The sequence below is a fragment of the Micromonospora sp. NPDC049203 genome, from assembly GCF_043197215.1.
In the GTDB taxonomy this organism is placed as follows: Bacteria; Actinomycetota; Actinomycetes; order Mycobacteriales; family Micromonosporaceae; genus Micromonospora.
In genome coordinates this window covers 1-55,986 of the sequence record NZ_JBICSV010000001.1, presented here as the reverse complement: position 1 = coordinate 55,986, position 55,986 = coordinate 1, and the positions used below count along the sequence as shown (strand labels likewise).

The following is a 55,986-nucleotide window of genomic DNA, read 5'->3' as shown; positions in this document are numbered from 1 at the left end:
TCGCCGAAGGCGATGGTGTAGCCGACGAGCACCCACGTCAGGCTGACCACGCCCAACGCGATCATGTTCTGTTGCAGCATCGCCAGCACGTTGCGGGTGCGGACCATACCGCCGTAGAAGGCGGCCAGGCCCGGTGTCATGAACAGGACGAGGCCGGCGCACACAAGCACCCAGGCGGTGTCACCCGCGTTCGGAGCGGACATGGTTTCCCCCCTTGTCTCGCAGGTGGACGGAGTCACGAGCGGTGGCCAGGAAGGTGTCCTTCACCCGCTCGTGGTTGGGCAACGGCGCGAAGTGCCGGTCCGGCAGCAGCAACAGCCAGGTGGCGATGTTGAACGGACCGGTCAGCACCGGAATGCCCAGCGGGGTGAGCATGGTGGTCAGCGCCATCTGTACGAACAGCGTCAGCGCGATGCCGAACAGCGTGTAGACGGTCACCAGCGTGCCGGGGCGGTGCGCGACAGCGCCCACCACGATCGCGGTCAGCACGGCGTTGAAGGCGAACAGGCCCTTGTCCAGCGACGCGCCGTCGGCGCCGAACCAGAGCGCCAGCAGTGTCGCGCCGACGGTGCCGATCACCGCGAACAGCGCCGACCAGCGGGAGTTGATCAGCAGGGCGATGAGGATGAGCAGTCCGGTGACCCAGCTCTCGATCAGGTAGACCTGGGACACGCCCTTGAGGAAGGTCGGGATGAGGCCCCAGCCGAAGGTGCCGCCGGTCAGCGGTCCCTCGCCGGGGAACGTCGGTGTCAGCTTGGTCAGCACCGTGAACTTGTCGAACTGGTACGCGCCCATCAGCAGGAACCAGGTCGTGAGCACGAACGGGAAGGTGTAGGCGGTCAGGTTCCAGCGTTTGAAGACGGCGTTGAGGGCGAGCGTGACCACCACCGTGCCGATCGCGCCGAGCACCAGGTAGAGCCACATCATCGGGCGCTTGTCGAGGAACGTGGGCACCGCCAGGCCGGTCAGCAGCGGGCTGAAGCCGAACAGGCCCTTGCGCCAGCTGGCCGGGTCGACCCGCAGCGCCAGCGCGGTGGCGGTGCCCACGACCAGGGCGAGCACGCCGCCACCGATCACCCGGGGTGTGCCGGCCTCGAACGCGCCCCAGGCGAGCGCGATCAGGATGAGCAGGCCGCTCAGCGGATTGTTCTGCAGCACCACCTGGGCGGCGCCGCGCAGGCACGCGTCGACGAACCGGACCAGTGGGTTCCGGTCGGCCAGGTGGCGCCAGCCTCGTCCGATGTCGGCCATGTCGGTCTTCTCCTCGCCTCAACGCCAGCTGAAGACCGGCGGGAAGGTGCAGCCGGTCACCTCTTCACGGGCGGCCGTGCAGAACGCGCGTACCGCGGCGCGGACCGGTTCGGTCTCCTGGCCCAGCACCTTGAACACCAGGCCGGCGTCGTTCGGCAGCCGGCTGACAGCGGTGGCCAGCGGCGTCTGCTCGTCCCACACCGGCGTCGCGGTCCGCTCGAAGACCCGGGCCGCCCGGTCCGGGTCGGTGAGCAGCACGGCGTTGCCGAAGACGTGGAAGCGGTCCATCACGCCGATCCGCGTCACCGGGACCCGGCCGGGAGTGATGACGAACTTCTCCACGAACAGCGGGCGTCCGTCGGGCCGCTGCGCCCGCAGCGTGGTGGAGAACAGGTCGTACGCGAAGATCTCGCCGTCGCGGTAGTACTTGCGGCCGGGCTGGAGCACCTCGGCGTACAGCATCGTCGCGGTCTGCGGCAGGCGGACCACGGTGTCGGAGACGAACCGGCTGCGCCGGAACGGGATCACCGGCTCGGGCAGGAACTCCAGGTAGGCGTCGTCGGCCAGGGTGAAGCTCTGGGTCTGGGTGCCGTAGTTGGCGTCCATCTCCTGGATCTTGGTGGCAGCCTGGGTGACCAGGTGCGCCTGCGCGCCGGGCCCGAGGCCGACGTCCATGCGCAGCCGGTCGCCCTGGAGCACGCCGCCGGAGGTGGTGAGGATCATGACGCAGGGCAGGCCCGGCATCTCCTCGTCCCAGTACAGCGCGCGCTGCACCAGCAGCGGGGACTGCCGGAAGACGTCGCGCATGATGGTCCGGTCGCCGCGCCGCTCGAACCCCAGCCGGAGGATGCCCACCTTGCCGTTCGCGGCAGCCGGCAACTGCGCCGGCTGGTCCTGGTACGGCGCGAGTTCCCGGACGGAGTCCAGAGTGGTCATGCCAGGACTTCGGCGTCGAAGAGCGCGTTGCGGCGGACCAGGTCCACCAGGTCGTCGATGCCCTCACCGGTCTTGCAGTTGGTGAACACGAACGGCTTGCCGCCGCGCATCAGCTCGGCGTCGCGGGCCATCACGTCCAGGTCGGCGTCGACGTACGGGGCCAGGTCGGTCTTGTTGATCACGAGGATGTCGGACTTGGAGATACCAGGGCCGTTCTTGCGCGGGATCTTGTCGCCGGCCGCCACGTCGATCACGTAGATGAAGTAGTCGACGAGCGCGGGGCTGAAGGTGAGCGTGAGGTTGTCCCCGCCGCTCTCGATGAGCACGACGTCGCTGTCCGGGAACCGCGCCTCCATGTCCTCCACCGCGGCGAGGTTCATGCTGGGGTCCTCGCGAACAGCGGTGTGCGGGCAGGCGCCGGTCTCCACCCCGACGATGCGTTCCTCCACCAGCACGCCGGTCAGGGCGCGGCGGACGTGCTTGGCGTCCTCGGTGGTGACCACGTCGTTGGTGATGACCAGGATGCGCAGGCCCTGCTCGACCAGGCGGGGCACGACGGCCTCGATGATGGCCGTCTTGCCGCTGCCCACCGGGCCGCCCACGCCGATCCGACTCGCTGATTTCATTGTTGAGAAAGCCCTTCAGGTGATGAGCGTTCAGCTCATGAACATCCGTACGTGTGCGTGCTGGTGCGCGCCGGCCAGCACGTCGAGGTGCGGCGCGAAGCTCTGCATGTCGTCGAGCCCGGCGGTGCGCACCTCCTCGTAGTCCTCGCCGACCCGCTCGTTCACCGCGAAGAGGATCGACTGGGTGTCGAGGTGGTCCACCCGCATCAGCCGGACCGCCGCGCCGAGCACCATGGAGGCCGCGCCGTACTGGTGGGCGGCGAACGCGTCCGCCTCGTCCACGCCGAGTTCGGCGAAGAGCACGCCGAGCGCGACCGGGTAGGTGACCGGGACGCCGGTGCCGCTCTCCGCGACGCGCTTGCGCAGCAGGGACTCCCCCACCACCCGTTCGGCGGCCTCGGCCAGCTTGCGCCCCATGCGGACGGTCATCGTCCGCGTCTCCTCGTTGATCTTGCGCAGGTGTACGGCCTCGTCGGCCGCCCGGATCCGGTCGGGGTCCCCGGCGAGGGCGGCGCGGTGCGCCACGAGCAGCGCCACCCCGTCACCGGTGGCGGCGGCGCGGGTGACAGTACGCACGAACTCCTGCAACGTGGCCCGGTCGTGCACCGCGCCCTGCTCGACCGCCGTCTCCAACCCGTTGGAGAAGGAGAAGGCACCGACCGGGAAGACCGAGTCACCGAACTGGAGCAGCTTCAGGGCCTCGGTCACCGTGGACACCCCGGCCCCTCAGTTCAGATCGGCGGGCAGGTGCGTGTGCGGGGTCGAGTCGGCCCCGCCGAACAGGCGCCGCGACTCGTGCGGGGCCAGGTACGCGATGATCTCGGTGCCGGGGATGAACTCGTGGGTGAGGCCGGTGAACGCGTGCGTGCGCATCACCGAGTCCATGACCTTGCGGTCCACAGTGAGCGGGACGTACATCTTGGTGCCCTTCACCACCGCCGGCCAGTGCTGGTTGCCGATCGCGTGGCCGAGCTCGACGGCCGAGCGGATCACCATGTCCAGGGACTCACCGTGCAGCGTGTCGAGGTGCACGACCATGACCTCGCCGAGCGCGATCCGGGCCACCACCGCCGTCGCCGTGGCGTCGTCCCAGGCCAGCACGTCACCGTCGCGCAGCCGTACACCGCGGGCCAGGGACAGCGCCAGTTCGGTGCCGAGGCTGGTGGTCCGGCGCAGCCGGCTCTTCTGGGCGTCCCACTGGTCGAGGACCAGGTCGTCGACCTTGGCCTCCCGGAGCCGCTCGGTCCAGGCCGGCTCGTTCACGTTGCCGAGTACCGTTTCGACGAGCATGTGTTCTCCTTTCACGCGACCCCGCCACCGGCCGGGCCGGCTGCGGGCACCGCGCCGGGTCAGCTGAAGAAGTAGAGCTGGCTGAGGGGGAGGTTCTTGGCCGCCGGCACTGTCGCGTGCACGCCGTCCATCTTCACGGCGAAGGTCTCCGGGTCGACTTCGAGCTTCGGCGTACGGTCGTTGCGCACCATGTCGCGCTTGGTCAGGTTGCGGCAGCCGTATACCGGCATCACCTGCCGTTGCAGGCCGAGCTGCTCGGCCACACCCGACTCGTGCGCGGCGCGGGACACGAAGGTCACGCAGTTCCTGGCGAGCTGGGAGCCGGTGGCGCCGAACATGGGCCGGTAGTAGACCGGCTGCGGGGTGGGCAGCGAGGCGTTCGGGTCGCCCATGATCGACCAGGCGATCATGCCGCCCTTGAGCACCATCTTCGGCTTCGTGCCGAAGAACGCGGGCTCCCAGAGCACCAGGTCGGCGAGCTTGCCCGGGCTGACCGAGCCGATGACGTGCGAGACGCCCTGGGTGATCGCCGGGTTGATGGTCATCTTGGCGACGTAGCGCAGGACCCGGAAGTTGTCGTTGGCGTCGGAGTCCTCGGCCAGCTTGCCGCGGACGTTCTTCATCTGGCCGGCGAGCTGGACGGTCCGCAGCCAGGTCTCCCCAACCCGGCCCATGGCCTGCGAGTCGCTCTGCATCATCGAGATGACGCCCTCGTCGAGGAGCACGTCCTCGGCGGCGATGGTCTCGGTGCGGATCCGGCTCTCCACGAAGGCGACGTCCGAGGGCACCTTCGGGTTGAAGTTGTGACAGACCATGATCATGTCGTACAGCTCGGACTGGCTGTTGATGCCGTACGGCACGGTGGGCGTGGTCGACGCGGGCAGCACGTTCATCTGGCCGGCGACCTTGATGATGTCCGGCGCGTGCCCGCCACCGGCGCCCTCGGTGTGGAAGGTGTGGATGGTCCGGCCCTCGAAGGCGGCGATGCTGTCCTCGATGTAGCCGCTCTCGTTGAGCGTGTCGGTGTGGATGCTGATCTGGACGTCGTACTCGTCGGCCACGGCGAGGCAGGACCGGATCACCGCGGGCGGGGCGCCCCAGTCCTCGTGGATCTTGAAGCTGGGCACCCCGGCCATGATCTGCTCGACGAGCGGCGCCCGGCCACTGCTGTTGCCCTTGCCCAGCAGGCCGATGTTGATCGGCAGGTCCTCGAAGGACCGCATCATGTTCTGGATGTTCCACGGGCCGGGCGTGATGGTGACGCCGTTCGTGCTGTCGGTGGGCCCGGTACCGCCGCCCCAGAGGGTGGTAACGCCGTTGCTGAGCGCGGCCCACACCTGCTGCGGGGTGACCAGGTGGACGTGCGCGTCGATGCCGCCGGCGGTCAGGATCAGGTGCTCACCGGAGATCGCGTCGGTGCCCGGACCGGTCACCAGGCCCGGTGTCACCCCGTCCATGATGTTGGGGTTGCCGGCCTTGCCGATCCCGGCGATCTTGCCGTCCTTGATCCCCACGTCCGCCTTGACCACACCGAGCAGCGCGTCGACGATCGTCACATTGGTGATCACCAGGTCCACCACGCCCTCGGCGCTGGTGGCCTGGCTGGCACTGCCCATGCCGTCGCGCAGGGTCTTGCCACCGCCGTACATGACCTCGTCACCGAGGACCCGCAGGTCCTTCTCGATCTCGATGTAGAGGTCGGTGTCACCCAGCCGGATCTGGTCGCCCGTGGTCGGGCCGTACATTCCGGCATATTCCTGCCGTGAGATCTGACTCATGCGTTCTCGCTCCAGCTCTGGCGCGTCGAAGGAAGGCCGGGCTACTTCTTGCCCTTGCCGCTCTTGTCCTGGTCCTTGCCCTTGGCCTGGTCCTTGCCCTGGTCCTTGGCCTGGCCCTGCTGCTGCGTCGTCGTCTTGAAGCCGCGCGTCTGGGCCTGGTGGAGCGCCTCGGCCCGGTCCGGCCGGTACCCGGGGATCGGCCCGTCGCCGGTCCAGCCCTGGACCAGGCCGTTGAAGCCGTAGACCCGCTGGGAACCGCCGTACGGGATCAACTGGACGGTCTTGCGGTCGCCGGGCTCGAACCGGATCGAGGTGGTGGCCGGGATGTTCAGCCGCTTGCCGAACGCCGCCGGGCGGTCGAACTCCAGGAAGCGGTTGGCCTCGAAGAAGTGGAAGTGGGAGCCGACCTGGATGGGCCGGTCACCGGTGTTCCGCACGACCACCTCGGTCACCGGCCGCCCGGCGTTGAGTTCCAGAGGTTGGTCGCTGAGCTTGTAGCCGCCGATGGGCCGAAGGTGCTTGGAGTTCGGTCCCGGGTGTTGCTTCGCCATGTCGCCCCCGCTCTGCCGGAGACCGCGGCCTCCGGTCGCTGCTCTACTGGATGGGTGAGTGGACGGTGATCAGCCGCGACCCGTCGGTGAAGACCGCTTCGACCTGGAGCATCGGGATCATGTCCGCCACGCCGGGGATCACGTCGTCGGCGGTGAGCACATGGCTCGCGTCGTTCATGACCTCCTCGACGGTCTTGCCCTCGCGCGCGCCCTCCAGCGCCGCGGCGCAGATCACCGCCACGGCCTCGGGGTGGTTGAGCTTGACCCCGCGCGCCTTGCGGGCGTTTGCGACCATCGCCAACGAGTGGATCGTCAGCTTGTCGAATTCCTTCGGCGTGAGATGCACTTCGTGACCCCTTCGTCCGCACCTTCTGTACGGTTTCAGCTATCCCGTCACGGTAAGAGAGCTTTGGCCGGTTCGAAGCCCGTTCAGGGAGATTTCAGGGGTTGGTGTGCGCCCGCTCGCGCCGGTCGTAGTCGGCGACCCACATCTGCTGGATCTGCTCCAGCGTCCGGCCCCTGGTCTCCGGCAGGTAGCGCCGCACGAACAGGAAACCGAGCACGCACAGCCCGGCGAAGAGCGCGAACACGCCCGACCGGCCGAGCGCGTCCAGCAGGCTCAGGAAGAACTGCGTGATCAGGTACTCGGTGCCCCAGTGGGTGGCGGTGGCGATCGCCACGCACCGGCCGCGGATCGGACCGGGATAGATCTCGTTGATCACGGTCCAGGCGGCCGGGCCGATCGACACGGCGTAGAACGCGACGAAGAAGATCACGCCGACCAGCAGGAACAGGCCCGCGGTGGTGACCCGGCCCTCGCCGCGCCCGGCACCGGCACCGGCACCGGCACCGGCACCCAGGAAGCTGACGCTGACCACGGCGAGCGAGACCGCCATCCCGGCCAGGCCGACCAGCAGCAGCGGCCGGCGGCCGACGCGGTCGAGCAGGCCGACCGCGACCAGCGCGAACGCGGCGTCCACCGCGCCGACCGCCCAGGTGGTCGCGGAGAGCTGCGCCTGCGGGGTACGGAACCCCGCCGCCGCGAAGATCGAGTCGGCGTAGTAGATGATGCCGTTGATCCCGGTCGCCTGCTGGAACAGCGCCAGCCCCACACCCAGCGCCAGCGGACGCCGCCACTGCGGGGACAGCAGTTCCCGCCAGCTCGCCGTGCGGCCGTGCAGGCTCTTCTCGATCTCGCCGAGGCGCTGCTCCACCCGCTGCTCGGGGACGGTGCGGCACAACGACTCGCGGGCGCGACGGCGGTCGCCCCGCTTGAGGTACCAGACCGCCGAGTCCGGCACCACCACAGTCACCAGGATCAGCGCCACGCCCAGCACGACCGCCGCGCCGAGCAGGTACCGCCACGAGTCGCCGCCGGTGAAGAGCTCGTCCGCCAGGTAGCCGATGAAGATCGCGAAGGTGATGGAGAACTGGTAGACCCCGAGCAGGCCACCGCGGACCCGTTCCGGCGCCGCCTCGGCCGCGAACATCGGCCCGGCGACCGAGGCCACGCCGATGCCCACCCCGAGGAGCACCCGCGCGCCGAGCAGCGCGCCGATGGTCGGCGCCGCCGCCTGCACGATCGCGGCGACGACGTACGCGCCGCCGGCGACCCACAGCGCGCCCCGCCGGCCGGCCCGGTCGGCGAGGTGACCACCGGCGAGCGCGCCGGCCAGCGCGCCCACAGTCACCCAGCTCGCCGCCTCCTCCACCTCGAAGGTGCCCACGTCGAACGTGCGGCGGATGTCGTGCAGCGCGCCGCTGATGACGCCTTGGTCGTAGCCGAAGAAGGCGCCGGAGAGGACGACGATCGACAGGATCGCCACGAGGTTGCGACGGGACGGCCGGCCGGCCGCGCGTCCGCTCGCCGCCATCTCACCCCGTCCGCCGGCGACCGCCAACGAAACGGCCGAAGACCCACATATGCGACATATAGTAGGTTCGCCGCTGCGGTCCGACAGTGAAACGGCCGGACGCCGCCGGGGTGGCTCCTGCACACGGACGGGGGAAGGGTGAACCGGTCGGCGCCGTACGGCTCCGCGGACTCCTACCGCGAGTTCCGCCACCCGATCGCCGCGCTGGTGCTCGCCGTCGTCACCGCCGGCGCGCTGGACGCCTTCGCGTTCCTGCGGTACGGCGCGTTCGTCGCCAACCAGTCCGGCAACGCCATCTTCTTCGGCATGGGACCGGCCGGCGCGCATCCCACCTGGCCGGTCTCGGCCGCGTCCATCGTCGCGTTCGCCACCACCGCCGGGCTGGTCAACCTGCTGCGCCGCCGTACGCGGCCGACCGCGGCCCCACTCGTCGACATCGCGGTCACCGAAGCCGCAATGGCCGTCTGGACGGTGCTCAACCTGGCCCTCGCGTACGGCCGGCACGGGACGGCCGCACGGGTGCTGCTCGCCGCCGCCGGAGCGGTCGCCATGGGCAGCCTGACCACGGTGGCGACGCGTACCGCGGGCATCGCGACGCCGATCACCTACCAGTCGGACACCACGACGAAGACCGGTGAGCGGGCCGCCCGCTGGCTGTTCGGCCCCACCGCCGGCCGGGGACGGGCCCGGCGCGGCACCCTGCTCGGGCTGCTCGCCCTGGTCAGCTACAGCGCCGGCGGCGCGATCGGCACGCTGGCCCAGCACCGGCCCCGCTGGGTGCCGCTGTGGGGGCTGATCGCCCTGGCCGTGCTGATCCCGCTGCTCCGCCGGCACCCGCGGCCGGCGTCGCCGCCCGGCTGAGCGTCAGTCGGCCTGGGCGGCGATCTCCCGGGCCCGGTCCCGGGCCGCCTCCAGCGCCGCCAGCATCGCCGCGCGTACGCCGTGGTTCTCCAGCTCACGGATCGCGGAGATGGTGGTGCCGGCGGGCGAGGTGACCGCCTCACGCAGCTTCACCGGGTGCTCGCCGGAGTCGCGCAGCATCACCGCCGAGCCGATGGCGGTCTGCACGATCAACTCGTGCGCCACCTGGCGCGGCAGGCCGAGCAGGATGCCGGCGTCGATCATGGCCTCGACCAGCAGGTAGAAGTAGGCCGGGCCGGAGCCGGAGAGCGCGGTCACCGCGTCCTGCTGCGACTCGGGCACCCGTACCGTCGCCCCGAGCGGGGAGAACATCCCCTCCGCCAGCGCCAGGTGCTCGCCGCTGGCGTACGCGCCCGCCGAGATCGCGCTGATCGCCTGGTCGACGAGCGCCGGGGTGTTGGTCATGACCCGGACCACCGGGGTGCCCTCGGGCAGCCGGCGGTTGAAGAAGGCGGTCGGCAGGCCGGCGCAGAGCGAGATGACCAGCTTGTCGGCCGGCACCTTCGGGCCGATCTCGTCCAGCAGCGCGGCGGCGTCCTGCGGCTTGACCGACACCGCCAGCACCTCGGCCTCGGCCACCGCGGTCAGGTTGTCCACCACCCGTACGCCGTAGCGCTCGGTCAGTTCCCGCGCCCGGGCCGGCCGCCGCGCGGTGGCGAGCAGCCGCTCCACCGGCCAGCCGGAACGCAGCAGCCCGGAGAGCATCAGCTCGCCGATCTTGCCCGCGCCGATCACCGCGACCGTATGCACCTGACCTGCCATCAGCCGTACCCCTTCCCGGGTCACGTGGGCACGGCGTGGCGGGCCGGTCGACGGCCCGCCACGCCGTGTGCCGTCGATCAGCTACCGAAGAAGACCTCGGCCTCGGCGTACCGCTCCAGCGGCACGGTCTTCAGTTCGCGGGTGGCGTCGGCGAGCGGGACGCGGACGATGTCCGTGCTCTGCATCGCGACCATCTTGCCCCAGTCGCCCTCGTGCACGGCGTCGATCGCCTGGAGGCCGAGCCGGGTCGCGAGCACCCGGTCGAACGCGGTCGGGGTGCCACCGCGCTGGATGTGGCCGAGCACCACGGTGCGGGCCTCCTTGCCGGTCTTGGCCTCCAGCTGCTCGGCCAGCCACTGGCCGATGCCGCCGAGACGGACGTGACCGAACGCGTCCAGCTCCTGGTTGTGCAGCACCATCTGGCCGTCCAGCGGCTGGGCGCCCTCGGCGACCACGACGATCGGGGCGTACTGGTGCTGGAAGCGCTTCTCGACGTAGCCGGCCACCTGCTCGACGTCGAACTGCCGCTCCGGCAGCAGGATCACGTTGGCGCCACCGGCGAGGCCGGCGTGCAGGGCGATCCAGCCGGCGTGCCGGCCCATGACCTCGACCACGAGCGTGCGGTGGTGGCTCTCCGCTGTGGTGTGCAGCCGGTCGATCGCCTCCATGGCGATGTTGACGGCGGTGTCGAAGCCGAACGTGTAGTCGGTGGCGCCCAGGTCGTTGTCGATCGTCTTGGGCACGCCGATGACGTGGACGCCCAGCTCGTGCAGCTTGGTGGCGACGCCGAGGGTGTCCTCGCCGCCGATCGCGATCAGCGCGTCCACGCCCTGCGCGGCCAGGTTCTCCTTGATCCGCTCCACGCCGTTCTCGATCTTGAACGGGTTGGTGCGGGACGAGCCGAGGATGGTGCCGCCGCGGGGCAGGATGCCGCGCACCTCGGGGATGCCGAGCGGCTTGGTCAGGCCTTCGAGCGGGCCCTTCCAGCCGTCCCGGAAGCCCACGAACTCGTGACCATAGGTGGCGACGCCCTTGCGGACCACCGCCCGAATCACCGCGTTGAGACCTGGGCAGTCGCCGCCGCCGGTGAGCACGCCGATACGCATGATCTGCTCATCCTCCTGGAGCATCAGGTGAAGCCCGGATAAGCCCCAGGATATGTGTCAGATCAGACCATCGGCGCCGTTGCCGGCCCGGGGCGGGCCGTCACTGCGCACTGTAGTCGGCACAGGTGTACGCCGACACCGCACCCCGGGCCGTTCCGGACGGCGGACGGGCTACCCGTCAGTAGCTGACCTCGTGGTTCTCCCCCGACTTCGGCGGCTTGCCGGTCACCGCCGCCTTGGCGAAGCCGAGCAGATTCACCACGGCGCTGCCGGGCGAGTCCCAGTACTCCGCCGACCCGGCGTGCACCTTGATCAACGTGATCCCGGGCGTGTCCAGCCCGTCCGGGAACCACGCCTTCAGCAGCGGGTTCCACAGCTTCTTCGCCCGCTCGGCGTCCCACTCCTCCGTGGCGGTGCCGGCCACGGAGACCCAGGCATGGTGCCGCTGGTCGGAGAAACCGACGTTCACCTGCGGGTTCACCCGGATCTGCCGCACCTTCGCCGAGTCGGCGTACGCGAAGAACCACAGGTCGCCGTCGAACTCCGCCTCCTGCAACCCCATCGGGCGGCTGACCAGACGCCCGTCCACGCCGGTGGTGGTGAGCAGGCAGATCCGGGCGTCCCGGATCAGCTCGGTGACCCGGCGACGGGCGTCCGCGGCGTTTGTCGGCTCTTTGCTCATGGGGCACTCCTGTCCTCGGATCGGCGTAGCTGCCGCTCCGGTGCCCTGGGCGGAACCGGTCAAACCTCCCGCGCGGTCATCGCCCGCCACCGCGCCAGGTTGTGCCGCGCGTCGACGAGCGCGTCGTGCCGGTCGGCCTCGGCGTCCGGCAGCCGGGGACGTCCCCGGTCGTCCCAGAGCTGACGCAGCTCCTTGGTGAAGCGGGGGATCTCCCGGGGCAGAGCCGGCATCGCGCCCCAGAGCTGGGCCAGCACGACGTGGTCGTACGCGGCGTACCAGGCCCACAGCTCCAGCTGCTCACCCGGCCGGTCCCGCACCGGCTCCAGCAGGAACTCGTGCAGGTCGTCACGGATGCGCTCGCGGGAGCGCCAGGCCCGGTCGGCCGGCGAGGGGAGCTTGTCCAGCACGTTGCGCCGCACCCAGGGCACCGCCCGGGAGTCGTCGAACTCGGTGGAGACCGCGTAGAACTCGCGGCCGTACTCGTCGACGACGCCGATCGACACCAGGTCGACGATGCGGCCGTCCTCGATGAATTCGCAGTCGTAGAAATAGCGGTAGACCATCGCACCCATCCTCGCCCATCGGCCGCGCGGACCGCTCGCCGGGGCGTCCGCCGAGGTCGGCGGCGTGCCGGCGGCGACCGGGCATGGTCACGGAAGTGTTTCCGGGGGTGTACAGCACGCGACGGGAGCGTCATGATCTGATGTGTACCGCCGTCGGGCGCCGAACCGGTTGAGCTGCTTCGTACCGGGACTGAGAGCTTCACCCGGTGTGCGAGTCGTGACTTCTGACCGGGGAGGGGTTGAGCCGTGGAGTCTCGCCTGCCGGAGCCGGGTGACGCGCTCACGGGTGTGGAGATGTTCGCCGGGCTTGAGCCGGAGGTGCGGCAGCGTGTCATCGCCGCGGCCGTACCGCGCACCTACCGCAAGGGCCAACTGCTCTTCGTCGAGAACGACCCCGGCGAGTCGTTGATCGTGCTGCGCCGCGGCGCGGTGGCGGTGTTCCGCACCGCCCCCACCGGTGAGCGCGCGGTGCTGTCGGTGATCCGACCGCCGGACGTGCTCGGCGAGGTGTCCCTGTTGGACGCCTCCACCCGCTCGGCGTCGGCCGAGGCGATCGAGGACTGCGCCGCGCTGGCGCTGTCCCGGCCCGCGTTCATGGAGCTCGTGCACTCCAACCCGCGCATCCTGGACGCGGTGATGCGCTCGCTGGGCCAGTTGATCCGCCGGCTCACCGAGCAGAACGCCGACCACGTCTTCCTCGACCTGCCCGGCCGGGTCGCGAAGACGCTGGTCCGGCTGGCCGGTGAGAGCCAGGCCCCGATGATCACGATCGAGCTGAACCAGAGCCAGCTCGCCGAGATGGCCGGCGGTTCCCGGCAGAGCGTCAACCAGGCCATCGGCTCGTTCGCCAGCCGGGGCTGGCTGCGTACCGAGGGACGCCGCATCGTGGTCACCGACGTGGCCGCGCTGCGCCGCCGGGCCGGCATGAACGACCGCTGACACGACGACGGCGGGGGCCGGCGGTCGTCCCGCCGGCCCCCGCCGCGTTCGTCGTACGCCCCGGTCAGTCGTTGTCGGTGTCGGCCGGGGGCGCGGTGGGCCCGGGGCCGATCTTCGACGGGTCGGTCTTCTTCGGCGGCGTGGTCGTGGTGGTCGTGGTCTCGGTCGATCCGCTACCGGCGGGCTGCTCCACCATGCCTTTTTCCTCCAGTTCGGCGAGCGTGACGGCGTCCACGTCGACAGTGTCGCCCACGGCCCACACCGTCCCCCGTGGATCGGTCCATGAGGTGGACAGCCGGACGTGCACGGCAAACTCCCTGTCGAAAGGACTTCCTGCTAGGGGAGACTAGACCCGGCCGAACAGCCGTGACGTCCCGCCGACCCGTCGGGTACCCGACTGCGCGGCCGCGCGGGACACTGGGGACCTCACGCGTACGGAGCCGGACATCGACCTCACCTGTGGACACTGCGCCCGGACCGCCGGGCCGGACGACCGCTTCTGCGGCGGGTGCGGGCGCCCGCTCGCGGCGGCCTGCCCGGGCTGTGGGCACGCCAACGACACCGGCGCCAACTTCTGCACCAACTGCGGGCAGCCGCTGCGCGACCACACCGTCGCGGTGCAGGAGGACCGCCGTCAGGTCAGCGTGCTCTTCATCGACATCGTCGACTTCACCACGTACGCCGAGCGGGCCGACCCGGAGCAGGCCCGCGGCCTGCAACAGGCCTACTTCTCCACCGTGCGCCGGCTGGTGCACCAGTACGGCGGCGTGGTGGAGAAGTACATCGGCGACGCCGTCATGGCGTTGTTCGGCGCGCCGGTGGCCACCGACAACGACGCGCTGCGTTGCGTCCGCGCCGGGCTGGAGCTGCAACGCAGCCTGGCCAAGCAGCCGGCCGGACCGCATCCGCCACTCGGGTTCCGCGTCGGCATCGCCACCGGCGAGGCCCTGGTCGACCTGGCCGCGGCCCGCGACGGCGGCCAGGCGTTCGTCACCGGCGACGTGGTGAACACCGCCAGCCGGTTGCAGGGGCTGGCCCCGGTCGGCGGCGTGGTGGTCGACGAGAGCACCTGGGCGGCCACCCGGCGCGAGATGGAGTACGACGACCAGCCGCCGGTGACGTTGCGCGGCCGGTCCACGGTGAGCCGGATCTGGCTGGCCGTGCGGGCCCGGCCCCGGCGCGACGGGCAGACCGCCGAGCTGACCCCGATGGTCGACCGCGACCACGAGCGCGGTCTGCTGGTCAGCGCGTTGCACCGCACGCTGACCGAGCGCACCTCGCAGCTGCTCACCGTCTTCGGCCCGGCCGGGGTGGGCAAGAGCCGGCTGCTGCGCGAGCTGGCCCGGCACGCCGCCAGCCTGCCCGGCACGCACGTCACCTGGCTGACCGGCCAGTGCCCGCCGTTCGGCGAGAACGTCACCTACGCGGCGCTGGCCGACATCGTCCGGGGCTGGGCCGGGCTGACCGGCGTCGACGACCCGGCCACCGTCCGGGAACGGCTGCGCGAGCGGCTGGGCCGCCTCGCCGACCCGCACGCGGTACGGCTGGCCGAGGCGCTGGGCCCGCTCGTCGGCGTCTCCGGCGAACGGCTCACCTCGGCCGAGACCGAGGCGGCGTGGCGGCGCTTCCTGCTCACGCTGGCCACGACCGGCCCCACAGTGCTCGTCTTCGAGGACATGCACTGGGCCGACGAGGCGATGCTGTCCTTCGTCGAGCAGCTCGGCGCGGCGGCCCGCAACGTGCCGCTGCTCGTCGTCGCGACCGCCCGCCCGGAGCTGCGCGAGCGGCACCCCGCCTGGACCGGCACGATCAGCGGGGCGATGTCCATCTCGGTGCCGCCGATGCACGACGGGGACATCGACACGCTCTACTCGCTGCTGCTCGGCCAGGCCACGCTGCCGCAGGACGCACGGGCACCGCTGATCGAGTTCGCCGACGGCAACCCGCTCTACGCCCAGGAGTACGCGCGGATGCTGCTCGACGGCGGGCTGGCGGAGCGGACGGCCCCGCTCACGCTCGTCGACCCGTCCGGGGGCGCCGGGATGCCGCGTACCGTGCAGGCGGTCATCGCCAACCGGCTGGACCTGCTCGACCCGGCCGACCGCGCGGTGCTCCAGGCCGCCTCGGTGGTCGGCGTGCAGTTCTGGGCGGCGCCGGTGGCGCTGGCGCTCGGCCGCCCGGTGGAGTGGGTCGAGCGCGCGTTGCATCGCCTCCAGCGCCGTGACCTCGTCTACGAGCTGCCCGTCTCGACGATGCCCGACCAGGCGGAGTACCGGTTCCGGCACGTGCTGGTCCGGGACGTCTGCTATCAGCGGCTGCCCCGGGCCGAGCGGGTCGGCCGGCACCAGCGCACCGCCGACTGGCTGGAGCAGCTCGCCGACGGCCGGCAGCACGACCGGGCCGAGGTGCTGGCCAACCACAGATGGACGGCGCACGAGATCGCCCGCACCGTCGGGCTGGACCAGACCGCGCACGCCGGCGCGACCCGGTCCGCGCTGCACCGGGCCGCGCGCCGGGCGTACGAGCTGCACGCGCTGGAGACCGCGGCGACGCTGGTGGACCGCGCGCTGAGCGTGGAGTGCGGTCCGGACCCGGCACTGGAGCTGTTCCGGGCCGAGCTGGCGTTCTACCGGGACCGGGACGGCTTCCTCGACGGCGGCGGGACGGCGCTGCTCACCGACCTGGCCGGCCGGCTGGCCGACACCGGTGACCGGCAGGGCGCGGCGAAGGCGTGGCGGCTGCTGGCCACGGCGGCCTTCGCCCGGGCCGACCGCTCGGAGCTGATGCGCTGCCTGGACCGGGCCATCAGGCTGCACGCCACGCTGCCGGACAGCGAGGACAAGGTGGGCGTGCTGCTGGAGCTGGCCCGGGCGCACATGCTCGACGCGGAGACCGAGCCGGCGTGCATCGCCGCCCGCACCGCGGCCGAGCTGGCCGAGCGGCTGGGGATGCGGGAGGCCCGGGCGAACGCGCGCATCACGCTCGCCGTGGTCCGTTACCAGGCCGGCGCCGAGGAGGCGTACGCCGAGCTGGCCGAGGTGACCGAGGAGTGCCGGGTGGAGCGGCTGACCGGCCGTAGCCGCGCGGTGCAGAACCTGGCCTGGGTGCTGCAGGAGGAGGGTGACCTGGCCGGCTCGGCCCGGCTTGTCGACGAGCAGCGGTCACTGGACCTCGCCGGCGAGCACGCCCTGACGGTGAACTTCAGCGACCAGTGGGCCCGGTCGTACTACAGCGGGGACTGGACGGCGGCGCTGCGGATGGCCGAGGGGTCGACGCGGCGCCCGACCGACGAGTGGGACATGCACATCGTGGCCGTGTCCGGCTGGATCCGGGCGCTCAGCGACGACCCGGCCGGTCCGGGCACCGGCGAGGACCTGGTGGACCAGGCACTCGTCGCGGCACGGCGCAGCGGCTTCCAGCGGGTGCTGCGCTCCACGCTGGCGCACGCCGCGCTCTGCCGCGCGGTGCAGGGCCGCCGGGAGGAGGCGATGGCGCTGCTGACCGAGCTGGACGAGGACTGGCGGCAGACCCGGATGATCCCGTTCGCCGAGTGGGTGCCGGCGATCGGCCACGTCGCCGCGCTGCTCGGCGGCGACGCCGCGGTGCTGGTGCGCGACCTGCTGGCGAGGTCGCCGCGCACCACCCGCTGGGCGCGCTCGGCCGGGCGGTCGGCCGAGGCGGCCCTGGCCCGGGACGACGGCGACGCCGCGCGGGCGGGCCGGCTGCTCACCACAGCGGCCGAGGGGTACGCGGAGATGACCGACGTGACCGACCAGATGATCGCGTCCGCGCTGGCTGTCGTGCCGCTGACCGAGGCGGATCCGCCAGCCGGCGCGGCGACGCTGGACCGGGTACGCGCGTTCGCCGGCCGGCACGCCGCAGCGGGCCTGCTGCGGATCGCCGGGGCGACCTGAGCCGGGGCGACCTGAGGGACCGGTGAGCGGACCCTTGAGTCCCCTTACCGGGGAAGTATTCGGCTTTGGCGATGAATGTGACTTTTCGCTTGACGATCAGCGGAGTGAGGAGGGCATCCGAGGAAAAGAGGTGGCTGCTGGCCAGTACAGCACCGGCCTCCGTCCCGTGTCGGTGGCGGCGGACGGGTCGCCGCACGGCCCCGGAGCGCCGTCGGTGCCGGCGGGACACCGGGAAGAGAGCACGAACGACGAGCGGCACGCCACAACGCACTCCCGGAACCGGGTGCCGACGTGTCACGATTCAGGGCACGGGCAGGGATCGGCGAAGGGGGTGTCCGTTGTCAGGGGGCGGGCCCCGTCGGGGACGACGGGACAACGGGCTCGACGCGGCCGAGTACGCGGTCGCGGGCGACGTCGATCCACGCGTCGGCGAGCACCTGCTCGACGTGCTCGCCGCCGGTGGCATCGCGGCCTACCTCCAGCCCTCGGCCGACCTGAATCCGGTGACCCGCACCACCACCGTCCCGGCCCGCCCGGTCGACCGGCTCTACGTCGACAGGTCGCACCTGACCACCGCCCGCGACTACCTCACCCAGCTCGCCGACGAGGGCGGGGGTGACGCGCCGCGCGCCGACGAGCCGGACATCGAGGCCGAGTGGGCGAAGATCGTCGCCGGTTTCCACACCGCGCCGAGCGCCGGCAGCCACCCCTGGCCCGCAGCGGAGGACGTGGACGACCCGCCCGCGCCGGGCACCGTCGCCGGTGGCCGGGCCGAGGAGCCCGCCGGCCCGACCGCCACCGACGTACGCCGGCTGCCGTACGCGGCCGACGTCTCCGGCGTCTCGCTCAGCCGGGACCGGCACGACGAGCCCTCGCTGCTCGACGGCCTGGACACGTTCGGCGCGAACCTGCCCGACGAGGCGTCGGACGAGGAGCACTACACCCCGCCCCCGCCGCCCCCGCTGCCCCGCTTCTCCAAGTACGCGGTGCTCGGCGTGGCCTGCATCGTGCTCGGCTTCCTGCTGTTCCTCTCCCCCACCGTGGTGTCGCTGGTCGACCCGCAGGTGGTGACGCTGCTCGGCTTCACCGGCATCCTGGCCGGTTTCGTGATGCTGATCTGGCGGCTGCGTCCGGGCGACCGGGACGACCACGACCCGGACGACGGCGCGGTCGTCTGACCGCCGCGTCGCCGGGCGCTGCCCGGATGCCGGGACGCCGCGGGCCCTGGGCCGGGGCGTAACAAGCGTGTAACTTACAGTCAGTAGGAATAGGCTGAACGTCACGTCCCGCACCGGCTGTCCGGCTTGCGTCTCCTTCCGGGTCGCCGGTCCCCTGCTGAGCGGATTGCCCGAGATGCGACAGAGCCCCCTCGTGGTGGTGGCCAACCGCCTCCCCATCGACGACAGCGTGGCGCCCGACGGCGCCTTCGAGTGGCGCCGCAGCCCCGGCGGCCTGGTGAGTGCCCTGCACCCGCTGCTGCGGCACACGCCCGCGACCTGGGTGGGCTGGGCCGGCGGCACCGGCCCCGCACCCGAACTGCCGGACGTGGACGGCGTCCGGATGCACACGGTGCCGCTGAGCGCCGAGGACTTCCGCGACCACTACGAGGGCTTCGCCAACGCCACCCTCTGGCCGCTCTACCACGACGCCGTCGAACAGCCGGAGTACCACCGCCGCTGGTGGGAGGCGTACCAGCGGGTCAACCAGCGCTTCGCCGAGGCGGCGGCCCGGGTGGCCGAGCCGGGCGGTCTGGTCTGGGTGCAGGACTACCACCTCCAACTGGTGCCCGGCCTGCTCCGCGAGCTGCGCCCCGACCTGCGGATCGGGTTCTTCCTGCACGTGCCGTTCCCGCCGCCGGAACTGTTCATGCAGTTGCCCCGCCGGGCCGAGTTGCTCCGCGGCATGCTCGGCGCCGACCTGGTCGGCTTCCAGCGGGCCCAGGCCGCGCACAACTTCGCCCAGCTCGCCACCAAGGTGCTCGGCCTGCCCGCCACCGACCGGCGGATCGGCGTGGACGGCCGGGTGGTGCGCGTGGGCGCCTTCCCGGTCGCCATCGACACCGCCGAGATGTCCGCGCTCGCGTCACGTCCCGAGGTCGCCGAGCGGGCCCGCCGGCTCCGGCAGGACCTCGGCCAGCCGGAGCAGGTGATCCTCAGCGTCGACCGGATGGACTACACGAAGGGCATCGAGCAGCGCCTCAAGGCGTACCGCGAGCTGCTCGCCAACGGCGACATCAAGGTCCGCGACACGGTGCTGGTCCAGGTGGCGGTGCCCAGCCGCGACCGGGTGGCGCAGTACCAGATCCTGCGCGACCGGGTGGAGCACCAGGTCGGCCGGATCAACGGCGAGTTCGGCCGGGTCGGCGAGCCGGCGATCCACTACCTCACCCAGCCGTTCGACCGTGCCGAGCTGGTGGCGCTCTACCGGGTCGCGGACGTGATGGCGGTGACGCCGCTGCGCGACGGCATGAACCTGGTCGCGAAGGAGTACGTGGCGGCCCGGGTCGACGGCACCGGCGCGCTGCTGCTGAGCGAGTTCGCCGGCGCCGCCGCCGAGCTGGAGCAGGCGTACCTGGTCAACCCGCACGACCTCGACGGCCTCAAGCAGGGGTTGCTGGCCGCGTTGCGCGCCGGTCCGGAGGACGTGACGGCCCGGATGCGCGCGATGCGCGAACACCTGGCCCACAACGACATCCACGCCTGGGCGGCGTCCTACCTCAGCGCGCTGGAGGAGAGCGGAACGCTCGTCGGCCGCCGCCCCGCCACCAGGTGACCGGCGCCCGGCGCTCACCCGCTGGTGGGCGCCGGGTCCTTCTCCAGCCAGTCCAGGATGGCGTCGATCGGCTCCCGCCAGCGGGCGTCGAGCATCAGGTCGTGGCCCATGCCGGGGAACAGCAGCGGCGCCGAGGCGTACCGCCGGGCCGCCTTGGTCAGCGCCGTCGCCGGCAGCACCCGGTCGTCCGGGCTGCCGAGCACCAGCACCGGTGGCCGGCCCACCGCGGGCTCCGGTGACCGGCCGGTCAGCAGCTGCCACTGCGCCCGCCGCCCGGCGCGGCCCAGCCGGGCCAGGTGCCGCCGCGCGTCGGCGTCCGGCAGCTCCGGGCTGAACAACTGCCGCCGGTTGAGCCGCAGCCCGGCGCCGAACACCGCCGGCACCGTGCCGACCGGGTTGCGCCGCAACGCCGTACCGAACGTCGCCCAGCCGCCGAGCACCGGCGCCACCAGCACCGCGGCCCGCGCCGGGTAGCGGGCCAGCGCGTGCGCCACGACCCGGGCGCCTGCGCCGTGCCCCACCAGCACCGTCTGCCGCGGCAGGCTCGCCGCCACCTGCGTCACATCATGGGTGTACGAGCGCAGCGTCGCCTCCGGCGCCGGCTCGCTGCCGCCGTGCCCGCGCAGGCTCAGCGCGTACGCCGGGAAGCCGCGACCGGCGGCATGCCCCAGCCAGTGCTCGGCGAACGCCCACGCGCCGTGCCCGAACCCGGGCACGAACAGCAGCGGCGGCTTCGCCTCCTCCCGGTCCGGTACGGCGGCGAGCACCTCGCGGCGGGCGGGCCGCTCCGGGCGGGCCCACTCCCACGACCGGACCACCCGCACCCGCTCGGTCGTCATTTGGAGCCCTCCAGCTCGTGCAGCGCCCGCTGGAGCGCGCGCAGGTAGTCGGCGTGCCCGACCTCGAACCAGTGCCGGGTGCTGTCCTTGACCTTCGCCGAGTACCGCTCACCGAGACCGGCCCGGACCCTGCCGTCGAACGCGGCGGCCCGCTCCGGCCGGGTGGCGCGCAGCGTGAGCAGCCGGGCGAACAGCACGCTCTGCCAGTGCGAGATCGCGAAGATGCCGGAGTCCGGCTGCACCAGGCCGACCACGGCGAGCGTGGGATGACCGGCGGTGAACGCGTTGAGCCACAGCCGAGGCCGCCCGGAGCCGTCCTCGTCGCCGAGCACCCGGCCCTTGAGGAACTCGAAGCGCGGCAGGTAGCCGGTGGCGAAGACGACAAGCTCCGGGTCGATGCGCCGGCCGTCGGTCAGCTCCACCGCGCGGTCGTCGAACCGGGCCACGTCCGGCACCGGGGTGACCTCGCCGTGGCCGACGTAGTAGACGAGCTGGCTGTTGGCGATCGGGTGCGTCTCGTAGACCCGGTGGTCCGGCTTGGGCATGCCGAACCGGGTCAGGTCGCCGACGGTCAGCCGCAGCGTCCAGTGGTAGAGCCACTGCCGCACCCGCAGCGGCACCCGCAACGCCAGCAGCGTGTCGTTGACCTGGTCGGCGGGGCGGCCGAGGACGTACTTCGGGGCGTACCAGTAGCCACGTCTGGTGGAGTGCCAGCACTGCGACGCCTGCTGTGCGGCCTCCACCGCGATATCGCAGCCGGTGTTGCCGGCGCCGACCACGAGCACCCGCTTGCCGCGCAACTGAGCCGGGTCCTTGTAGGACGAGGCGTGCATGACCTCGCCGCGGAACTCCTCAAGCCCTTCGTAGCGAGGCAGCTTCGGCGACCAGTTGTGGCCGTTGGCGAGCACCACGGCGGCGTACCGGGAGGTGCGCTCGGGGCCGTAGCCGCCGGTGCTGCGCGTGGTCACGTCCCAGCGGTCCCCCTCGACCGGCTCGACGCGGACCACCTCGGTGCCGAACCAGATGTGCTGGCGCAGGTCGAAGTGGTCGGCGTACCGCTCGAAGTAGGACAGCAGCTGACTGTGGTGCGGGTAGTCCGGCCAGTCGTCGGGCATCGGGAAGTCGGGGAACTGGGTGAACGGCCGGGACGAGATCAGGTGCGTGCTGGCGTACACCGGACTGCGGTCGTGCCGCCAGTTCCAGGCGCCGCCGACACCCGTCTCCCGCTCGTAGCAGTCCACGCCGAAGCCGGCCTCACGCAGGTTCTTGACGGCGGTCAGACCGCTGGCGCCGGCGCCGATGACGCAGACCGTGTCGCCCCGGTCGGAGACCGGGCGCTCGTCACGGCTCGGTGCGACCGTCCGGTCCGGATCGGGGCGGCCGGGGTCGGTGGAGGAGGACACCGCGAAATCCTGCCGAGAATGCCCGCCGTTGTCCAGCCACCGATTCCGGCACCGCCCGCCCGCCCGGTGCCGTTGACAGAGCGTCACCGCAGAGCCGGTGACCGAGCGTGAGTGGACCGGCCGCGCCGAAGGCGTACACTCGTCGGCCCTTTGCTCTGCCGCCACTGACGCAGCACCGTCTTTAGCTGCGCTGATGTCTCGCGGCCGTTAGGCCGGACGCGACCCGCCGGTCACGGCGGGTAGCTGGTGCGTATGTGGCGGCAGAGCAAAGGCGGCGAAGCGGTACGCCTTCCGGCAGCCGATCACCTGACTGTGCGTAACGGCAGTCGCCCCGGCTGGGGCGTGCTCGGCGGTCCGCGCCGGTCAGGCGGTGGGCAGCAGCAGGTCGACCAGGACCGGGAAGTGGTCGCTGGCGCGGCGGGTCAGCGGTGTGTCCACCACGTCGTAATCCACGACGGTGATCCGGGGGTCGACGAACAGCGCGTCGATGCGGCGGCGCGGGTCGGCGCAGGAGAACGTGTGCCGGTCGGCCCGGTCGGCGGCGAGCGCCGTGTCGGTCAGCCCTTCGGCGAGGGTCTGCCAGGCCGGGCCGTCCGGGCCCTCGTTGAGGTCCGCGCCGGCCACCACGGGCAGCGTGGACGCGGCCAGCTCCCGCTTGAACGCCGCCGCCTGGGCGGGCCGTTCGGCCGGGTCGGTGGACAGGTGCGAGCCGGCCAGCAGCACCTCGACGCCGCCGACGCGGCACTGCGCGTACGCGGCGCCGCGCATGTGCCGCCCGGGCGTCAGCGGGTACTGCTGGCACCTGGTGTCGGTGACCCGCACCCGCAGGCTGGTCAGCAGCACGTTGCCCAGCGACGGCAGGCCACCGGCGGCCACCACCATGCCGAACGACTCGGCCAGCGCGGCGCACTTCTGCCGCCACCGGAACCGGCGCGGTCCCTCCTGGACGATCACCACGTCCGGCGCCGCCGTCCGGACCACCTCGGCCAGGGCGGCGGTGTCGTCGCGCTGGCTGTGGATGTTGTACGACACCACCCGCAGCGGCACACCCGCGTCAGTCATGTCAGATCCGCCGGGCCAGGTCGGCGGCGCCGATGACGCCTGCGGTGTTGCCCAGCTCGGCCGGGCGCACCTCGGCGACGGGCAGGCGGCTGCGCTGGGCCAGTGCGTCGGCGAACGACCGCCGGGTCGGGCCGAGCAGCAGGTCACCGGCGTCGATCACGCCGCCGCCCACCACCAGCACCTGCGGGTCGAGGATCTGCGCCATGTCGGCGAGGCTGGTGCCGAGCCAGCGGCCGACCTGGGCGAACGCCTCGGTGGAGACCGGGTCGCCGCCCTTGGCCGCGGCGGTCACCATCGGACCGGTGATCGTCTCGGCCTCGCCTCCGGCCAGCTCCAGCAACGCGGTGGCCCGGTGCGGCTCCTGCCGGGCGGCGGCGCGTGCGAAGCGGACCAGGGCGCTGCCGCTGGCGTACTGCTCGATGCAGCCCAGCCGGCCGCAGCCGCACTGGTGGCCGTCCGGCACGGTGAGCATGTGGCCCAGTTCGGCGGCGATGCCGTTGGCGCCGCGGACCAGGTCACCGCCGAGCACGATGCCGCCGCCCACGCCGGTGCCGATGGTGAACATGACCATCGAGTCGTCGGCGTCGCGGGCCGCGCCGTAGCGGAACTCCGCCCAGGCGGCCACGTTCCCGTCGTTCTCCACGATCACCGGCAGGCCGGTGGCGTCGCCGACGTACGTGCGCAGCGGCTCGTCCCGCCAGGCCAGGTTCGGCGCGAACAGCACTGTGGAGCGGGAGGCGTCGATCCAGCCGGCGGCGCCGATGCCGACCGCCTCCACGGCGTGACCGGCGGCCAGCTCGGTGACCACCTCGATGATGACGTCGCGGGTCTTCGCCACGTCGTCGGCGGGGGTGTCCCGTCGCGTCTGCACGAGTACCGTGCCGGCGTCGTCCACGACACCGCCGGCCACCTTCGTGCCACCGACGTCGACTCCGATGGTCAGCGTCACCGCTGCCACTCCCCTCTGCTGTGCTGCCCGCGAACCGGCCGAACCGGCCGTACGGTCCCGGGATGTCCGGTGGTCAGGCCCCGTCGCCTGGTGCGTCCGCGCCCACCTCGCCGGACGCCCGCGAGGCGGGCACCACGGGACGGCCGGCCGGTGACCGGCTCGTGTCCGGCTCCGGCGGCCCGGCGGCGTCGGCGTCGGCACCCGAATCGGCCGCGCCCTCCCCCCGGGTGGCGGCGGACCACACGTCCTGCTCGGGTGCCGGCTGAGAATCATGCCCGGTGCGGGTCGCCTCGCGCCACACGTGGTCCCCGGATCCGGCCGGAGCGGCAGGGCCGTCGTCGGCCGTTCGCTCCGGCTCGGCCGGGTTGAACGCGCGCAGCAGGCTGGCCACCCCGGCCGCCAGGTCCCCGGCGCCGGTGGCGAGCCGCTCGGTGAATTCCGGACTCGGGTCGCGCAAGGCGGCGATACCGCGACAGACAGGACAGACACAGCATTCCGGGGAGCCGGTGGCGAAACCGGCACTGCCGGACGGTTCCGGGGCGGGACCGGCGCCCGGCGGGGTGTGACCGAGGACACCGGAGAGGATCCCACCGAGCGGACCCCAGGCGCCGGAGCCGGGCGCGGCGGCGGCCAGCTTCGCACCGGCGAGCAGGGTGGCGACGAGGCGCTCGGCCTCTTCCCGGGCCGAACCCGGATCAGTGGTGCCCATGGTTCGGCTCCTTCAGCGTGACTACCGGGACGACGATCGGTCAGTGCGCCGCACCGGGTGCTTCTACCCGGCGCTTCAGCTGCTTCAACGCCGCGTCCATGATCATTTTCTCGGCCTTGCGGCGGAACATGCCGAGCATCGCCACGGACAGCTCCACCTCGAGCGTGTACGTCACCGTGGTCGTCCCGTCCGGGTTGCCCACCAGGTCGTACGAGCCGCGCTGGGAGCGCTGCATCTTCGACGGGGCGACCAGGTGCCACTCGATCCGGGAGATGTCCTCGGCGTACTCGTAGGCCAGCACGTACTCGTCGGCCATCACGCCCGCGTCGAGGGTGAACCGGACCTGGCTGGCGTAGCCGTCCTCGTACTCCTCGATCACCTCGGCCCGGCGTACCGCCTCGGCCCACTCGGGATAGCTCGGGAAGTCGCAGATAACGGCCGCCACCCGGTCCGGTGACGCGCCGATGATGATCGACTGGGTGGAGGAGTCCGCCATGGGGGGAGGCTACCCGGCCGCGTCCCGGCCGGTCCCGCTCCACCCGCCGGACGGCGTCTCACCAGCCGGGCGGGCAACCTCCCTGGCAGACCCCCCGGGGTGTGCGGGTAGGTTTCGACAGAGCCGACCAGGCCGGCCCCGCCGGTAGAGCACGAGGGAGTGCAGGTGCGCGAGTTCTCCGTCCCGCCGATCGTCACCGTCGGCGACGCGGCCAACCTGACCGACCCGGTCTGGGAAAACGCCGAGGTCGCCCCGGACACCGTGCAGTTCGTCCGCCCCGGCGCGGGGACGGCGGCGCGCGAGGAGGTGACCTGCCGCCAGTTCCGCGACGAGGTGGTGGCGCTGGCGCAGGGCCTGATCGCCGCGGGTGTCTCCCCCGGCGACCGGGTCGGCCTGATGAGCCGCACCCGCTACGAGTGGACGCTGTTCGACTACGCGATCTGGGCGGCCGGCGCGGTGACCGTGCCGATCTACGAGACGTCCAGCGCCGAGCAGGCCGCCTGGATCCTCGGCGACTCCGGCGCCGTCGCCGTGGTGGTGGAGAGCACCGCGCACGCCACCCTGGTCGCCGGTGTCCGGGACCGGCTGCCGGACCTGCGCGAGGTCTGGCAGATCGAGCTGGGCGCGGTCGGCGAGCTGGTCGCCTCCGGCGCGTCGGTGGACCCGGCCGAGGTGGCGACCCGCCGCTCGCTGCTCAAGGCCGACGACGTCGCCACGATCATCTACACCAGCGGCACCACCGGCCGGCCCAAGGGCTGCGTGCTGACCCACCGCAACATCTACACCGACATCGCCAACGCGGTGCCGGTGCTGCCGAACCTGTTCCGCCAGGGCGCCTCGACGCTGCTGTTCCTGCCGCTCGCGCACGCCTTCGCCCGGCTCATCCAGGTCGGCGTGGTGCACGCCCGCGCCACCATGGCGCACTGCGCGGACACCAAGAACCTGGTCGCCGAGCTCCAGGACTTCAAGCCGACGTTCGTGCTCTCCGTACCCCGGGTCTTCGAGAAGGTCTACAACGGCGCGCGGCAGAAGGCCGAGGCCGAGGGGAAGGGCAAGATCTTCGACCGGGCGGAGAAGGTCGCCATCGCGTGGAGCGAGGCGCAGGAGCTGCCCGGCGGCCCCGGCCTGGGCCTGCGCGCGCAGCACGCCCTCTTCGACAAGCTGGTCTACCGCAAGCTGCGGGCGGCGATGGGCGGCCGGTGCCGCGACGCCATCTCCGGCGGCGCGCCGCTGGGCGCGCGGCTCGGGCACTTCTTCCGCGGCGTCGGGGTGACCATCTGCGAGGGGTACGGCCTGACCGAGACCTCCCCGGCCGCCGCCGCCAACCTCCCCACCGGCACCCGGATCGGCACCGTCGGCCGCCCCCTGCCCGGCGTCACCATCCGCATCGACGACGACGGCGAGGTCCTCATCGCCGGCGACATCGTCTTCCAGGGCTACTGGCACAACGAGGCGGCCACCGCCGAGGCGATCAGCGCCGACGGCTGGTTCCGCACCGGCGACCTCGGGCACCTCGACGACGACGGCTACCTGAGCATCACCGGCCGCAAGAAGGAGATCATCGTGACCGCCGGCGGCAAGAACGTCGCCCCGGCGGTGCTGGAGGACCAGGTCCGGGCGCACCCGCTGATCAGCCAGTGCGTGGTGGTCGGCGACCGGCAGCCGTTCATCGCCGCGCTCGTCACCATCGACGAGGAGGCGCTGCCGAAGTGGCTGGCCGGGCAGGGCCGCCCGGAGACCACGAGCATCGCCGAGCTGCGCGAGGACGCGGCGCTGCGCGCCGAGGTCCAGGGCGCGATCGACCAGGCCAACCAGGCGGTCTCCAAGGCCGAGGCGATCAAGGTGTTCCGGATCCTGCCGCAGGACTTCACCGAGACCACCGGTGAGCTGACCCCGTCGCTGAAGGTCAAGCGGCAGGTCGTGCACAAGACGTACGCCTCGGAGATCGCGGAGATCTACCAACGCTGACTACGATCCGTCACGTGCCCGCCTCCACATCCGGCCAGCCGCAGACGCAGCCCCTCGCGGTCGCGGCCCGCGCGGTCCTCCTCGCGCTGGTCGCCGCCCTGACCCTGTTCGCCACCCGCGACCCCGCCCAGCTCTGGTGGATCGCCCTGCTGGGCGTCGCGGGGCTGCCCGCCGTGCTCGCCCCGCAGCACCGGCTGCTCACCTCGATCAGCCGGTTCGCCGAGGTGGTGGTGCTCGGGCTGGCCGCCAGCCAGGTCGCCGCCGACACCCATCTCACCGGTGTCACCGGCGGGGTGGGCGCCTCGGCGGTGCTGCCGTACCTCGCCGTGCCGGTCACCGTAACCGCGCTGAGCCGCCGGTTCCGCGAGGGCGCCGCGCTGCTCGTGGTCGCGGCGGCGACGCTGCTTGCCAGTGCCGCGTTCACCAAGGTCGACGGCGGGCCGCAGCTCGGCCAGGTCGGCTACCTCACGGTCTGCGCCCAGTGGCTGATCCTGGCCGGGCTCGGCCTCTACACCGCGGGCACGCTCCAGCGCGTCATGCGGGTGCGCGGCGAGGGCAAACCCCAGCCGTACGCCGAGGCGACCCGACTGCTCACCCAGCTCCGTACGGTGGCCCGGCAGTTGCCCGGCGCGACCCTGGACCCGGGTGGCATCTCCGAGCACCTGCTGGAGGAGCTGCGGGTGGTGGCCAAGACCGACCGGGGCGCGGTGCTGTCCGCCAGCGGCGGCGGCCGGCTCGTGGTGCTCGCGCAGATCGGCGCGGACCGGGTGGACTGGGAGACCACGCTCGACGCCGACTCGGCCATCGCCGACGCCTGGGCCAGCCAGCAGCCGACCGTCTCGTCGCGCTCGCAGGCCCGGTCGCGGCGCTCCGGCGAGGTGTCCGCGCTGATCGTCCCGCTGGTGGCGGGCGTACGCACTGTCGGCCTGGTGGTGATCGAGGCGGACACCGCCGCCGCGTACCCGCCGCCGGTGGTGTCCCGGGTGACGGCGCTGACCGGCCCGGCGGCGCTGCGGCTGGAGGCGGCGCTGCTCTTCGACGAGGTGCGCTCGCTGGCCACGAACGAGGAGCGGCAGCGGCTGGCCCGGGAGATCCACGACGGGGTCGCCCAGGAGCTGGTCATGGTCGGCTACGGCATCGACAACGCGCTGGCCACCGTGCACGAGGACGCGGACGAGACCGCCGACTCGCTGCGTACGCTGCGCCAGGAGGTCACCCGGGTGATCACCGAGCTGCGGCTGAGCCTGTTCGAGCTGCGCAGCGAGGTGGACCGGCACGGCGGCCTGGCCGCCGCCATCGCCGAGTACGCCCGCACCGTCGGCGCCTCCGGTGGCCTGCGGGTGCACCTGTCACTCGACGAGTCCACCGCCCGGCTGCCCGCCGCCACCGAGGCCGAGTTGCTGCGGATCGCGCAGGAGGCGGTGACGAACGCCCGCAAGCACGCCGGCGCCTCGAACCTGTGGGTCACATGCGAGGTGGATCCCCCGTTCGCCCGAATCGAAGTGTCGGATGACGGTCACGGCATCGGTGACCAGCGCCCGGACGGGCACTATGGCCTTGCGATCATGGCGGAGAGGGCGGAACGTATCCGAGGCCGGTTGGAGATCAGGCCGCGGCAGCCGAGTGGGACGACTGTGGCGGTGGTGCTCGGTTCGTCGCCCCGGCGCGATAAGGTGCGCGGCAGCGCCGCAGCAGCAGAAGGGGAGTAACCCGAGGATGACCAGCAGTCCGACACCGGCCACCCGTACCAAGGTTCTCCTGGTCGACGACCACGACCTCATCCGCAAGGGGCTGCGTCACGCGTTCGAGCGCGACCGTCAGTTCGAGGTCGTGGGCGAGGCCGCCACCGCCGCGGAGGGCGTGCGCCAGGCCGGCGCGCTCCAGCCCGACGTGGTGATCATGGATCTGCGCCTGCCCGACGGCAGCGGCCTGGAGGCCACCCGCGCCCTGCGCAAGTCCAGCGCGTCAATGGGCATCGTCGTGCTCACCATGTACGCCGGCGACGACCAGCTCTTCGGCGCCCTGGAGGCGGGTGCGAGCGCGTTCGTGCCGAAGACCGCCCCGGCCGACGAGGTGGTGGCCGCCGCCCGGCACGCCGCCTCCTCCCCCAGCGCGTTCACCGCCGCCGACCTGGCCGAGGCGATGAAGCGCCGGCTGGCGCCGTCCGGCCCGCAGCTGTCCCCCCGCGAGGGCCAGGTGCTGCGCCTGCTCGCCGACGGCATGAGCGTGGCCGGCATCGCCAAGCAGCTGTTCGTCAGCGAGTCGACCGCCAAGACCCACATCTCCAAGCTCTACGAGAAGCTGGGCGCGGCCAACCGGGCGCAGGCGCTGATGACCGCGCTGCGGCTGGGGCTCCTGGAGGCCCCGGACGCCCCGAAGTTCTGACGCACCGCCGCGAGAGGCCCGGTCCGCCACGGACGCGGGCCTCTCGCGGCGTTCACGCCATGCGTGGTCGCGTACGGTGAACGGCCGGACGCGTAGCGACGGCGGTCTTTGCACCGCGACGGCGGAGGGGCAGAATACCCGGGTGGTCCACGCGGCGGCGGGGACCGCGTGTCGCCGACACCCGAGGGGCAGGACATGCAGCGGCCGGACTGGGCACCCGAGACGATCGACATCGAGCGCCCCAGCGTCGCCCGGATGTACGACTACTACCTCGGCGGCTCGCACAACTTCGCGGCCGACCGGGCGGCCGCCCGCGCGATGGTGGAGGCGGTGCCGGAGGCGCCGCTGATGGCCCAGGCCAACCGCGCGTTCCTGCGCCGGGCGGTGCAATACCTGGCCCAGGCCGGCGTCCGCCAGTTCCTGGACATCGGCTCGGGCATCCCGACCGTCGGCAACGTGCACGAGATCGCCCAGCGGATCGATCCGGAGTCGCGCGTGGTCTACGTCGACGTGGATCCGGTGGCGGTGGCGCACAGCCAGGAGATCCTGGCCGGCAACGGGAACGCCACCGTGCTCCAGGAGGATCTGCGCAGGCCGGAGGCGATCCTGGCGCACCCGGAGGTCACCCGGCTGCTGGACTTCACCGAGCCGGTCGCCGTGATGATCGTGGCGGTGCTGCACTTCATCCCGGACGCCGACCGCCCCGAGGAGATCCTGCGGAAGCTGCGCTCGGCGCTGGCGCCCGGCAGTCACCTGGTGCTCTCCCAGGCGAGCGAGGACGGCCGTGCCGGCACCGGCGAGCGGGCCGAGGCGGAACGGGTCTATCGGCGCACCGACAGCCGGCTCTGGATCCGCAGCCGGGCCGAGCTGACCGCGCTGTTCGACGGCTTCGAGCTGGTCGACCCGGGCGTGGTGTGGGTGCCGCAGTGGCGGCCGGACTCCCCCGACCAGGCGGAGAACGCCGAGCGGGCCGTCTTCATGGGCGGGGTGGGGCGGCTCGGTGCGTGACGACGCGGCCCCCTGCCGCCCGGGCGTCTTCGCCCGGGCCTGGGCCAAGGCGGTCTCCGGCACCAGCTACCTGCCGATGACCCAGTCGCAGCTCGAGGAGATGCTGCAACGGCTCACCGAGCGGCTGGCCGAGGCGCTGCGTGCCGAGCCGTTCGACCTGCGGATCGGCCAGCAGGTCGGCGCGGAGCTGGTGCAGGCGCACATCGCCTCCGCGGAAGGGCTGGGCCGCACCGTCGAGGTGATCCAGCTGCGCCTGGTCCGCGACCTCGACCTGGTCGTCGACGACGTCGAGGACCGGATGGCGCGGCTGCTCGCCACGGTGGCCACCGGGTACGCCCGCGCCCTGCGCGACCGCACGCTCGACGAGCAGGAGTCCATCCGCCGGGCCGCCATGATGGCCCGGGCGCAGGCGGAACGGGCACTGCGCGACAGTGAGGCCCGGTTCCGGCACCAGGCCACCCACGACCCGCTCACCGGCCTGCCGAACCGCACGCTGTTCACCGAACGGCTGACCGACGCGATCACCGCGCCCGGGCGGGGCGCCGACCGGGTCGGTGTCTGCTTCCTCGACCTGGACCGGTTCAAGGTCGTCAACGACTCCCTCGGCCACCAGGTCGGCGACTCGCTGCTGGTGACAGTGGCCCAGCGCCTGCACCGGGCGCTCGGTGAACACCTGGTGGCCCGACTCGGCGGCGACGAGTTCGTGATCCTCGTGGAACGCACCGCCGGCACCGACGACGCGGTGAAGGTCGCCGAGGCGGCGCTGGCGACGGTACGCGAGCCGGCGCTCGTCGAGGGCCACGAGCTGACCGTGTCCGCGAGCATCGGCATCGTGGAGCGGCCGGTCGCGGGCACCTCGCCGATGGATCTGATGCGCGCGGCCGACAGCACGCTGCACTGGGCCAAGGCCGCCGGCGGGGCCCGCTGGTCGTTGTTCGACGCCGACCGCAACCGAAGGGAGCTGGCCCGGTACGCGCTGTCCGCGGCGATTCCCGCCGCGCTGGACCGGGGCGAGTTCTACCTCGACTACCAGCCGCTGACGTCGTTGCGTGACGGGCGGGTGCTCGGCATGGAGGCGCTGGTGCGCTGGCGTCACCCGGAGCTGGGTGTGCTGCGGCCGGACAGCTTCATCCCGCTGGCCGAGGAGACCGGGTTGATCGTCCGGCTCGGCAGCTGGGTGCTGGCCGAGGCGTGCCGCGAGGCGGGCAGCTGGCCGGGCGTGGACGGGGACGCGCCGTTCGTCAGCGTCAACCTCGCCGTCCGGCAGTTGCACCGCAGCGACCTGGTGACCGAGGTACGCGGCGTGCTCGGGCACACCGGCCTGCCGCCGCACCGCCTGCAACTGGAGATCACCGAGAGCACCATGATGAGCACTGTGGTCGAGCCGGTGCGGGCCCTGCGGGTGCTCCGCGACCTCGGTGTCCGGATCGCCATAGACGACTTCGGCACCGGATACTGCAACCTCGCGTACCTGCGGGACCTGCCGGTCGACGAGTTGAAGGTGGCGGGCGAGTTCGTGACCGGCCTGCGCGCGCCGGGCAGCCGCACCGACGAGCGGATCCTCGCCTCGCTCGTCGCGCTGGCCCACGCGCTGGACCTCACCGTCACCGCCGAGGGCGTGGAGACGGCCGACCAGGCCGACCGGCTGCGCGCGATCGGCTGCGACGCCGGTCAGGGCTGGCACTTCGGCCGTCCCGGCGCGGCCGCGCCGCACCTGGGCCGGGTACCCGCCCACGTAGACGCCGCCTCCTGACCCGGCCGGCGCCGCTCCTGGCCGGCCGGCCCGCCGCCTGATCCGGCCCGCGCCGCCTGCTCCAGCCGGCGCGCGGGATCCGGCCAGCGCGCGGTCAGCCGGCCAGCAGGGCGGCCATCCGCTGCGCCTGCGTCTCCCAGCGCCATTCCCGCTCCACCCAGGCACGGCCGGCGGCGCCGAACTGCCGGGCCAGATCCCGGTCGGCGAGCAGCGTGGCCACCCGGTCGGCGAGCTGCGCCACGTCCCGGCCGCCGACGACGTACCCGGTCTCCCCCTCGCGGACCGCGTCCGGGGCGCCACCGGAGTCGCCGGCCACCACCGGCAGTCCGGTAGCGCTCGCCTCCAGGTAGACGATCCCGAGACCCTCCACGTCCAGGCCCCGGTTGCGGGTGCGGCACGGCATCGCGTAGACGTCGCCGGCCGCGTAGTGGGCGGGCAGCTCGGCCGAGGGCACCGACCCGGTGAAGACCACGTCGCGTTCCAGCCCGGTCTGCCGGGCCAGCTTCTCCAGCGTCGAGCGGTACGGTCCGCCGCCGACCACGAGCAGCGCGGCGTCGGGCACCCGGCGGCGGATCGCCGGCAGCGCGCGGATCAGCATGTCCTGGCCCTTGCGGGGCACCAGCCGTGACACGCACACCACCACCGGGCGGTCGGCCAGCCCGAGCCGCGATCGGACCTGCCGGCCGTCGACGTCCGGGTGGTAGGTGTCCACGTCCACGCCGGGTGCGAGCCGCCGCAGCTCGGTCAGCCCGTCCAGCACGCGGGCCAGCCGCTCCCGGGTGTACTCGCCGAGGTAGGTGGTCACGTCCACGCCCCGGCCGATCCGGCGCAGCGCCGACCGGGCGCCGGGCAGCGCCGCCCAGCCGACCTCGTGCCCGTGGGTCAGCGCCACCGCCCGGCGGATCCCGGCCCGCCGCCGCAGGCCCGCGGCGAGCAGCCCCAGCGGGGCCGCCGCGCCGAACCAGACGGTGTCGCAGTCGTACGCGCGGGCCAGCCGCGCCGCCCGCCGGGCGATCAGCGGGGTGGGCAGCAGCACCCTGGTCCGCTCCCGGACCACCTCGAACGGCTGGTCGGCGTCGAACTTCTCCGCACCACGCCAGCTCGACGCGTACACCACGACCGAGCCGGGCGGCTGGCGCACCGCCAGGTTGTGGACGAACGACTGGATGCCGCCGGGGCGCGGCGGGAAGTCGTTGGTGATCAGCAAGGTGCGGCTCATCGGCCGTGCTCCCTGGCGTAGGCGCGGGCGGCGGCCATCCGCTCCACGGTGGACGGGTGGGTCGCCGACCAGAGGCGCTCCCAGCGCGGCGGGTCGGGGTCGGCCAGGTTGACCCCGGCCAACCGCCGCTGCATCGCCTCGAACGTCGCGGGGTCGCCGGTGAGCGCCAGCGCGTGGGCGTCGGCCCGGGACTCGATCCGGCGGGAGACGAGCGCCTGTGCCGGCGTGGCGAGCAGGCCGGCGACCGTGACCAGCGCGATCAGCAGCGGGAACGCCCGGGGCTGGGCGATCGAGTCGACGCCCGCGAGCCGCAGCAGCGGCGTCCAGGACCCGATCAGGTAGAGCGCCACCACCGCGGCGGCGGCGCCGAGCGCGCCGAGCAGCGTGCCGGTCCACACGTCCCGGTCCTTGGCGTGCCCCAGCTCGTGGGCGACCACGCTGGTCACCTCCGCCGGCTCGGCCTCGCGCAGCAGCGTGTCGTAGACGACCACCCGGCGCGTCGGGCCGAGCCCGGAGACGTAGGCGTTCACCGCGCTGGTACGCCGGGACGCGTCGGCGACGAGCACGTCGCGCACCGGCACGCCGTCCCGGGCGGCCATCGCGGTCAGCTCGCTGCGCAGCGGGCCCGGCTCCATCGGGGTGAACCGGTTGAACACCGGCTCGACGAGCACCGGCAGCACGAACGACAGCACCACCACGAGGACGGCCGCGCCGGCCGCGCCGAACGCCCACCACCAGCGCGGGGCGAGCCGGACCACGGTGTAGAAGCCGAGCAGGACCAACGCGCCGATCACCGCGCTGACCGCGTACGACTTGAGCAGGTCGACCGCCCAGCCACCCCAGCTCTGGGTGCTCAGCCCGTAGCGGACCAGCACGGTACGGCGCCAGGCCGCGAACGGCAGCGTGAGCAGGTCGGCGAGGAACATGACGGCCAGCCCGCCGAGCACCGCCTGCGCGACCCAGTGCCCGCCGAAGGGCCGGCCGACCAGTTCGACCAGGCGGCCGCCCAGCGGGGTCAGCCCGAGCAGCAGCGCCACCACCAGCCCGACCGCGAGCGCCGACCAGGCCGCCGGACGCAGCGCGCCGTGGAACTCCCGGCCCCGGGCCACCTGCCCGGCCGGAAGGTCCCGCAGCGCCGCGAGCTGGTCGGCCCGGGGCGCCGGCGGCCGGCTCCACGGCACCAGCAGCACCACCGCCACGAGCAGCGCGACCGCCAGGCCGCCCAGGGTCAGCAGCGCCCAGGCACGCGGGGTCACCGAATCACCCCGCCGTGGTACCCCGTCCGCGTCATGCCGCTCCCCTCCCGCCGTGACCGCCCATCATATTGACCGGCGGCGCACCGCCCTGCCTCAGTCCCGACGGGCGTGCGCCGCCGCCGCGACGAAGGCCGCCGCCGCATGGATCACCACGAGTCCCGCGACGGCCCAGACGGGTGTGGGGGCGCCGGCGCAGATGAGGCCCACGGTGACGGGGATTCCCAGCAGCACCAGAAGGATCGCGCCGCCGAGGTAGCCGCTGCGCGGTGGGTCGTACCGGGCGCGGTCCACCGCTGCGGCCGGAACGAGGTCGGCCTTGGCTTCCAGGTACGCGCTTGCCCGTGCAAGCTGTGAAGCCCTGCGGCCGGCCTCGGCGCGTACGCGGGCGAATTCATCCCCGTACGCCGCGAGACCGGTGTGCTGAGGATCGACCGCGTACCAGCCGGTGTGCTGGGCGAGGTCGTAGGCGGCACGGATCTGGGCGGCGAGTGTCTGCCATTCCCTGACGCCGGTCCGTGTTCCGAGTTCGGAGAGCCGGTTCAGGACGACGGTGAGATCCGCGTCGCCACGGTTGCCGGCCGGGATCGGGTCGTTGGTGAAGAGCAGGACGAGCCGCCTCAGGTAATCGGTGAGATCGGCCCAGCACTCCGCCGCGTTCCGTCCGTTCTTCTCCGTCGCCGTCGGCAGCTCCTCGTCGAGTTCGGCCAGCAGTGGCTCGGCTTTGAGCAGAGCGAGCCGGCGCTGTTCCAACTGCCTGACGCCAATGGCACGCAGCAGTGTCTCCGCGTCCGCGGCCGCCTCCCTCAGCGCCGCGCGGTCCGGCGACTCACCGCGTTTGGGGAGCAGGTCCTGCCGCCCCGCCGCTTCCAGGTGCAGGTAGGCCAGTCCCCACCTGAGATTCCACTCTTCTTCGTCACCGCCGCAGTACTTGGCCACGGCCACCACGACGGCACGCGACTTGAGCACCTCACCCCGGCAGGCACCTGCCACGCCCTCGACAGAGCGGTAGATCGCCCGGGCGACCTCGTCGAACGACCGGTCGCCCACCAACGCGCGGAGGTCTTCCGCGAGCACTCGCAGGTGCGGATCGAGACCCGCGCGGTCGAGTGGCTTGCGCGGGCGCCCGCGCTTCCCGCCGTGCTGCACCGCCATCTGCTGACCCATCGAGGCAGGAGGAACGGATGCCCTGTCGGCCTCAGGCTACGCGCGGGAGCAATCGGCCGGCGTTCCGGAGCGCCGGCCGCCGCTCCGTGGAAAATTCCTGACCTGCGCTTTCTGCGCGCTCGCGCAGGCGTGGAAAAAGCTCGGCTCTCAGCCCGTCCGGCTGCGGCTACAACCGAATCACACCCCCCGAGCGGCGGGGCAGAGGACTCTCGAAAGGCAAGGCCATGAGCACGGACCGGACGCTGCACCGCAGCCGCCATCTCGACGTGATCGTCTTCCTGGCCGTTCTGGCCACCGGCATCCTGCTGACTCTCATCGGCACCCCGACCAGCGACCTGGTGACGATCGCCACCGCCCTCTCCGGGCTCTATCACACCTGGAACACCAGGCGGCTCGCCCCGCTTCCGTCGGCGAAGCAGACCCGAGACCGGACGGTGCCGGCTGACCCGAAGGGGCCGCGGCCGGACCCGCGCCGACGGTGACCCGCGGACCCTCGCCTCGGCGTACGCGGCGGCGGCAGCGGGCAGCGGGCGTGTCAGGCGATCCGGCGACGGCCGGGACGGCGGGGTGCCGGCGCCCGTGTCGCGGCGGGCACGGGCGCCGCGACCGGCGCGGGTGGCAGCACCTCGACCTCGAATCCGGCCCGGGCGAACACCTCGATCGCCCGGTGCTCGGCCGGACCCAGGTCGGCCGGGTCGGAGTCGAGCAGTGCGGTCACCAGGCAGCCGGAGCAGCCGGCGCCGCGGTTGCCGCAGGTGTCGCAGTCGATCAGCATCAACGCCTCCTGACGGGTCGCCGGTGGCGGTCGGGGAAGGAGCCACCACCGTCGGTCACCACGACGCTAACGCTCGGGTACGACAGAACCGGACAACGAGGCAGCAGCCGCCGCGAACACGAACCAGTACGCCGAAGTGGCGCGATCGGCACGCACGCGACCCCGCCACCGCACCGAGCTGGAGCCGATCAGGCAGCGGGAGGAGGAGCGGGCTCAGGACCGGGCGAGGCGCCGCAGCAGCGAGTCGGCGCCCAGCGGGTACGCGCCGTGCCGGCGTACCCCGTCGGCGACCTCGCGGTCGGAGGAGACCACGACCACCGGCCGCCCGGACGGCTCGGCACGCACCAGGCGGCGGATCAGCTCGTCGGCGGTCTCGCCCTTGCGGGAGAACAGCACCCGCACGCCGCGCGGCGCCGGGGGCAGGCCGTGCATCCGCTCCGCGCCGTCGAAGACGACAGTGACCTCGTCCCCGGTCTGCGCGGCGATCCCGCCCAGCCCGGTGATCAGCCGCTTGCGCTGCTGCTCCAGTGACATCTCGCCGAAGCCGCGCTTCGTCACGTTGTAGCCGTCCACCACCAGGTGCGCCCGCGGCAGCGCGAGCAACTGGTCGAGGCGGGCCGGGTCGTCGGTGTCGCGGGCCCGCGTCGACGGCCCGGCCGGCGCGGTGCCCGGCTGCTCGGCGAACGCGTCGGCGACGAAGTCGGCCGGGAGCTTGTCCACCGGGTCGAGCGCCAGCTCCCGGCGCAGCCCCACGGCGGCCTGACCGATGGTCTCCAGCAGCAGCCACAGCCGCGCGTCGTCGACCGAGCGGGCCTCCTTGGCGCTGGCCCGGGCCACCCCGGCGGCGGCCTCCGCCTCGGCCAGCCGGGCCCGGGCGCGGCGCAGCTCGGCGTCCGCGTCGGCGGCGGCGCGGGCCGCCCGCCCCCGCTCGGTGGCGAGCAGCTCGGTGGCCTTGCGCTCGCGGGCCTGGGTCTCCCGCAGGGTACGTGTCAACTGGCGGGCCTCCTCGCGGAGCTGGCCCAGCTCCTCCCGGACCCGGGCCAGCTCGTCGCGCAGCTTCTCCGCCTCGACCCGGGCCACCGCCCGGTCGTGCTCGGCGCGGGCGGCCCGCTGCTCGGCCTCGCGGACCAGCTCGGCCACGACCGCGCTGTCGGCCTCGGCGCGTACCGCCTCGCCGCTGGCCTCGATCAGTTCCCGCCAGCCCCGGGGCCGGGCCAGGTAGGCCAGGGCGGCCACCTCGACCGGGTCGGCGGCGGCCGGCGCGGTGCCCTCGACCACCGCAGCGCCCAGGTCACCGGCGTCGACGAGCACCCGGGCGGTGATCCGCTGCCGGAACAGCGGGTCGGCGGTGAGCTGGGCGGCGATCGCTGGCGCGCCGAGGCGGGCCCGGCGGTTGGGGGCGAACTTCGCGACCCGCCGCAGTGGCACCGGCACCTCGTCGGCGGGCAGGCCGGGCAGCACGGCGGCGGTGAGCGTGACGATCCGCTGCCGGACCGGCTCGGGCAGCACGGGCTCGGGTTCGGCAGCGGGCGGTGTGCCCTCGTCAGCGGGCACGCCGACCACCGGCTCCTCCGCGGAGGAGTGGTCGTCGTACGGCTCGGTGAGGGGCATGAGGCAAGTCTCCCACCCCGAACGGGCCCACCGCCCGGTGAGTGAGCCGATCTCTCATCGTACCCCCGTGGTATCTCCTGGGGCCGCAGTGACAGGAGTGTCGGACCGTGCCGCTAGCGTCCCGCGGGTGACACGAGCGGAGTACGTCCAGGAGTCGCTGGCCGGCCTGGACCCGGCGGGCAGCGGTGTCGACCCGGCGCTGCCGCTCTACGCGACCACCTTCGTCGTGGTCGACCTGGAGACCACCGGGGGCGCGCCCGACGGCGGCGGGATCACCGAGATCGGCGCGGTGAAGGTCCGTGGCGGGGAGGAGCTGGGCGTGCTCGCCACGCTCGTCAACCCGGGCGTGCCGATCCCGCCGTTCATCACCGTGCTCACCGGCATCACCCAGGCCATGCTGCTGCCCGCCCCGCCGATCGAGCAGGTGCTGCCGAGTTTCCTGGAGTTCATCAGCGACGCCGTGCTCGTCGCCCACAACGCGCCGTACGACGTGGGTTTCCTCAAGGCGGCCTGCGCGAAGCACGGCTACCGCTGGCCCAACCCCCGGGTGCTGGACACGGCCGCGCTGGCCCGGCGGGTGCTCACCCGCGACGAGGTGCCCAACCGCAAGCTGGGCACGCTCGCCGCCTACTTCCGCACCGCCACCCAGCCCAACCACCGGGCGCTGGACGACGCGAAGGCCACCGTCGACGTGCTGCACGGGCTGATCGGCCGCCTCGGCGGGCACCGGGTCGACACGGTCGGCGAGGCGATCGAGTTCGCCCGCGCGGTCACCCCGACCCAGCGCCGCAAGCGGCACCTCGCCGACGGGCTGCCCAAGGTGCCGGGCGTCTACATCTTCCGGGCCGCCGACGACCGGCCGCTCTACGTCGGCACGTCCGGCGACATCGCCACCCGGGTCCGCAGCTACTTCACCGCCGCCGAGAAGCGGGCCCGGATCTCCGAGATGCTCGCCGCAGCCGAACGGGTGGAGGCGGTCGAGTGCGCCCACTCACTGGAGGCGGAGGTCCGCGAGCTGCGGCTGATCGCGGCGCACGCGCCGCCGTACAACCGCCGGTCGAAGTATCCGGAGCGCCAGGTGTGGCTGAAGCTCACCGACGAGGCGTACCCCCGGTTGTCGATCGTGCGCGACATCGCGCCCACCGACACGGCCTACCTGGGGCCGTTCCGGTCCCGGCAGGCCGCGGAGCTGGCCGCCGCCGGCTTCCACGACGCGGTGCCGCTGCGGCAGTGCACGCACCGGCTCTCCCGGCGCACCACCATGCCGGCCTGCGCGCTGGCCGAGCTGGGTCGCTGCCCGGCGCCCTGCGAGCACCGGATCACCCCCGAGGAGTACGACGACCGCGCGGCGACCCCGTTCCGCACCGCCACCAGCGACGACCCCGGTGTGGTGGTGGACGCGCTGCTCGCCCGCATCGAGGTGCTGTCGGCCGCCCAGCGCTACGAGGAGGCGGCGGTGGTACGCGGCCGGCTGGTGGCGGTGCTGCGCGCGGCGGTCCGGATGCAGCGGCTGGCCGCGTTGACAGGCATCGCCGAGCTGGCCGCCGCCCGCCCGGCCGCCCGGGGCGGCTGGGAGCTGGCGCTGGTGCGGCACGGCCGGCTCGCCGGGGCCGGGGTGTCCCCGCCCGGTGTCCACCCGCGACCCACGATCACCGCGATCCGGGCCACCGCCGAGACGGTGCTGCCCGGGCACGGTCCGGTGCCGGCCGCGACCGCCGAGGAGACCGAGCGGATCCTGTCCTGGTTGGAGCGACCGGAGACAAGGCTGGTCGAGACGACCGCCGGATGGGCCTCGCCGGTGGCCGGCGCGGGGCGTTTCCGCGACCTGCTGGCGAAGGCGGAGGGTGGCGGATCCGCCAAACTCTCGACCGAACGCTCATGACCAACTGACCGATCGGACTACCTCGCCTCCCTTAGTCTGTTAAAGGAGTGCAGACCTGCCCGATTCGCGGGCTCTGCTCCCGGCCGCCGGTTCCCGGTGGCCGAGGGCCGGGGTGAGGAGGTGTCCCAGGTGGACGTCGACGCCGGACACGGCGCCGCCCTGGGTGGCGCGCTCCCGACCCAGGGCGAGTTGCCGCTCACCCGCCGCCTGCGTTCCCTGCTCACCTGGCCCACCGCTGACGGCGACCCGGTCACCACACTGGTCCGCGCCCATCGCGGCATCCATTCGAGCGCCGACGCCTCGGTGCTGCGCCGGGCCTACACGATCGCCGAGAACATGCACCGCGGCCAGTTCCGCAAGAGCGGCGAGCCGTACATCACCCATCCGCTGGCGGTGGCGCAGATCTGCGCCGACCTCGGCATGGACACCATCACGCTGGTCGCCGCCCTGCTGCACGACACGGTGGAGGACACCCGCTACACGCTCCAGGCGCTCCAGGAGGACTTCGGCCGCGAGGTCGCCCACCTGGTCGACGGCGTGACCAAGTTCGACAAGGCGTTCTACGGCAAGGCCGCCGAGGCGGAGACCGTCCGCAAGATGATCGTGGCGGCCGGCAAGGACGTCCGGGTGCTGGTGATCAAGCTGGCCGACCGGCTGCACAACATGCGTACGCTCGGCGTCCGTTCGGCGGCGTCCCGGGAGCGGATCGCCCGCAAGACCCAGGAGGTGCTGGTCCCGCTCTGTGACCGGCTGGGCATCCAGACGCTCAAGCGCGAGCTGGACGACGTGGTGCTGCTGCACCTGCGGCCGGAGGAGCACGCGCGGATCGCCCGGTTCGTGCACGACCGGCCCGGCTGGGACGCCTACCTCGCCGACGTGGTGGCCCGCACCCGGGTGGCGCTGCGCCGCAACCGGGTCGACGCCGAGGTCTCCCCCCGCCCCCGGCACCTCTACTCGATCTGGAAGGACACCGTCGCCGGCGACCACGCCGCCCCGTACGACCTGCCCCGCATCGCGATCGTGGTGGACGGTCCGGCGACCGACTGCTATGCCGCGCTGGGCGCCGTGCACGGGCTCTGGCGTCCGGTGCCGGGCCGCTTCAAGGACTTCATCGCCTCCCCGAAGAACAACCTCTACCGGTCGCTGCACACGAGCGTCTGCGGGCCGCAGGACCGCACCGTCGAGGTGCTGATCCGCACCACCGAGATGCACCGCTCGGCGGAGTACGGCGTGGCCGCCCACTACCGTTTCCCCCGCACCGCGGGCCGGGCCGTCGACCGGACGGACGAACTGGCCTGGCTGCGCCGGGTGCTCGACTGGGAACAGGAGACGGTCGACCCGACGCAGTTCATGGAGTCGCTGCGCTGCGACCTGTCCGAGGCGCAGATCCAGGTGGTCGCCGACGGGCGGCAGGTGGTGCTGCCAGCCGGCGCGACCCCTGTCGACCTCGCGTACGAGCTGGGCACCGAGCGCGGCGACCACTGCCTGGCGGCCCGGATCAACGGCCGGCTCGCGCCGCTCGCCTCCGAACTGGAGGAGGGCGACGTGGTGGAGATCTTCACCGAGAACGACGCGGAGAGCGGATTCGAGGCGGACGTGGCCCCGCGCGGCCCGCGCCGGGAGTGGCTGGGCTTCGTCAAGTCCCCGCACGCCCAGATGCAGATCAACCGCTGGTTCGCCGAGCACACCGAGCCGGGCATCTCGATCGCCGACAAGGTCCGGCTCGGCCGGGCCTCGATCGGCCTGGCGTTGCGCAAGCACAACCGGGGGCTGGCCAACGACCTTCCGCTGCTGCGGCTGTCCGAGGAACTGGGCTACCCCGACCTGGAGACGCTGCTGGTGGCGGTCTTCGACCGCACCGTCGAGCCGGACACGGTGGTCCAGCAGCTGATCGATCTGGTCGACCACAGGCAGTAGACGGAGCCGGCCCGCGCCGGGACCACTAGCCTGAACGGCATGATCCCCCGCGCGCGTGCCACCGGACGGGCCCTCGGCTACAAGTTCTTCTACCGGCTTCCGGTCCCGCTGCGGCGGCGGCTGGTCCGGCTGGCCGTACCGAAGTACATCGTCGGCGCGGTCACCCTGCTGCGGGACGCGGAGGCCACCGGCGCGGGCCGTCTCCTGCTGCTGCGCCAGCCGCCCGGGTACAGCTGGACGCTGCCCGCCGGGCTGCTGCAACGCGGCGAGGCCCCGGTCGTCGGCGCCGCCCGCGAGCTGTACGAGGAGTCCGGCGTCCGCCTGTCCCCCGACGCGCTGCGACCGGCGGTGCCGAACGCGGTGGTGCACGCCAAGGGCTGGGTCGACGTGGTCTTCGAGGCGGAGGTGCCGGCGTCGCGCACCGAGCTGAAGGTGGACGGGGCCGAGGTCATCGAGGCGGCCTTCCATCCGCTCGACGACCTGCCCCGGCTCAGCCGCGCCACCGCCAACCTGCTCGGGTACTACGGCATCGGCCCGCGCGCCGGCGAGCACCCGCCGGCCCCGTGAGCACCCCGGTCCCGTACGCGGGTGTCGCGGCCCCGGGCGTCGAGGTGTGCGCCGTGGTGCTGGCCGCGGGCGAGGGCACCCGGCTGCGTCCGCTCACCGAGCGGGTGCCGAAGGCGCTCTGCCCGGTCGGCAACGTCCCGCTGCTGGACCGGGCGCTGGCCCGGCTGGCCGGGCTCGGCCTGACCGGCCCACGCCGGGTCGCGGTGAACGCCTGCTACCTGGGTGACCAGGTGGTCGCACGGGTGGGCGGGCGGGCGCACCTGTCCGTCGAGCCGGGCGCTCCGCTGGGCACCGCCGGTGGTGTGGGCCGGCTGCGGGACTGGATCGACGGCCGGGGCGTGCTGGTCGGCAACGCCGACGCGTACCTGGCCGATCCGCAGGCGCCACCCGGCGAGGACATCGCCGCGCTGCTGGACGGGTGGGACGGGCATGGCGTACGCCTGCTCGGCCGGCCCGCCGGCGACCCGGACGCCCCCGGCACCTTCGGCGGCCACGACTTCGTGGGTTTCTCGCTGCTGCCCTGGCGGCTGGTCCGCGACCTGCCGGCCACGTTCGGCGACCTGGTCCGGGCCGTGTGGCGGCCGGCGGAGGCAGCCGGCGAGCTGACCGTGGTGCCCTACCGGGGCACGTTCTACGACACCGGCACCCCGGCCGACTACCTGGCCGCCAACCTGCACGCGGCCGGCCCGGACGGGCTGGTCGACCCGACCGCGACGGTGACCGGCCGGGTCACCGGCTCGGTGGTCGGCGCCGGGGCGGTGGTGCACGGCGACGTGGACCGGTCGGTGGTGTGGCCGGGCGCGCGCGTCGCGGCCGGGGAACGCCTGCGCGAGGTGATCCGGGCCGGGGACGACCTGACCGTCCCGGCGGCGCGGTGAGGGTCACTGGCTCTAGCATTGGCCTCGTCGCCGACGAACGGAGAAACGTCCCGTGATCACCGCGATCGTGCTGATCGACTGCGCCACCGACTCCATCCCCGAGGTGGCCGAGGCCCTGGCCGACCTGCCCGGCGTCAGCGAGGTCTACTCGGTGGCCGGGCACGTCGACCTGGTCGCCATGGTCCGGGTCCGGGAGTTCGAGCAGATCGCGCAGGTCATCGCCGGCAGCATCTCGAAGGTGCCGGGCGTGCTGAACACCGAGTCGCACATCGCGTTCCGCGCCTACTCGCAGCACGACCTGGAGTCGGCGTTCGCGATCGGGCTGGCGAACGCCGACTGACACGAGCCGGTGACCGGCCCACCCTGGCGGGGCGGACCGGTCACCGTCGACCGTGCGGTACGTCAGCTCTGGCTGGGCACCGGGGTCTCCGTGGTGCCCGGAGCGGGCGCCTCGGTCTCGGTGCCGCCCGGAGCCGGCGACTCGGTGCCACCCGGGGACGTGGTGCCGCCCGGGCTGGGCGTGCCGCTGGCGCTGGTCTGCGGCACCGGGACGCCCAGGGTCTGCGCCAGGGCCACAAGCGCGTCGTAGTGCGCCTGGAGGACCGGCAGCGCGTCCTGCGCGATCTGCACCACCGACTGTTCCGAGCCCTGCGAGATCTCGGTCTGGGTGGCCTGGATCGCCTGGACGTGACCGGCGAGCTGCGCGGTCACCCACGCCTTGTCGAACTCGGCGCCGCTGAGGTTGTTCAGCTTGTCCAGGACCTTCTGCTGGTCGGCGGTCGGATCGGCCGGCAACTGCACGTTGAGCTGCTGCGCGGTCGACTGCACCGTCTGGTCCAGCTGGGTGTGGTCCGTCACGAACATCTTGCCCAGGTCCTTGACCTGCTGGTTCTGGCCCTTCTGCTGGGCCAGGTTACCGGCGGTGATCTCGAACAGGTTGACCTGGTGCACCGCCTGCAGGTACTGCGTGTCCTGCGTCGACGGCTGTGCCGCCGCCTGCGCCGCGGCGGCGGGCGCCAGCCCCACGACCACCAGCGCGGCCAGCAGGCCCAGGCGTTTGATTCCCAACATTCGTTCCTCCCCCATGAGACGTCGGACCGCACGGATACCCGGCTGACCGGGGTTATTCCTGCGATTCCACCCGTCCGTGTCGGGGGCGACGGCGGTCGGCGCACCGGCCTCCGGGCGTGCTCGGGAGGCAACCGGACGTCCGGGCCGGAAACGGCAGTGGCGCCCGCCGGATGATCCGGCGGGCGCCACTGTCAGTCGTACCGGGGAGGGTCAGCGACGGCTCTCGCCGCTGCCGATCTCCTCCCGCTCCGGCCGTGCCTCGACCGGCGGGTGCCCCGGCGAGACCGGCGCCTCGGCCGGCTTCTCGATCGGGTAGAAGAAGCCCCGGATCGCCGGGCCGAGGGCACCGAGCCGGTTCATCTTCTTCGGCACCACCCAGCCGACGTAGTCGAGCGCCGGCGGGTGACCGTCGTGGCCCTCGGCCGAGGTGAGCGGCTGGTGGACCTCGACGAACCGGCCGTCGGGCAGCCGCTTGATGATGCCGGTCTCCACGCCGTGGGCCAGCACCTCCCGGTCGTGCTGCTGCAGACCCAGGCAGATCCGGTACGTGATGTAGTACGCGATCGGCGGGAGGATCAGCAGGCCGATCCGGCCGCCCCAGGTCATCGCGTTCAGGCTGATGTGGAACTTGTCCGCGATGACGTCGTTGGCGCCGGAGAGGGTCAGCACGATGTAGAAGGCGAGCGCCATGGCGCCCACGGCGGTCCGGGCCGGAACGTCCCGGGGCCGCTGGAGCAGGTTGTGGTGCTTGTAGTCCTTGAGGCGGCGTGCCTCCAGGAACGGATACATCGTGGACAGGCCGACCAGGATTCCGGGTAGCACCACCGTCGGCCAGAACAACGGTGGGATGACGTACCCGTTGCCGATCGGGATGTGGATCTCCCAGCCCGGCATGAGCCGGGTCGAGCCGTCGAGGAACATGACGTACCAGTCGGGCTGGCTGGCCGCCGAGACGACCCACGCCTCGTACGGGCCGAACAGCCAGATCGGGTTGATCTGGAACAGGCCGCCCAGCAGCGCGATCACGCCGAAGACGACCATGAAGAAGCCGCCCTGCTTGAGCGCGTAGCGCGGGAACATCCGCTCGCCGACCACGTTGTCGTTGGTCCGGCCGGGGCCGGGCCACTGGGTGTGCTTCTGCTTGAACACCAGGCCCAGGTGGACGCTGATCAGCGCCACCAGCAGGCCCGGGACGAGCAGCACGTGGGCGATGAAGAAGCGGCTGATGATGATGGTGCCGGGGAACTCCCCGCCGAAGATCGACGAGCTGACCCAGGAACCGATCACCGGGATCGACAGGATGATCGCGGAGGCGATCCGCAGGCCGGTGCCGGACAGGCCGTCGTCCGGCAGCGAGTAGCCGGTGAAGCCGGCCAGGAAGCCGACCCAGAACAGCAGCGAGCCGATGATCCAGTTGGTCTCACGCGGCTTGCGGAACGCGCCGGTGAAGAAGACCCGCAGCATGTGGACCACGATCGCGGCCATGAACAGCAGGGCCGACCAGTGGTGCATCTGCCGCATGATCAGACCACCGCGGACATCGAACGAGATGTCCAGGCTGGAGGCGTAGGCGGCCGACATCGGGGTGCCCCGCAGCGGGGCGTAGCTGCCGTTGTAGATGACCTCCGTCATCGCCGGCTCGAAGAAGAACGTCAGGAAGACGCCGGTGAGCAGCAGGACGATGAACGAGAACAGCGCGATCTCGCCCAGCAGGAAGGACCAGTGGTCGGGGAAGACCTTGTTCAGCAGCTTGCGCAGGGGCGTGGCCACCTGGAAGCGGTCGTCCACCGCCCGCGCGCTCTTGGCCGGCAGCGCTGCTGCATCAAACTTTCGGCGCTTCATGGCCGCTCCCAGAAGTCGGGACCGATGGTCTCGGTGTAGTCGGACTTCGCCACGAAGAAGCCCTCCTCGTCCACCTCGATCGGCAGCTGCGGCAGCGGCCGGTTCGCCGGGCCGAAGATCGGCTTGGCGTTGTCGGTGATGAGGAACTGGGACTGGTGGCAGGGGCAGAGCAGGCGGTTGGTCTGCTGCTCGTAGAGGCTGGCCGGGCAGCCGGCGTGCGTACAGATCTTGGAGTACGCGACGTAGTTGCCCCACATGTAGTCGCCGTGGCCCTTGCGCTCGTTCGCGGCGCGCGACTTCTGCGCGTCGTCCTCCCGCAGGTGGATGAGCAGGGTGGGCGAGTCGGCGTGCAGGTTGCTCACGCCGCCGTCGATGCCCGGGAACACGGTGAGCTGGCCGCCGACGCTGACGTCGGCCGGGCGGATCGGGCGGCCGTCCTCACGGATCAGCCGGATCTTCTTGCCGCCCTCGCCCGGCTGGAAGCCGGTGGTGAACATCTGGTTGTTCTTGTGCGGCTGCTCGATCAGGCCACCGATCAGCGGGGCCGCGGCCACCGCGCCCACCGGTGCCAGACCGGCGAGCAGCGAGATGCCGAGCAGCGGCCGGCGGCGCACGCCCATCTCGTCGGCGAGGTAGAGCATGGTCTCACCGGTGATCTTGCGACCCTCCGGGTCGGCGGCCTGGTCGTGCCGGTCCTGGATCGAGACCTCCTTGGGCAGCAGCTTCTTGCCCCAGGTCAGGATGCCGAAACCGATGCCCAGCAGGGCCAGGCCCAGCGTCAGGCCGAGCAGCGGCGTGTAGAGCTTGTCGCCGCCGCGACCCGGCTCCCACTGCCACGGCCACCAGATGTAGACCACCAGGAAGGCGGTCGCGAAGACGCCGGTCAGCAGGAACATCAGGGCGACCGTACGGGTCAGCCGGCGCTCGGCCTTGCTGCCCGGGACGACCTGCGCCTCGTAGTGGACGATCTCGATGTCGTCGCGCCGCGCGCCCTCCTGGACGATGTCGAACCGGGAGAGCCGGGGGTCGTTCACGTCGAGCGGCTCCGGGCCCTGCTGAGCCTGGTGCTCGGTGTGGGTGCTCATGCCGTCACCTCGCTACGGGTGACGCCGGGGGTCGGCGCCACAGCACTGAAAGCATTGATCCGTCCGGTCACGACTTGCCCGCGATCCACAGGCTCGCGAAGACCAGCGCGACGATGCCGACCAGGAAGATCGCCAGACCCTCGGTCGACGGGCCGTACCGGCCCAGGTTGAAACCGCCCGGGTCGCCGTCGTGCTTCAGCGTCTCCTGGATGTAGGCGATGATGTCCGCCTTCTCCTCGGGCGTGATCTGGTTGTCGCCGAACACCGGCATGTTCTGCGGGCCGCTCAGCATGGCGGCGTAGATCTGCCGGTCGCTCGCCGGGGCGAGGCTCGGGGCGTACTTGCCGGAGGACAGCGCGCCGCCGCCGCCGCCGAAGGCGTGGCACTGCGAGCAGTTGATCCGGAACAGCTCACCACCGGTGGACAGGTTGGCGCCCTCACGCAGGTCGCCGTTGGGCACCTCCGGGCCGCCACCGAGCTCCTGGATGTACTGCCCGAGCTGGCGCACCTGCTCGTCGGTGAACTGCGGGGGCTTGCGCATGGCCTGGGCCTCCTGCCGGGCCATCGGCATGCGACCGCTGCTGACCTGGAACTCCACCGAGGCCGACCCGACGCCGATCAGGCTCGGACCGCGGCCCTCGACGCCCTGGGCGTTGCGACCGTGACAGGTCACACAGCTCACGTCGAACAGCGCCTTACCCTCGTTGCCTGCGGCGGTCAACGGAGGGTTGTCCTGCGCCTGCACGCCGGGGGCGAAGACGGTGTAGGCACCGCCGGCCAGCATCAGCGCGGCGAACAGCCGGACCGCGGCGCCCAGCCGGCGGCGGCCCCTGCTGCGCGCCACGGGCCGCCCGCGCAGCCGCGCGAGCAGACCGCGTCGGCGGTCGTTGTCAGAAGTCATGACCTGTGTCCTTAACCGGTTGGACCTTGTCTCAGGGGACGGAGCAGCGGCGCGGTTCGTGACGCGCCAAGATCACTGGAGCCAGTAGATCATGGCGTAGAGCCCGATCCACACGACGTCCACGAAGTGCCAGTAGTAGGACACGACGATCGCCGAGGTCGCCTGGGCGGGGGTGAACCGGCCCATCGTGGTACGGATCATGAAGATCACGAAGGCGATGAGACCGCCGGTCACGTGCAGACCGTGGAAGCCGGTGGTGAGGTAGAACATCGACCCGTAACCGTCTTCGTTGATCTTCACACCCTCGTGCACCAGGGTCCGGTACTCGTTCAGCTGACCGAGCACGAAGATCAGACCCATCACGAAGGTGATCGTGAACCACCGGCGCAGGGCGTGGACGTCGCCGCGCTCGGCCGCGAACACGCCGATCTGGCAGGTGATCGAGGAGAGCACCAGGATCACCGTGAACGTGGTCGCGTACGGGATGTTCAGCACCTCGGTGTGCTTCTCCCACTGCTCCGGCGCCGCAGCGCGGATGGAGAAGTACATGGCGAACAGCGCCGCGAAGAACATGAGTTCGCTGGAGAGCCACACGATCGTCCCGACGCTGACCATGTTGGGTCGGGTCAGGGAGTGGATCCGGCTCTTGTCAATGGCTGGGGCCGCAGTCACGCGGTCATTATTGCCCCTGACCGGGACCGACGATCAGCGGGGTGCCAAACCCGGCCCTTTCGTGGCCCGATCGTGGTGGTCCGCTTCGCCTGACCTACCCTGAAAAGCGTGCTGAACGTCGATCAGATCCGCGCCGTCACCTCGGCTGTTCCGGCGACGCTGGCGGCGGGAGGCGAGGGCGCCCCGCCGCCGTTCACCGTGACCCGGGTGTTCACCGAGACCCGGCTGGACAGCTGGCTCACGCTGGGCATCGTCCTGGCCGCCGGCCTCTACCTCTACGGGGTGCACCGGCTGCGGCTGCGCGGCGACCGGTGGCCGGTCATCCGTACCGTGTCGTTCCTCGGCCCCGGCCTCGGCGGCATCGCGCTGGTCACGCTCACCGGACTCGGCGCGTACGACACCGCGCTGCTCTCGGTGCACATGGTCCAGCACATGGTGCTGTCCATGGTCGCGCCGATCTTCCTGGCGCTTGGCGCCCCGGTGACGCTGGCGCTGCGCACGCTGCCGGTGCGGCCCCGCAAGCGGCTGCTCGCGATCGTGCACAGCAAGGTGATCCGGGTCTACAGCTTCCCGCTTGTGGCGTTCGCCATCTTCGTGGTGAACCCGTTCGCGCTGTACTTCACCGACCTCTACGAGTTCACCCTGCGCCACGAGTGGGCGCACGAGCTGGTCCACGCGCACTTCATCGCCACCGGCTGCGTCTTCTTCTGGCCGCTGCTCGGCCTGGACCCGCTGCCCGGCCGCTGGCCGTACCCCGGTCGCGCGCTGCTCATGCTGCTCTCGGTGCCGTTCCACACGGTCCTCGGGCTGACCATCATGCAGAGCACCACGCTGTTCGGCGGCGACTGGTACCCGTCGCTCAACCTGTCCTGGTCCGACCCCTGGAACGACCAGGTGGTGGCCGGCGGCATCCTGTGGGCCGGCGGCGAGTTCGTCAGCGTCACCATGCTCGCTGTCCTGGTCGTCCAGTGGGTCAAGCAGTCCGAGCGCGAGGCCCGCCGGCTCGACCGCGAACTGGACCGCCAGGAGGCCCGCCAGCGCGCCGCGGAGGCGAGCGCCTGAGGCCCGTTCCGGGGTACGCCCCGAGCCCGGCCGGGCGGGCCGACGGCCCGGATGTGACAACGGCTACGATCAGCGGGCAGCTACGAGGTGGGAGCCACGTCACGATGAGCGATCGTCTTTGCACCGTCCTGCTCTACAGCGACGACCCGAAGGTCCGCGACCGGATGCGACTCGCCGTGGGCACCCGGCCGGCACCGGGAATCGAGATCGAGTTCGTCGAGGCCGACGACTACAACGCGTGCATCCGGCTGGTCGACGACTACGAGATCGACCTGCTCCTGCTCGACGGTGAGGCGAGCCCGGGCGGCGGCATCGGCATCGCCCGCCAGATCAAGGACGACCGAGACGACGCGCCGCCGACCTGCGTGGTGCTGGCCCGCGCCGCCGACCGCTGGCTGGCCGCGTACGCCGAGGTCGACGCCACTCTCACCCACCCGCTGGACCCGGTGGTCGCCGGCAGCACCGTGGCGGAGCTGCTGCGCCGCACCCACGCCGCGGCCTGACCCCGGCCTTCGCGCGCCACGGCGACGCGGCCGTGGCGTGCCCCAACCGCTTTCCTCACGCCGCTCGGGAGGCCCGTCATGGGCGAACGGACCTGGCCGCTTCTGCTCAACGCGCTGCTGCGCGGCGAGGAGCTCTCCACCGCCGACACGGCGTGGGCGATGGGCGAGATCATGGCCGGCTCGGCCACCCCGGCGCAGATCGCCGGGTTCGCCGTGGCGCTGCGCACCAAGGGCGAGACGCCCGCCGAGCTGGGCGGCCTGGTCGAGACCATGCTGACCCGCGCGGTGCCGGTGCACCTGCCCGAGGACGTACGCGCGAGCGCGCTGGACGTGGTCGGCACCGGCGGCGACCTCGCGCACACGGTGAACATCTCCACCATGGCGGCGCTCGTGGTCGCCGGGGCCGGGGTGCGCGTGGTCAAGCACGGCAACCGGGCCGCCTCCTCCTCCTGCGGCACCGCCGACGTGCTGGAGCAACTCGGCGTCCCCCTTGATCTGGCGCCCGAGCAGGTGGCCCGCTGCGTCACCGAGGCCGGCATCGGTTTCTGCTTCGCCGCCCGCTTCCACCCCGGCATGCGCCACACCGGCCCGGTCCGCCGCGAGATCGGCGTACCCACCGCGTTCAACTTCCTCGGCCCGCTGACCAACCCGGCGCGGCCCCGCGCGGGTGCCGTGGGCTGCTTCGACAAGCGGATGGCCCCGGTGATGGCCGCCGTCTTCGCGGCCCGTGGCGACTCCGCGATCGTGGTACGCGGCGAGGACGGCCTGGACGAGTTCAGCACCGGCGCCCCCACCCGGGTCTGGGTGGCCCAGCAGGGCACCGTCACGGAGGCCCTGCTGGACGCCGCGGAGCTCGGGGTGCCCCGGGCCACCCTGGCCGACCTGCGCGGCGGCGACGCGGTCTACAACGCCGACGTGGTACGCCGGCTGCTGGCGGGTGAGACCGGCCCGGTACGGGACGCGGTGCTGGTCAACGCGGCTGTGGCGCTGGCGACCCAGGGCCCGCTCGACGGCGATCTGCACGAGGCGCTGCGGGCCAACCTGGACCGCGCCGCCGAGGCGGTCGACTCGGGCGCCGCAGCGGCAGCGCTGGAGCGCTGGCTCGAGGTGGCGCGCGCCGCCTGACGGCGGCCTGACGCGGGTGTTGTCATACCCGCGTGCCAAACTACACGGGAGTTATTTTCCGTTTTGGACCTGCGATCCAGCCGAGCCTTTGGTCCACCGGCCGGCGGCTTCCCGCCCCGACCGGTGCCCGGAGCGAGAGGAGCCACCCGTGTCTGACCGCGAGCTGCACTGTGACACCTGCGAGGGCGTCGTGCTGTTCGAGGCGCCGCCGTGCGGCGACGGGCACGGCGCCGACTGCCCGGAGCTGATCTGCACCGGTTGCGGCGCGGCAGTGGTGATCGCCACCTTCACGTTCCGTCCGACCCGCTTGTCCAGCCGCCGCGCCCCTCGCCGGCCGTCCCACCCCAAGGCCGCCTGACCTCCACTCGCCCCCCACCCCCTCCCCTCCCCGCCACGCCCGACAGCCCCACCGTCCGCCGCTCGTGATCAAGGAGTTTGTGTCACCCACGGTCGTCCAACGGACACAAACTCCTTGATCACCGCTTACTGGCCGGCAGGTGGCGGGCGGGCACCCCCTCCGAAGCGGTGATCAAGGGGTTTGTGTCACCGGCCGCGCGTGAAAGTGCCGCAAAATCCTTGGTCAACGGGGACGGGCGGCGCGGGAGCGCACGGTGACCGACGCTCGCCGGGGGGCGCAGGGGGGGGTGTGGGGCCTTGGGCGGGAGTGCCGGCGGTGGGCCGTCACGGCACCCGGCGTTGGGAGCGGACTGCGGTTCCGCCCATCGGACGAGCCGCGCGGCGAAGGGAAAGCGGCAGGCCCGCCGCCCCGGTGGGGTGGCGGGCCTGCTGTGGTGCTCGGGTCAGTGCTCGGCGGTACGGCGGGTGCCCGAGTAGTACTCGAACAGGAGCCCGCAGCTGGCGAAGACGACCGCCACCAGGCCCAGTCCCAGCAGCCAGAACTGCCAGAACACCAGGCCCAGGCCGGCGATCGCGGCGGCCAGCGCCAGGCCGAACGGCCAGTAGCTACCGGGGCTGAAGAAGCCGACCTCGCCGGCGCCGTCGGCGATCTCGCCGTCCGGCCGGTCCTCGGGGCGCAGGTCGATACGGCGGGAGACGAACCAGAAGAAGCCGCCGCACATCGCGCAGAGCAGGAAGGACAGGAGCAGCGCCACAGTGCCGATCCACTCGATGTGGCCGCCGCTGTCGCCGTACGTCCAGGCGCCGTAGAGGATCGTCGCGCCGAGGAGGAACGTGGCGATGGTCAGGAAGATCTTCCACTCGGTCTTCATGCCGAACCCCTCAGCTTCCCGCGCCGGCCGACGCGTCGGACGGGTTGAAGTTGTTCACGTCGCGCCGGGTGTCGAACGGCTTCGTCTCGGTGGCGTACTCTTCCTCACCGATCTCGCCGAGCGCCTCCTGGGTCGACTTGCCGGCCTTCTTGGCCGCCAGGAACTGGTCGTACTTCTCCGGCGAGACGACCCGCAGCTCGAAGTTCATGAAGGCGTGGTAGCTGCCGCACAGCTCGGCGCAGCGGCCGACGAACGCGCCCTCCTGGTCGATGCTGGAGACCTCGAACGTGTTGCGCACGTTGCCCGGCATGACGTCACGCTTGAACAGCAGCTCCGGCACCCAGAACGAGTGGATGACGTCGCGGCTGGTCTCCTCGAAGCGGATCGAGCGCCCGCTGGGCAGCACCAGGATCGGGATGACCTCGCTGGTGCCGAGCACCGAGGCGACGGTGTTGGCCTCCGGGCCCTGGCCGTCGCGGTAGTTGAACTGCCAGTTCCACTTGAACGCGACGACCTCGACGGTGACGTCCGGGTTCCTCGACTGCTTGTTCACGTCGGTCTGCACGACCGCCGTGTAGTAGAAGAGCACGGAGACCACGAGGATCGGCGCGATGGTGTAGAGGAACTCCATCGGCAGGTTGTAGCGGGTCTGCACCGGCAGCTCGTTGCCGCGCTTGCGGTAGCGGACCACGCACCAGAAGATCAGGCCCCACACGAACACGCCGACGGCGAGCGCCGCGATGCAGGACGCGATCCACAGGTCGTACATGCGCTGCGACTCGGGCGTGATGCCGCCCTGCGGCCAGCCGAACCCGCCGAACGCCTTGCCGACGTCACAGCCGGTGAGCGAGACCAGCAGCACCGCCGCGCCGAGACCGAGCCCGGCGATTCGACCAGCACCACGCCGCCGACGCACACCGGCCCCCGGGGAAGCGCTGTCCCGTACGGCCGAGCGCCGTACCTCCGAACTCCTTGCGACCACCTGGTCCTGCCTCCCTAGCGCGCCGCGGCGGTTGTTCTCCCTGACACCGACGGCAAAGGCGTCACCGACGGTCGCAGATTACTCGACCATGACCGGCCAGGCCGTCTTGGGGTCGCTGTCCACCCCCTTCGGGGGGATCTTGGGCGTAACCGGGCGATAGCGTGGAACCTCATGAGCGCCTCCCCGGTCTACCTGGACGCCGCCACCGCGGCCCCGCTGCATCCGGTCGCGCGGCAGGCGATGCTGGCCGCCCTGGACGACGGCTGGGCCGACCCGGCCCGGCTCTACTCGGCGGCCCGCCGCGCCCGCCAGCTCCTCGACGCCGCCCGGGAGGCCGCCGCGCAGACGCTCGGCGTCCGCGCCGACGAGCTGTCCTTCACCCCCAGCGGTACGGCGGCAGCACACGCCGCGGTGCTCGGTGGCCTGGCCGGGCGGCGGCGGGCCGGCGCGACCCTGGTGCACTCTGCGATCGAGCACTCGGCGGTGCTGCACGCCGCGCAGCGGCACACCGCAGGTGGCGGCGCGGCGGTGTCCGTACCCGTGGACCGCTCTGGCCGGCTGGACCTGGACCCCTGGGCGGCGGCGGTGGCCGAGCCCGGAGTGGCCCTCGCGGCGCTGATCGGGGCCAGTCACGAGGTGGGCACTGTGCAGCCGGTGCCCGCCGCGGCGGAGCTGTGCGCGGATGCGGGCGTGCCGCTGTACGTGGACGCGGCGCAGCTGGCCGGCCGGGCGCCGCTGCCGCCGGGCTGGTCGGTGCTGACCGCGAGCGCGCACAAGTGGGGCGGGCCGCCCGGCGTGGGGCTGCTCGTGGTACGCAAGGGCACCCGCTGGGAGTCGCCGTACCCGGACGACGAGCGGGAGTCGGGGCGTACCCCCGGGGTGGTGAACCTGCCGGCGGTGGTCGCGGCGGCGGCGAGCCTGCGCGCGGCGGCGGCCGACGCGGCGGCCGAGGCGGCCCGGCTGGGCCCGCTGGTGGACCGGATCCGGGCGCGGGTGGCGGCCGAGGTGCCGGACGTGGAGGTGGTCGGCGACCCGGTGGAGCGGCTGCCGCACCTGGTGACGTTCTCCTGCCTGTACGTCGACGGCGAGGCGCTGCTGCACGCGCTGGACCGGCGCGGGTTCGCGGTGTCCTCCGGGTCGTCCTGCACGTCCTCGACGCTGCGCCCGTCACACGTGCTGGAGGCGATGGGGGTGCTGTCGCACGGCAACGTACGGGTGTCGCTGCACCGGGAGACCACCGAGGCGGACGTGGACCGGTTCCTGGCCGAGCTGCCCGGGATCGTGGCGGACCTGCGGGCGGAGGCCGGGGTGACGGACCTGTGAGCGCGAGGAGTGAGCCGCTCCTGCGAGCACCGCAGTCGGGAACGGAGATGGCACTGTGAGCGAGCCGGACGAGGTGCTGGACTGCCGGGGGCAGCGCTGCCCGCTGCCGGTGATCAATCTCGCCCGGCTGGTGCCCGGCCTGCCGGCCGGCGCGGTGGTGCGGGTGCTGGCCGACGACCCGGCGGCGGCCGTCGACATCCCGGCGTGGTGCCGGATGCGCGGCCACGAGTTCCTGGCGGCGCACGAGGGGCCCGCCTACGACGTCCGCGTGTAAGGAAGGGCCCCTTCTTAGAGGTCCTAACTTTTTGAGGGTGGGCGTAACCGACTGGATGTGAGGGTCGTTTCGTCTGAACGTGAGGAGGGGTGAGCAGCCGCCGTGGATCGT

54 protein-coding genes and 1 pseudogene (1 of these 55 only partly in view) are annotated in these 55,986 nt (G+C 72.5%); 22 read left to right on the top strand and 33 right to left on the bottom strand.

Annotation, left to right across the window (positions count from 1 at the left end):
• The 10 genes and pseudogenes from ACGFIA_RS00275 to ACGFIA_RS00230 all read right to left on the bottom strand — a co-directional run.
• Positions 1–203, bottom strand: partial view of an ammonium transporter gene (locus tag ACGFIA_RS00275; protein ID WP_393257604.1) — the 5' portion only. It extends 1,432 nt beyond the left edge of the window; only the first 203 of its 1,635 coding nucleotides appear in the window; it begins with the start codon at positions 201–203; its stop codon lies off the left edge, out of view.
• Positions 181–1,251, bottom strand: a complete 1,071-nt coding sequence (gene yut / locus ACGFIA_RS00270) for an urea transporter (RefSeq protein WP_357476667.1) — start codon at positions 1,249–1,251, stop codon at positions 181–183. The genes ACGFIA_RS00275 and yut overlap by 23 nt, the downstream gene beginning before the upstream one ends.
• Positions 1,252–1,269: 18 nt before the next feature.
• The gene (locus tag ACGFIA_RS00265) at positions 1,270–2,187 is read right to left on the bottom strand and encodes an urease accessory protein UreD (RefSeq protein WP_357476664.1); all 918 of its coding nucleotides are present in this window, start codon (positions 2,185–2,187) and stop codon (positions 1,270–1,272) included.
• Positions 2,184–2,813: an urease accessory protein UreG gene (gene ureG / locus ACGFIA_RS00260; RefSeq protein WP_013287653.1), complete on the bottom strand. Its 630-nt coding sequence runs from the start codon at positions 2,811–2,813 to the stop codon at positions 2,184–2,186. Before ureG ends, ACGFIA_RS00265 begins: the two co-directional genes overlap by 4 nt.
• Positions 2,814–2,843: 30 nt before the next feature.
• Complete coding sequence (locus ACGFIA_RS00255; protein WP_357469625.1) at positions 2,844–3,521, bottom strand: urease accessory protein UreF; 678 nt, start codon at positions 3,519–3,521, stop codon at positions 2,844–2,846.
• 18 nt (positions 3,522–3,539) lie between these two features.
• Complete coding sequence (gene ureE, locus ACGFIA_RS00250; protein ID WP_013475749.1) at positions 3,540–4,103, bottom strand: urease accessory protein UreE; 564 nt, start codon at positions 4,101–4,103, stop codon at positions 3,540–3,542.
• 59 nt (positions 4,104–4,162) lie between these two features.
• Entirely contained in the window at positions 4,163–5,881 is a 1,719-nt protein-coding gene (locus tag ACGFIA_RS00245) for an urease subunit alpha (RefSeq protein WP_357469628.1), read from the bottom strand.
• Positions 5,882–6,096: 215 nt separating this feature from the next.
• Positions 6,097–6,432: pseudogene (locus ACGFIA_RS00240) on the bottom strand (urease subunit beta); the annotation flags it as partial.
• 43 nt (positions 6,433–6,475) lie between these two features.
• Positions 6,476–6,778, bottom strand: coding sequence for an urease subunit gamma (locus ACGFIA_RS00235; RefSeq protein WP_013287657.1), 303 nt, complete (start codon positions 6,776–6,778; stop codon positions 6,476–6,478).
• Positions 6,779–6,872: 94 nt separating this feature from the next.
• A complete protein-coding gene (locus ACGFIA_RS00230; protein WP_393257597.1) occupies positions 6,873–8,306 on the bottom strand; it encodes a sugar porter family MFS transporter in 1,434 nt (477 codons plus the stop codon).
• Between the two features lie 138 nt (positions 8,307–8,444).
• Between ACGFIA_RS00230 and ACGFIA_RS00225 the strand changes: the two genes are divergently transcribed.
• Positions 8,445–9,167: a YoaK family protein gene (locus ACGFIA_RS00225; protein WP_357469633.1), complete on the top strand. Its 723-nt coding sequence runs from the start codon at positions 8,445–8,447 to the stop codon at positions 9,165–9,167.
• 3 nt (positions 9,168–9,170) lie between these two features.
• On the opposite strand, the gene proC is transcribed toward ACGFIA_RS00225, so the two are convergent.
• The 4 genes from proC to ACGFIA_RS00205 all read right to left on the bottom strand — a co-directional run bounded on the left by proC (position 9,171) and on the right by ACGFIA_RS00205 (position 12,340).
• Entirely contained in the window at positions 9,171–9,989 is an 819-nt protein-coding gene (gene proC / locus ACGFIA_RS00220; RefSeq protein ID WP_357380678.1) for a pyrroline-5-carboxylate reductase, read from the bottom strand.
• 77 nt (positions 9,990–10,066) lie between these two features.
• Positions 10,067–11,095 (bottom strand): 6-phosphofructokinase, encoded by a 1,029-nt coding sequence (locus ACGFIA_RS00215; RefSeq protein WP_073831551.1) that lies wholly within the window; start codon positions 11,093–11,095, stop codon positions 10,067–10,069.
• A gap of 178 nt (positions 11,096–11,273) precedes the next feature.
• Positions 11,274–11,777 carry a pyridoxamine 5'-phosphate oxidase family protein gene (locus ACGFIA_RS00210; RefSeq protein WP_357380676.1) on the bottom strand — a complete coding sequence of 168 codons (504 nt, stop codon included), beginning with the start codon at positions 11,775–11,777 and terminating at the stop codon, positions 11,274–11,276.
• A 59-nt stretch (positions 11,778–11,836) separates the two neighbouring features.
• Entirely contained in the window at positions 11,837–12,340 is a 504-nt protein-coding gene (locus ACGFIA_RS00205; RefSeq protein WP_091420952.1) for a polyadenylate-specific 3'-exoribonuclease AS, read from the bottom strand.
• 246 nt (positions 12,341–12,586) lie between these two features.
• Between ACGFIA_RS00205 and ACGFIA_RS00200 the strand changes: the two genes are divergently transcribed.
• A complete protein-coding gene (locus ACGFIA_RS00200) occupies positions 12,587–13,279 on the top strand; it encodes a Crp/Fnr family transcriptional regulator (RefSeq protein WP_013287664.1) in 693 nt (230 codons plus the stop codon).
• A gap of 64 nt (positions 13,280–13,343) precedes the next feature.
• Here ACGFIA_RS00200 and ACGFIA_RS00195 read toward each other — a convergent pair whose 3' ends face one another.
• On the bottom strand, positions 13,344–13,532 hold the full coding sequence (locus ACGFIA_RS00195; RefSeq protein ID WP_357469636.1) for a hypothetical protein: 189 nt from the start codon (positions 13,530–13,532) through the stop codon (positions 13,344–13,346).
• Positions 13,533–13,725: 193 nt separating this feature from the next.
• Between ACGFIA_RS00195 and ACGFIA_RS00190 the strand changes: the two genes are divergently transcribed.
• The 3 genes from ACGFIA_RS00190 to ACGFIA_RS00180 all read left to right on the top strand — a co-directional run bounded on the left by ACGFIA_RS00190 (position 13,726) and on the right by ACGFIA_RS00180 (position 19,965).
• Positions 13,726–17,193 (top strand): AAA family ATPase, encoded by a 3,468-nt coding sequence (locus ACGFIA_RS00190; protein ID WP_357469736.1) that lies wholly within the window; start codon positions 13,726–13,728, stop codon positions 17,191–17,193.
• 338 nt (positions 17,194–17,531) lie between these two features.
• Entirely contained in the window at positions 17,532–18,371 is an 840-nt protein-coding gene (locus ACGFIA_RS00185; protein ID WP_357380669.1) for a DUF308 domain-containing protein, read from the top strand.
• Between the two features lie 175 nt (positions 18,372–18,546).
• A complete protein-coding gene (locus ACGFIA_RS00180) occupies positions 18,547–19,965 on the top strand; it encodes a trehalose-6-phosphate synthase (protein ID WP_357380667.1) in 1,419 nt (472 codons plus the stop codon).
• Between the two features lie 14 nt (positions 19,966–19,979).
• Here ACGFIA_RS00180 and ACGFIA_RS00175 read toward each other — a convergent pair whose 3' ends face one another.
• The 6 genes from ACGFIA_RS00175 to ACGFIA_RS00150 all read right to left on the bottom strand — a co-directional run bounded on the left by ACGFIA_RS00175 (position 19,980) and on the right by ACGFIA_RS00150 (position 25,423).
• Positions 19,980–20,804, bottom strand: a complete 825-nt coding sequence (locus ACGFIA_RS00175; protein ID WP_357469639.1) for an alpha/beta fold hydrolase — start codon at positions 20,802–20,804, stop codon at positions 19,980–19,982.
• The gene (locus tag ACGFIA_RS00170) at positions 20,801–22,207 is read right to left on the bottom strand and encodes a flavin-containing monooxygenase (RefSeq protein ID WP_393257588.1); all 1,407 of its coding nucleotides are present in this window, start codon (positions 22,205–22,207) and stop codon (positions 20,801–20,803) included. Before ACGFIA_RS00170 ends, ACGFIA_RS00175 begins: the two co-directional genes overlap by 4 nt.
• Before the next feature lie 363 nt (positions 22,208–22,570).
• A complete protein-coding gene (locus ACGFIA_RS00165; protein ID WP_357380661.1) occupies positions 22,571–23,269 on the bottom strand; it encodes an endonuclease/exonuclease/phosphatase family protein in 699 nt (232 codons plus the stop codon).
• Between the two features lies 1 nt (position 23,270).
• Positions 23,271–24,218 (bottom strand): ROK family glucokinase, encoded by a 948-nt coding sequence (locus tag ACGFIA_RS00160; RefSeq protein WP_357380658.1) that lies wholly within the window; start codon positions 24,216–24,218, stop codon positions 23,271–23,273.
• A 73-nt stretch (positions 24,219–24,291) separates the two neighbouring features.
• On the bottom strand, positions 24,292–24,927 hold the full coding sequence (locus tag ACGFIA_RS00155) for a hypothetical protein (RefSeq protein ID WP_357469642.1): 636 nt from the start codon (positions 24,925–24,927) through the stop codon (positions 24,292–24,294).
• 40 nt (positions 24,928–24,967) lie between these two features.
• Positions 24,968–25,423, bottom strand: a complete 456-nt coding sequence (locus ACGFIA_RS00150) for an SRPBCC family protein (protein ID WP_357469645.1) — start codon at positions 25,421–25,423, stop codon at positions 24,968–24,970.
• A gap of 165 nt (positions 25,424–25,588) precedes the next feature.
• On the opposite strand from ACGFIA_RS00150, the gene ACGFIA_RS00145 reads away from it, so the two are divergent.
• The 5 genes from ACGFIA_RS00145 (at position 25,589) to ACGFIA_RS00125 (ending at position 32,537) form a co-directional block, all read left to right on the top strand.
• Positions 25,589–27,391, top strand: coding sequence for an AMP-dependent synthetase/ligase (locus tag ACGFIA_RS00145; RefSeq protein ID WP_357469650.1), 1,803 nt, complete (start codon positions 25,589–25,591; stop codon positions 27,389–27,391).
• A gap of 14 nt (positions 27,392–27,405) precedes the next feature.
• Positions 27,406–29,100, top strand: a complete 1,695-nt coding sequence (locus ACGFIA_RS00140) for a GAF domain-containing sensor histidine kinase (protein WP_357469653.1) — start codon at positions 27,406–27,408, stop codon at positions 29,098–29,100.
• Positions 29,101–29,107: 7 nt separating this feature from the next.
• Positions 29,108–29,776, top strand: a complete 669-nt coding sequence (locus ACGFIA_RS00135) for a response regulator transcription factor (RefSeq protein ID WP_013287678.1) — start codon at positions 29,108–29,110, stop codon at positions 29,774–29,776.
• Between the two features lie 195 nt (positions 29,777–29,971).
• The gene (locus ACGFIA_RS00130) at positions 29,972–30,784 is read left to right on the top strand and encodes an SAM-dependent methyltransferase (protein ID WP_357476645.1); all 813 of its coding nucleotides are present in this window, start codon (positions 29,972–29,974) and stop codon (positions 30,782–30,784) included.
• The gene (locus ACGFIA_RS00125; RefSeq protein WP_393257580.1) at positions 30,777–32,537 is read left to right on the top strand and encodes a putative bifunctional diguanylate cyclase/phosphodiesterase; all 1,761 of its coding nucleotides are present in this window, start codon (positions 30,777–30,779) and stop codon (positions 32,535–32,537) included. Before ACGFIA_RS00130 ends, ACGFIA_RS00125 begins: the two co-directional genes overlap by 8 nt.
• Before the next feature lie 94 nt (positions 32,538–32,631).
• Here the strand turns inward: ACGFIA_RS00125 and ACGFIA_RS00120 are convergent, their stop codons facing one another.
• The 3 genes from ACGFIA_RS00120 to ACGFIA_RS00110 form a co-directional block, all read right to left on the bottom strand.
• Positions 32,632–33,756 carry a glycosyltransferase family 4 protein gene (locus ACGFIA_RS00120; RefSeq protein WP_357380645.1) on the bottom strand — a complete coding sequence of 375 codons (1,125 nt, stop codon included), beginning with the start codon at positions 33,754–33,756 and terminating at the stop codon, positions 32,632–32,634.
• Positions 33,753–35,012: a M48 family metallopeptidase gene (locus tag ACGFIA_RS00115; RefSeq protein WP_357380643.1), complete on the bottom strand. Its 1,260-nt coding sequence runs from the start codon at positions 35,010–35,012 to the stop codon at positions 33,753–33,755. Before ACGFIA_RS00115 ends, ACGFIA_RS00120 begins: the two co-directional genes overlap by 4 nt.
• Positions 35,013–35,105: 93 nt before the next feature.
• Positions 35,106–36,176, bottom strand: coding sequence for a hypothetical protein (locus ACGFIA_RS00110; RefSeq protein WP_357380641.1), 1,071 nt, complete (start codon positions 36,174–36,176; stop codon positions 35,106–35,108).
• A 224-nt stretch (positions 36,177–36,400) separates the two neighbouring features.
• Here ACGFIA_RS00110 and ACGFIA_RS00105 point away from each other — a divergent pair, with 224 nt between their 5' ends.
• Entirely contained in the window at positions 36,401–36,658 is a 258-nt protein-coding gene (locus tag ACGFIA_RS00105) for a hypothetical protein (protein ID WP_357380639.1), read from the top strand.
• Positions 36,659–36,711: 53 nt separating this feature from the next.
• Here the strand turns inward: ACGFIA_RS00105 and ACGFIA_RS00100 are convergent, their stop codons facing one another.
• Both ACGFIA_RS00100 and ACGFIA_RS00095 read right to left on the bottom strand, forming a co-directional pair.
• Positions 36,712–36,951: a hypothetical protein gene (locus ACGFIA_RS00100; RefSeq protein ID WP_357380637.1), complete on the bottom strand. Its 240-nt coding sequence runs from the start codon at positions 36,949–36,951 to the stop codon at positions 36,712–36,714.
• Between the two features lie 213 nt (positions 36,952–37,164).
• Positions 37,165–38,562 (bottom strand): NYN domain-containing protein, encoded by a 1,398-nt coding sequence (locus ACGFIA_RS00095; RefSeq protein ID WP_357469660.1) that lies wholly within the window; start codon positions 38,560–38,562, stop codon positions 37,165–37,167.
• 127 nt (positions 38,563–38,689) lie between these two features.
• Here ACGFIA_RS00095 and ACGFIA_RS00090 point away from each other — a divergent pair, with 127 nt between their 5' ends.
• From ACGFIA_RS00090 to ACGFIA_RS00070, 5 genes are all read left to right on the top strand, one after another.
• Positions 38,690–40,444, top strand: coding sequence for a DEDD exonuclease domain-containing protein (locus ACGFIA_RS00090; RefSeq protein WP_357469663.1), 1,755 nt, complete (start codon positions 38,690–38,692; stop codon positions 40,442–40,444).
• Positions 40,445–40,573: 129 nt separating this feature from the next.
• The gene (locus ACGFIA_RS00085; protein ID WP_357469739.1) at positions 40,574–42,361 is read left to right on the top strand and encodes a RelA/SpoT family protein; all 1,788 of its coding nucleotides are present in this window, start codon (positions 40,574–40,576) and stop codon (positions 42,359–42,361) included.
• Positions 42,362–42,400: 39 nt separating this feature from the next.
• Positions 42,401–42,928, top strand: a complete 528-nt coding sequence (locus ACGFIA_RS00080; RefSeq protein ID WP_357380631.1) for an NUDIX domain-containing protein — start codon at positions 42,401–42,403, stop codon at positions 42,926–42,928.
• Positions 42,925–43,806, top strand: coding sequence for an NDP-sugar synthase (locus tag ACGFIA_RS00075; protein ID WP_393257572.1), 882 nt, complete (start codon positions 42,925–42,927; stop codon positions 43,804–43,806). The genes ACGFIA_RS00080 and ACGFIA_RS00075 overlap by 4 nt, the downstream gene beginning before the upstream one ends.
• Positions 43,807–43,858: 52 nt before the next feature.
• Positions 43,859–44,146 carry an Lrp/AsnC ligand binding domain-containing protein gene (locus tag ACGFIA_RS00070; protein WP_357469669.1) on the top strand — a complete coding sequence of 96 codons (288 nt, stop codon included), beginning with the start codon at positions 43,859–43,861 and terminating at the stop codon, positions 44,144–44,146.
• Between the two features lie 62 nt (positions 44,147–44,208).
• Here ACGFIA_RS00070 and ACGFIA_RS00065 read toward each other — a convergent pair whose 3' ends face one another.
• The 5 genes from ACGFIA_RS00065 to ACGFIA_RS00045 form a co-directional block, all read right to left on the bottom strand.
• Positions 44,209–44,877 carry a DUF4142 domain-containing protein gene (locus ACGFIA_RS00065; RefSeq protein ID WP_357469672.1) on the bottom strand — a complete coding sequence of 223 codons (669 nt, stop codon included), beginning with the start codon at positions 44,875–44,877 and terminating at the stop codon, positions 44,209–44,211.
• Between the two features lie 210 nt (positions 44,878–45,087).
• Positions 45,088–46,719 (bottom strand): cytochrome b N-terminal domain-containing protein, encoded by a 1,632-nt coding sequence (locus ACGFIA_RS00060; RefSeq protein WP_357380625.1) that lies wholly within the window; start codon positions 46,717–46,719, stop codon positions 45,088–45,090.
• A complete protein-coding gene (locus ACGFIA_RS00055; RefSeq protein WP_357476637.1) occupies positions 46,716–47,804 on the bottom strand; it encodes a Rieske 2Fe-2S domain-containing protein in 1,089 nt (362 codons plus the stop codon). Before ACGFIA_RS00055 ends, ACGFIA_RS00060 begins: the two co-directional genes overlap by 4 nt.
• A 67-nt stretch (positions 47,805–47,871) precedes the next feature.
• Positions 47,872–48,705 (bottom strand): cytochrome c, encoded by an 834-nt coding sequence (locus tag ACGFIA_RS00050; protein ID WP_269704829.1) that lies wholly within the window; start codon positions 48,703–48,705, stop codon positions 47,872–47,874.
• Positions 48,706–48,777: 72 nt separating this feature from the next.
• Positions 48,778–49,377 carry a heme-copper oxidase subunit III gene (locus tag ACGFIA_RS00045; protein ID WP_013287694.1) on the bottom strand — a complete coding sequence of 200 codons (600 nt, stop codon included), beginning with the start codon at positions 49,375–49,377 and terminating at the stop codon, positions 48,778–48,780.
• Positions 49,378–49,485: 108 nt separating this feature from the next.
• Here ACGFIA_RS00045 and ACGFIA_RS00040 point away from each other — a divergent pair, with 108 nt between their 5' ends.
• The 4 genes from ACGFIA_RS00040 (at position 49,486) to ACGFIA_RS00025 (ending at position 52,425) form a co-directional block, all read left to right on the top strand.
• On the top strand, positions 49,486–50,439 hold the full coding sequence (locus ACGFIA_RS00040) for a cytochrome c oxidase assembly protein (protein ID WP_393257565.1): 954 nt from the start codon (positions 49,486–49,488) through the stop codon (positions 50,437–50,439).
• Positions 50,440–50,543: 104 nt separating this feature from the next.
• Positions 50,544–50,942: a hypothetical protein gene (locus ACGFIA_RS00035; protein ID WP_357380620.1), complete on the top strand. Its 399-nt coding sequence runs from the start codon at positions 50,544–50,546 to the stop codon at positions 50,940–50,942.
• A 78-nt stretch (positions 50,943–51,020) separates the two neighbouring features.
• Positions 51,021–52,067, top strand: a complete 1,047-nt coding sequence (trpD, locus tag ACGFIA_RS00030; RefSeq protein WP_357380618.1) for an anthranilate phosphoribosyltransferase — start codon at positions 51,021–51,023, stop codon at positions 52,065–52,067.
• A gap of 148 nt (positions 52,068–52,215) precedes the next feature.
• Complete coding sequence (locus ACGFIA_RS00025) at positions 52,216–52,425, top strand: hypothetical protein (protein WP_357380616.1); 210 nt, start codon at positions 52,216–52,218, stop codon at positions 52,423–52,425.
• Positions 52,426–52,867: 442 nt separating this feature from the next.
• On the opposite strand, the gene ACGFIA_RS00020 is transcribed toward ACGFIA_RS00025, so the two are convergent.
• Positions 52,868–53,296, bottom strand: coding sequence for a cytochrome c oxidase subunit 4 (locus ACGFIA_RS00020; protein WP_357380614.1), 429 nt, complete (start codon positions 53,294–53,296; stop codon positions 52,868–52,870).
• A 10-nt stretch (positions 53,297–53,306) separates the two neighbouring features.
• Positions 53,307–54,278, bottom strand: coding sequence for a cytochrome c oxidase subunit II (coxB, locus tag ACGFIA_RS00015; protein WP_357380612.1), 972 nt, complete (start codon positions 54,276–54,278; stop codon positions 53,307–53,309).
• A 171-nt stretch (positions 54,279–54,449) separates the two neighbouring features.
• On the opposite strand from coxB, the gene ACGFIA_RS00010 reads away from it, so the two are divergent.
• Positions 54,450–55,601 carry a cysteine desulfurase family protein gene (locus ACGFIA_RS00010; protein ID WP_393257558.1) on the top strand — a complete coding sequence of 384 codons (1,152 nt, stop codon included), beginning with the start codon at positions 54,450–54,452 and terminating at the stop codon, positions 55,599–55,601.
• Positions 55,602–55,656: 55 nt separating this feature from the next.
• On the top strand, positions 55,657–55,875 hold the full coding sequence (locus ACGFIA_RS00005) for a sulfurtransferase TusA family protein (RefSeq protein WP_073831489.1): 219 nt from the start codon (positions 55,657–55,659) through the stop codon (positions 55,873–55,875).
• Positions 55,876–55,986 lie beyond the last annotated feature (111 nt).

Bases quoted from the DNA above. Each gene is read 5' to 3' on its own strand.
- ACGFIA_RS00135 (WP_013287678.1), top strand. From the start codon at position 29,108: ATGACCAGCAGTCCGACACCGGCCACCCGTACCAAGGTTCTCCTGGTC.
- ACGFIA_RS00050 (WP_269704829.1), bottom strand. From the start codon at position 48,705: ATGACTTCTGACAACGACCGCCGACGCGGTCTGCTCGCGCGGCTGCGC.
- ACGFIA_RS00120 (WP_357380645.1), bottom strand. From the start codon at position 33,756: ATGAGCCGCACCTTGCTGATCACCAACGACTTCCCGCCGCGCCCCGGC.
- ACGFIA_RS00100 (WP_357380637.1), bottom strand. From the start codon at position 36,951: ATGCTGATCGACTGCGACACCTGCGGCAACCGCGGCGCCGGCTGCTCC.
- ureE (WP_013475749.1), bottom strand. From the start codon at position 4,103: ATGCTCGTCGAAACGGTACTCGGCAACGTGAACGAGCCGGCCTGGACC.
- ACGFIA_RS00150 (WP_357469645.1), bottom strand. From the start codon at position 25,423: ATGGCGGACTCCTCCACCCAGTCGATCATCATCGGCGCGTCACCGGAC.
- ACGFIA_RS00055 (WP_357476637.1), bottom strand. From the start codon at position 47,804: ATGAGCACCCACACCGAGCACCAGGCTCAGCAGGGCCCGGAGCCGCTC.
- ureG (WP_013287653.1), bottom strand. From the start codon at position 2,813: ATGAAATCAGCGAGTCGGATCGGCGTGGGCGGCCCGGTGGGCAGCGGC.
- ACGFIA_RS00110 (WP_357380641.1), bottom strand. From the start codon at position 36,176: ATGGGTCAGCAGATGGCGGTGCAGCACGGCGGGAAGCGCGGGCGCCCG.
- ACGFIA_RS00230 (WP_393257597.1), bottom strand. From the start codon at position 8,306: ATGGCGGCGAGCGGACGCGCGGCCGGCCGGCCGTCCCGTCGCAACCTC.
- ACGFIA_RS00080 (WP_357380631.1), top strand. From the start codon at position 42,401: ATGATCCCCCGCGCGCGTGCCACCGGACGGGCCCTCGGCTACAAGTTC.
- ACGFIA_RS00175 (WP_357469639.1), bottom strand. From the start codon at position 20,804: ATGACGACCGAGCGGGTGCGGGTGGTCCGGTCGTGGGAGTGGGCCCGC.
- ACGFIA_RS00095 (WP_357469660.1), bottom strand. From the start codon at position 38,562: ATGCCCCTCACCGAGCCGTACGACGACCACTCCTCCGCGGAGGAGCCG.
- ACGFIA_RS00020 (WP_357380614.1), bottom strand. From the start codon at position 53,296: ATGAAGACCGAGTGGAAGATCTTCCTGACCATCGCCACGTTCCTCCTC.
- ACGFIA_RS00180 (WP_357380667.1), top strand. From the start codon at position 18,547: ATGCGACAGAGCCCCCTCGTGGTGGTGGCCAACCGCCTCCCCATCGAC.
- ACGFIA_RS00065 (WP_357469672.1), bottom strand. From the start codon at position 44,877: ATGTTGGGAATCAAACGCCTGGGCCTGCTGGCCGCGCTGGTGGTCGTG.
- ACGFIA_RS00165 (WP_357380661.1), bottom strand. From the start codon at position 23,269: ATGACTGACGCGGGTGTGCCGCTGCGGGTGGTGTCGTACAACATCCAC.
- ACGFIA_RS00130 (WP_357476645.1), top strand. From the start codon at position 29,972: ATGCAGCGGCCGGACTGGGCACCCGAGACGATCGACATCGAGCGCCCC.
- ACGFIA_RS00155 (WP_357469642.1), bottom strand. From the start codon at position 24,927: ATGGGCACCACTGATCCGGGTTCGGCCCGGGAAGAGGCCGAGCGCCTC.
- ACGFIA_RS00035 (WP_357380620.1), top strand. From the start codon at position 50,544: ATGAGCGATCGTCTTTGCACCGTCCTGCTCTACAGCGACGACCCGAAG.
- ACGFIA_RS00010 (WP_393257558.1), top strand. From the start codon at position 54,450: ATGAGCGCCTCCCCGGTCTACCTGGACGCCGCCACCGCGGCCCCGCTG.
- ACGFIA_RS00245 (WP_357469628.1), bottom strand. From the start codon at position 5,881: ATGAGTCAGATCTCACGGCAGGAATATGCCGGAATGTACGGCCCGACC.
- ACGFIA_RS00105 (WP_357380639.1), top strand. From the start codon at position 36,401: ATGAGCACGGACCGGACGCTGCACCGCAGCCGCCATCTCGACGTGATC.
- ACGFIA_RS00205 (WP_091420952.1), bottom strand. From the start codon at position 12,340: ATGGTCTACCGCTATTTCTACGACTGCGAATTCATCGAGGACGGCCGC.
- ACGFIA_RS00215 (WP_073831551.1), bottom strand. From the start codon at position 11,095: ATGCGTATCGGCGTGCTCACCGGCGGCGGCGACTGCCCAGGTCTCAAC.
- ACGFIA_RS00060 (WP_357380625.1), bottom strand. From the start codon at position 46,719: ATGAAGCGCCGAAAGTTTGATGCAGCAGCGCTGCCGGCCAAGAGCGCG.
- ACGFIA_RS00265 (WP_357476664.1), bottom strand. From the start codon at position 2,187: ATGACCACTCTGGACTCCGTCCGGGAACTCGCGCCGTACCAGGACCAG.
- proC (WP_357380678.1), bottom strand. From the start codon at position 9,989: ATGGCAGGTCAGGTGCATACGGTCGCGGTGATCGGCGCGGGCAAGATC.
- ACGFIA_RS00210 (WP_357380676.1), bottom strand. From the start codon at position 11,777: ATGAGCAAAGAGCCGACAAACGCCGCGGACGCCCGTCGCCGGGTCACC.
- trpD (WP_357380618.1), top strand. From the start codon at position 51,021: ATGGGCGAACGGACCTGGCCGCTTCTGCTCAACGCGCTGCTGCGCGGC.
- yut (WP_357476667.1), bottom strand. From the start codon at position 1,251: ATGGCCGACATCGGACGAGGCTGGCGCCACCTGGCCGACCGGAACCCA.